The organism is Candidatus Eisenbacteria bacterium (genome assembly GCA_016235265.1).
Lineage (GTDB): Bacteria > Eisenbacteria > RBG-16-71-46 > RBG-16-71-46 > JACRLI01 > JACRLI01.
Genome location: JACRLI010000021.1, coordinates 1 through 57671 on the forward strand (window position 1 = coordinate 1; position 57671 = coordinate 57671).

Here is a 57671-nt window from a genome sequence, read left to right on the forward strand (position 1 = left end):
GCCCGTGGTGCTCGACGGCTTCGAAAGCTTCGAGTTCAGCCAGTACTTCCCCTTCCACTTCCACGTCCTCGTCGGAGCCCGCTCCCACTTCTTCTACCTCTTCACCGACTCCCCGCTGCGAAGGAAGGGAAGGATGACCCCTCACCAGCTCAAGAGAAGGGAACAGTTGGAGCGGGAGCTCGGTAGACCCGATCCCCGCTCCATCCAGAAGGAGGTGGCCCAGCTGCTCCGGCTGGCCGTGCCCGGCTCCTCTCAACTCACCCTGTTCTCGGATGACCACCCGGCCTACCCCAGGGCCTTCCGGGCCTTGGGACACTTGCAGATACGACACCACGTCACCTCCTCCAGGGAGCGACGGACCACGAGCAACCCGCTCTTTCCGGTGAACCTGCTGGACCTGCTGGTCCGCCACGGCAGTGCCAACCACAAGAGGGAGACCATCGCCTTCTCCAAGCGGCGCCAGGCGGCCATCGAGAGACTGGCGCTGCTGCAGGTGTGGCGGAACTTCATCAAGCGCTTCTCGGAGAGAAAGCTGCGGAGCGAGACGCCGGCGCAGCGCGTGGGGCTGTTGGGGAGGGCTCGCACGGTGAGCGAGGTCCTGGGTCGGAGGCTGTTCCCCTCGCAGGTGGCTCTGCCGGAGACGCTGGAAAGGTACTACCGCAGGACAGTGAAGACTCCAGCCCTGGGGGTGAACCGGACGCACCGGCTCAGGTACGCGGACTGAGGCTGTCGAAGCGGGAAAGTGAAGCGGGGAGCCGTTGGGCTCCCCGCCAGACACATTCTTCGAAGCACAACCTACTTCAAGAGCAGGACCTTGACTACTTCCGAGCGGCCGCGGGTGGTGAAGCGCGCGAAGTACACGCCCGAGTCCACGCGCCGCCCGTTCCGGTCCCGGCCGTCCCAGGTGAGCTGCTGCTCACCCTGCGGCAGGACACCGCGGAAGAGGCTGCGGACTTCGCGGCCATCCACCGAGTAGACGCGCAGGTCGGAAACCGGCGCGCCCACCACCCCCACCGCGAACCGCGCGATCGAGGTGACGGGGTTCACCAGCGCGCGCAGGAGCCGTGGCTGCGAAGCCTGGTCGTCCACGGCCACCACCGGCGGGGCGCCGGGGTTGGTGATCGTGTCGCGGAACGCGCCGGCGCCGCTGCCGCCGAACACGATGTTCTTGCCACCCCCCTGCCACACCGCGTTGATCACCACGTTGCCGTGCGCCACCTTGTCCCACGCGGGATTGGGAGCCACGCCGGCGCCGGTCTCGGTCCAGTAGGTGTGCACGCCGCGGGCGTGCATCCGGTTCACCGCCGCGGCGGTGGGGTGCCCGTAGCCGTTGCCGTCGCCGCAGGAGATCACGCCGATCGTGGGCGCGGTGGCGAGCAACCAGGCGTCGGTGGAGGATGTCGCGGAGCCGTGGTGGTGCACCTTGTACACCAGCACCGTGTCCATCTCCGGGGCGAACACGGGCTCGTAGGTGCTCTGCTGGTCGCCGCCGAAGGACTCGTGGAAGTTGCCGTAGTCCAGCCGGAGCATGATGCAGTTGGCGTTCTCGTCGGAGGCGGCTGGCAGGTGCATGTCCACGCATGTGATGGTCACGGGGTGGGCCGAGAGCGAGTCCAGCATCCACACGCGGCCCTTGGTGGCGGCGTGCCGGCGGCCCGCGGCGGCGCTCACGTAGTTGTTGTACGTGGTGGTGGGCGAGCTCATGCTGCCGCCCCGGTCCCATGCCTGGTCGAAGTGCACCATGTTGTCCGACTGCACGAAGCAGCCGATGTGGTCGGCGTGGTAATGGCTGGCGAAGTGATAGTCCACGTGGGTGACCCCCAGCGCCGTGAGTTGGTTGGTCACCAGGCTGCAGTTATTGTAGACGCCGCAGTCGATCATCACCGACTGCCCGCCGGGAGTGACAATCAGCGCCCCGTCGCCCTGGCCCACGTCGAGGTGAAAGATCTGGAGGGTGCCGTTGGGGGTGACTGCCCCCGCGGGCGCGACCTGCAGGCAGAAGGTCGCCGACAGGATCGCCATCAGGAACGCCAGAGCAGCCGCGCCGCGGCGCGATGCGCGCAGGGAGGTCATCGAGACTCCTCTTCGAGGTGGAAGCGCCTGAACCAGGGGCGGCGGCCGGACTTGGGGGGGGCGACAACGCGTGTTGCCTATTGTACCCTGGGGCGTCGTTGTTATCAATGGATGCGGCAATTGGATAGAGGATTCGCAACAGCGACTACGCGGGATTGCAGAAGGGGCCGGGCCCCGGACGGGCCCGGCCCCGCGGCGGCTAGGCCTGGATGCCGTACAGCGGGCCGAACTTCTCCCTCAGGTAGCGCATGTAGTACGAGGCGTCGGGCTCCTGCCCGGTCACTTCGCGGACCAGGTCCGCGGGCAGCCAGCGCATCCCGTGGCGGTGCACCTTCTCGCGCAGCCACTCGCGCAGCGTCTCCAGGTCGCCGCGTCCGATGCGCGCGTCGAGGTCGGGGATCTGTCGGCGGACGGCGTCGAAGATCTGCGCGCCGTACAGGTTGCCCAGGGTGTAGGTGGGGAAATAGCCGATCAGCCCGCTGGACCAGTGGATATCCTGAAGCACTCCCTCGGCGTCGTTCTTCGGCTTGATGCCCAGGTACTCCTTCATCCGCCCGTTCCACGCGGACGGCAGGTCCTTCACCGCGAGCCGGCCCGCGAACAGATCGCGCTCAATCTCGTAGCGCACCAGGATGTGCAGGTTGTAGGTGACTTCGTCGGCCTCCACGCGAATCATCGAGGGCCGCACGGTGTTGACCGCGAAGTAGAATGCCTCCGGATCCACCCCGTCGTAGGCCGGCGACCAGGCCTTCTGCAGCGTCGGATAGAAGTGCTTCCAGAAGGGCCGGCCGCGGCCCACCATGTTCTCCCAGGTGCGCGACTGCGACTCGTGGATGCCCAGCGAGACCGCCTCGCCCATCGGCAGCCCGTGGTTGGCGGGATCGATCCCCTGCTCGTAGAGCGCGTGGCCGGTCTCGTGCATCACGCCGAAGAACGAGGCCAGCGGCTCGCCTTCGTTGTAACGGTTGGTGATGCGCACGTCGCCGGAGCCCAGGGTGCTGCAGAACGGGTGGGTGGACACGTCCATGCGCCCGCCCTCGGTGTCGAAGCCCATGCTCCGCGCCAGGCCCAGGCACAGGGCGACCTGCTGCTCCTGCGGCACGCGGCGCGTCAGCAGGCTCTCGTCGGGGCGCCTGGGCGCCGCGGCGATGGCGTGCACGATCGGCACCAGGTCCTTGCGCAGCTGCTCGAACAGCGGATTGAGACGCGCCACGGTCATACCGGGCTCGTACTGGTCCAGCAGCGCGTCGTAGCGGTCCGCCTCGAAGCCGATGGCGTCGGCCTCGCGCCGCTTGAGGTCGAACATCTTCTCCAGCCACGGGGCAAACGAGGCGAAGTCGGAGGCCTTGCGCGCCTTGATCCAGGCCTCGTGCGCCAGCGGCTGGGTGCGCGCGATCTCCTCGACCAGCTCCTTGGGCACCTTCCGGCTGCGCAGGTGGGAGCGGCGCAACTCGCGCACGTTCGCCTGCGCCTCAGGTGACAGGCTGTCGCGCTTCGCCCACAGTTCCTCGACCAGCTTCCCGAGCCCGGGGTCCACCACCCGGTCGTGCAGCAGGCCGCTGATCACCGCCATCTGCTCGCCGCGCTCCGGGGCGCCCTTGGACGGCATCATGGTCTCCTGGTCGTAGCCGAGCACGGCCAGGATGTGCGCCAGCCAGGTGATCTCGCGGGACTTTGCCTCGAGGCGTTCCACGGAAGCGTTGGACATGATCACTCTCTTTCCCGGGGTGGACGGCCGCCCGGCGGGCGGCGCAGGAGAACCGGCCGGGCGGCGGCCCACGAAGAGCGGCCGGGCGGCGGGCGGCACACGGAAACGGCCGCGCCGGAGCGGGCGGCCGGATGGCGGCGAATGGCGACCGGGGGCTGGATTCGGGCCCACGGTAGGGGCGACCCCCGGGGGTGTCAAGAGTCCGGACAATCCGTGCCGCTGCCACATGATTCCGTCACCCCCCGCTGCTGTGTGAGCGTGTCATCCCCGTGGAGTCACCTGCGATGAGCATCAAGGAAGCGCCGCGCCAACGGGAACACTTCGAACGCGGGCGGCATCCAATGCGGTGGAGGAACCCATGACCATCCCCAACCGGCTCGCGCGCGAAAAGAGCCCCTACCTGCGGCAGCACGCGCACAACCCGGTGGACTGGCGGCCGTGGGACGCCGAGGCGCTGGAGCTGGCGCGCACCGCGGACAAGCCCATCTTCCTTTCCATCGGCTACGCCACCTGCCACTGGTGCCACGTGATGGAGCGGGAGTCGTTCGAGGACCCGGCGCTGGCCGCGTTGATCAACGAGCACTTCGTGCCGGTGAAGGTGGATCGCGAGGAGCGCCCCGACCTGGATCACCTGTACATGGCCGCGGTGCAGGCGGTGACCGGTCGCGGCGGCTGGCCCATGACGCTGGCACTCCGCCCCGACGGCGCCCCCTTCTTCGCGGGCACCTACTTCCCGCCCCAGGACCGCGGCGGGCTGCCGGGGCTGGGCCGGGTGCTCGAGGCCCTGGTGGACGCATGGCGCAACCGCCGAGCGGAGATCGACGAATCCGCGGGCAGCATCGCCGCCCACCTGCGTGAGGAGGCGCACGCCACGGCCTCGCCCGCCGGCGGCGCGGCTCCCGGCCGCGACGCCATGGACGCCGGCTTCAGGGCGTTGTCCGGTTCCTTCGACCCGGCGCACGGCGGCTTCGGCCATGCCCCCAAGTTCCCCTCACCGCACCAGTTGCGCTTCCTGCTGCGGTACCACGCGCGCACCGGCGAGGCGCGCGCGCTGCACATGGCCGTCACCACGCTGGAGCACATCGTCCGCGGCGGCATCCGCGACCACCTGGGCGGCGGGTTCCATCGCTACTCCACCGATCCGCAGTGGCTGGCACCGCACTTCGAGAAGATGCTCTACGACCAGGCTGGCCTGGTGGACGCCCTCGTGGACGCGTGGCGGGTCACCGGTCGCGCGGACTTTGCCGGCGCCGCCCGCGACGCCTGCGAGTACGTGCTGCGCGACCTGCGCGACCCCGCCGGCGGGTTCCATTCCGCCGAGGACGCCGACAGCGAGGGCGAGGAGGGCCGCTTCTACGTCTGGACGCGGGACGAGGTGGATGCCGCGCTGGGAGCCGATGCGGAGCTTTTCGCAGCCGCGTATGACATCACCGCAAGCGGCAACTGGGAACACCGCAACATCCTGCGGCTGCCGCAGCCGATGGAGGAGTTCGAGCGCGGCGCCGGCCGGCCGGCCGCGGAGACCCGCGCCGCCCTGGCCCGCGCCCGTGCCCGCCTGCTCGAGGCGCGGGCGCGGCGCCCCCGCCCGCTGCTCGACGACAAGGTGCTCGCAGCGTGGAACGGCATGATGATCGGGGCGCTCGCCCGCGCCGGGACGGCGCTGGACGAACCGCACTACGTGACCGCGGCCTCCGGCGCGGCGGACTTCGCGTGGGACCGGATGCGCAGGGACGGCGCGCTGCTGCGGCGGTGGCACAGCGGCTCGGCCGACATCCCGGCCTACCTGGAGGACTACGCCCACCTCTCGCGCGGGATGCTGCACCTGTACGAGGCCACCTTCGAGCCGCGCCACATGGAGCGCTCGCTGGAGCTGGCGAGAGAGATGGACCGGCGCTTTCGCGACCCGGAGGACGGGGGCTACAACTTCAGCGGCGAGGGCAACGAGGAACTGCTGGCCCCGCACAAGGACGTCCACGACGGGGCCACCCCGTCCGGGAACTCGGTGGCCGCGGACGCGCTGCTGCGCCTGGGCGCGCTGACCGGCGATGACACGCTTGCCGCGCGCGGCCGCGAGGTGCTGGAGGCGTTCGCGGAGACTGTGGACCGCGGGCCGCACGCGTTCACCGAGATGCTGCTGGCCGCGGACTTCCTGCTCGGGCCGACGGCGGAGATCGTGATCGCCGGCGCCGGCGACGCCCCCGAGGTCGCGGCCATGATCCGGGCGGCGCGCGGGACCGGCGTGTTGCCGCGCGTGGTCGCGTGCAGGACCCCGGACCGTGGCGACACCCGCATCGAAGAGTCAATCCCGCGACGGGCGGGCATGGACGCCGTCGGCCGCAGAGCCACGGCTCATGTCTGCTGGAACCGCGCCTGCGGCGCGCCGGTGCACACCGCGGCGGAGTTGGAGAGAGTGCTCGTCGAAGGTTGGGAGCGCGGGTAGGAAGGCCGGCTAGTCGCGCGGCAGGACCCGCCACGAGATGCGGGTGAAGCGCCGGCTGTAGCGTTCCAGCGCCTGCTCGATGGCCTCGCCGCTGTAGAGCACCGTCGCGTCCCCGGTGGCGAGGTGGATGGTGGTCTTGCCCTTGACCACCAGCGCCCCGAGGATCCAGCAGGTGCCGTTGATGCTCAGGTCGCCCTCAACGTAGATCAGCCCGCGGTAGGTGAAGTTGCCGTTGATCTGCAGGTCCCCGTCCACGTACAGGAACCCCTCCCCGTCGCCGCCGTGATAGGCGAAGTGCCCGCTCTGGTTCTGTTTGATCCCGTCGTCGTCCAGGTACAGGATCCCGTTGGGCGGGTCCGGGGGGCTGGGAAACGGCGCGCCCATCCAGGCCCAGAAGTCCGCCTGGCTCAGCCCCACGGGCTCCCACGGGCCGTTGAAGAACCCGGTGCGGTGGCTGGTGGTGTCGGTGGGCTCGCCGTGGATGTCCGAGGAACCCTGCTTGGTGATCTCACCCGAGCTCCAGCCGCCATAGACGCAGCTGCCGTGCGCGCTGGCGCCGAGCCAGGCCCCGGGGCCCACGTTGCAGTCGGGGGTGCGCGTTCCCGTGGGCGTGGCGGCGGAGTGATCGTGGCCGCAGACGGAGATGTTGCCGTTGAACTGGATGCCCACGTCGGCCATCACGGCCGCGGCGACCATGGCCGTCGCGGGCACCTTGCACACTTCGGCGAGCACCGTCTGCGACGTGGTGCCCGCGGTCCCGGTGGACCGCACCTGGTAGATCGGCGCGCCGCTCACGGTGTTGATCCTGGGCGAGTGCAGCGGGTTGTAGCGGAGCACCGTAGCGCCGTCCGGAGTGGTCTTGAAGTTCACGGTCAGCACGTCGGGGCCCTTGGCCGCCAGGCTGTACGGCAGCGCGGACGCCAGCGCCTGGGCCGTGGGCAGGTTGGTGGTGTCCCCGCCCGCCGCGGGCAGGCTGCCCGCGGCCAGCAGGTAGATCTGGGTGACCGCGGCCGGCTGGGTGACGTCTCCGGGCACTTCGCCGTTGGCCAGCCGCTGGATGGCTTCCTCCACCCCGGCCTCGGCCACTTCCAGGGCCTTGTTGCCCCGCTGCGTCGCACCCGAGATCTGGACCTCGAGCTTGGCGGTGAACAGGAACCACGCCGCCAGCAGCGTGACCGCCAGCAGCACCATCACCGCGATCACCAGCGCGGTACCGCGCTCGCCCCCCGGCCTAACGTACATAGATCACCACCGCCCCGGTGCCTGCGCCCGACTTCACGGCGGTCGCCAGGTCCGGGAGGTACGGCGCCGGCGGCATCGAAGGCTGGACCCCGAAATTGAAGTCGCCCACGACCAGGGCCGGCGTCCAGTACGGCTGCGCGCCCGCGCTGGGGTCCGTCCCGCCTCCCAGGATCCACCCGCCGGTCACCGTGTCGTAGATGCGCGTGCCTCCGGAGTATCCGCCGCTCGTGCCTTCGTAGCCGATCGCGACGTCGGGGTTGGGATCGCCGCCCAGGTTGGCCACCACCAACGATTGGACCTGCCCGGGGGTGGGCACCGTCTCGATGTGCGAGAAGTTCATCGACCCGTCCCCCCGGTAGTACTCGATGTTGCCGCTCGCGGCCCCGGTGATGGTTCCCGCCACTATGTCCGGGTGGCCGTCAAGGTTCATGTCCCCGACCTGCACCGCCGTCACCTGTCCCGCCAGCGTGGTGCTCCACGCGAGATGCAGCCGGCTGCCGTGCGTCCTGCCCGTGCCCTGGAACGCCAGGATCTGGCCGGTGTAGGGACCGGTCCGCGTGCCGACCACGAGGTCGGCCACGCCATCGCCATTCAGGTCGGCCAGGGCCATGGATTTCACGCTGCCGATGACGCCGCCGGGGATGTTGCCCGAGGGCGGGAACGACTCATCCCGCTCGAACTCGGGAGTCGCCCCGCCTTCGCTGAGCCACAACTCGATCGTTCCATGGTCGATGGGGCTCGTGGTGCCGACCAGGATGTCCGGATCCGCGGAGCCGCCGAGGTCTGCGATCGCGACCGCGCTCACGTCCCCGTGGTCCGCCGACGTGTAGTACACCGGCGCGGAAGGCAGGTAGCCCAGATTGCCGGAGCTGTTCTGGTTGAACCAGACGGCGAAGTTCCCGGCGCTGCTGTAGGCGAGGCCGGTCACCACGTCCTGCCGTTCCGTGGGTGTGGCGCCATCCAGGCTGCCGGTGGCGATGGCCAGCACCGAGGCCATGGCGTCGCGCACGTAGTCCGCCGACGCGGTGTAGAGCGGGGTGGCGGGGTACTGGTTGAACCACACGCTCAGGTTGGAGCTGCTGATGCGTTCGGATCCCAGCACCAGGTCCAGGTCCCGGTGGCTCTTGGTGGCCCACTGGTTGTCGTTCCCGGACCAGTCCTTCTCCAGCAGGTCGGCCGTGCCCAGCGAGAGCACGCGGCTGGCGTTGAGCGTGATCACCGTGTAGGAGTTGGCGCCGAAATCGTAGGGGCCGGCGGTGTCCCTCGCCGCGACGTAGAACATGCCGCGGCTGGTGCCGGCGGTCGGATAGAAGCCCGGGGGCGGCGCGAAGGCCACCTGGTAGGGCGGGTAGTGCGACGAGGCGTTCGACGGCACGGTGATCACGTATCCGCCCTGCGCGTCTGTGTTCTGCCACGCCACCACCGAGCCGTCCATGCCGTTCAGGACCGCCACCCACACGTTGGCGATACCGCTTTCCCCCAGGTTCATGGAACCGTTGCGGTTGGCGTCGCGGAACACGTGTCCCTGGAAGTAGCCGGTGGTGACCGGCTTGAAGCCCCACACGGCGGTGGCGTACCCGCCGTGGGTCATGGTGACGGACACCGGATTGGCGGTGGTGGCCACCGTGGTATCCGGGCCCCTCGCCAGCACCGGGAAGGTGCCCGGCGGAAGGAAGTGCGCCGCGGCGCCGCGCGAGTCGGTGAGCACCGTCTGCCCGTTGGCGGTGATGGACACGCCGGCCAGGCCGGTTTCCCCGGGCTCCCACACGCCGTTGCCATTCGCATCGAGGTACGCCGAATCGGCCAGCGTGCCACCCTGCAGGGCGGTGTCGGGGAAGTCGTGACGCGTGTTCGAGGGGTGCGCGACCAGGTTCACGGTGAAGGTGTCCGCCGCGGAGGGCGCAAACCCCGGTGGAGCCTGGGCCTGCAGGACGTACGCGCCGGGGGTGGTGACGAACATGAAGTATCCGCGCGCGTCCGTGCGGGTGACCTGGGCGCTGCCCAGGCGCACGATGGCGCTGCGCACCCCGGAATCCGGCGGCGCCTCAAAGCTCAGGTCGCCGTTCACGTCGGAGTAGACGTAGCCGTCCACCACGAACATGACCTTGGTGCCCTGCGGCTTGTTGCGCAGCGTGCCCACCGAGGAGCCCAGCGTGACGGTGCGCAATTCCCCCTGCGCGTCGCGCTTGCGGGCCGCGGTCGAGATCCGCACGTCCACCCGGGAGATGCGGTCCAGGTCGTTCGCGGCCACCGGGCCGCCGCTCCAGTCGTACGGCGTGCTGCTCCCCCCGACGAAGACGGTGATCAGGGGCGTCCCGGCCGGCAGGTGCACCACCGCGACCGCCTCGGGCGAGCCACCGTTGTTGCCGGCGACGGGCACCGAACCGGAGCTGTCGCCGTAGACCTGGCGCACCAGCAGGTAGGCGTCCGGGTCGGTCACCCCGCGCAGGGCCTGCTGTGCCAGCGGGTCGGCCCGGTCGTCGGCATTCACCAGCCCGTCGTCGTTCACGTCCAGCGTGTAGCGGATCAGCTCCGCCCCGGTGCGGTACTTCAGCGTCGGAAGGTAGCTGCCCGCCAGCGTGGCGGGCTGCGGCGCGCCCGCCGGGTCGAAGGCCTGCGGGGCCCCGAGCCGGACCGCGGCGGTGTCCGGGTACGGGTTGAGGTTGGCCACGATGATCAACTCGGTGGCCGAGGCATAGGCGAACGCGGGCTGAGGCGGCGAGGCGTTCTGGTCGGCGCCGTAGCCGGCGCACCGGATGTCGCGCGTGACCAGGTCCAGGGCGCTGCGAGCTTCGTGCTGCGCCTCGGCCAGGTTGCTCTGCTCGGTGAACACCCTGCGGGTGCTGGTGACGAAGCCGAAGAGCGCCACCACCGCGATGCCGAGAACCACCAGGGTGATGAGCAGCTCCACCAGCGTGAACCCGCGCGCGGTCCGCCACCGCGGCGCGGATGGCGCCCTACTGGGGGCGGACATACGACACCACCAGGAGGGAATCATCCAGGGACTCATGCCAGCGCACCACGACCGTGACCATCTTCACTCCATTCATCGAGCCCGTCATGTTCGCCACCAGGTAACGGGTCGCCAGCGCCGGCTCGGCGGCCACCGGGTCGTACCCGGAGGCCGGGTGCGCGCCGGCGGTGAGGGCGGGGCTGGTGGCATCCAGGGTCCGGAGCTGTTCGAGTGTCTGCTGGACTGCGAAGGAGGCCGAGGCGACCTTCTTGGCCTTCCGGATCTCGCTCGTGCCGCGGGGGAACATGCCCGAAACGGCGACGATCCCCACGGCGAGGACCGTGAGGGCGATCATCACCTCGACGAGGCTGAAGCCGCGGGTGCCGTCCCGGGTCATGGGTTGCTCACCCTCCCCGAGAGGCTCACGCCGATGGTGTCGAAGGTGCCCGCGGCTCCGGCCAGGATCACCTGGCCGTTGGCCGGTGTCCTTCCATCGGCGCTGAAGATGAACCGGCTTCCCGGGGAGGGCGCCTCCACGCGGCAGAAGCCCACGTAGTGCGACATCTCGATCCAGGGCCCCACGCTGTCGGTGGTCGGATCCACCACCCGGTAGCGCGCGCCAGCGGAATCCACCTGCACGCCATAGCGCGCGGAGCGCGAGATGGCCACCTGGCGCGCCAGCTTCAACTGGCCGGCGAGGCGCATGGACTCCGCGGGCAGGGCCGTGGACTGGCGATAGTGAAGGAACGCGGGGATTCCGAAGGTGAGCAGGATGCCGGCGAGGGTGAGCGTGAACATCAGCTCGACGAGGGAGAAGCCGGACTGTCCTGGAGCGCCGGGCAGCCGCTCGGGCGGCTGTGGGTGAATGGACCGCATCTGCACGCCGACCACAGGCATCTCCCAGGCGGCGATGGCGGGAGCCCCGGGGCTCGGGGATGATCGCCTCTACCGTACTCTCATTATCGGCACCTGGCGCGAAACCTTGACCCTGGAAGCGCTTTCGGGGGATCGGTGGAGCCGAAGTCGAAGATCCCCGCTCCGGGATTCCGCGTGCGGAGGCGAATCTCCCGCCGAAAGGTCGAATCGAAACAGGCAGCCTCGGAACCACATGATCGGATTGTACTGACTTGGCCCCGCCACGGGAGCGCGACGCAGTCGCTGGCCCGGCGGGGCCAGGTCGTTTTCGGTTCCGGGGGCGTGCCCCGGACGTCGCCCCGGGCGGCGTATCCCGCAGCGGTGCCTTCTGCTAGAATGCCGCGACGGGCCCGGATTCGAGCCCCGGATCCGTGGCCGCCGGCCAGGCCCCCGGTCCCTTCCGGCCCGCCGGCGATGGCCCGGAGAATCCGGGAACCGGCGCCGCCGTGGGCGCCTACTACAACATGGCTACCCCGTCGCCCCGTCCGGACCTTGAGAGAGGACTCTCCATGCGCACGATCCGGCTCCTGCCGGTGCTCCTGCTGACGCTTGCCCTCACGACGCTGCCCGGGGCTGCCCCGGGCGCGGCAGCCGCTGCAAGACAGAATCGCATTTCCATCGTGCCCGGCGGCCCGCACGTGCCACCTGCCGCGCTGGCGCCCGACCTGCGCCGGCTCGCGGAGCGCCGCCAGCTCATGGAGCAGGTGCGCATGGTGGCCGGTGACCTGCCGGTTCCAGCCCCGGGCTCGCTCGACCCGCTCGCCCGCGCGCGCCGCGCTCGCTCGCTCGGGGCGGAGCGCTTCACCGCGGCGCACCCCGAGACCATCCGGGTGCTGGGCCTGCGCGTGGACTTCCTGCGTGATTCCGTGGAGGCCCAGACCACCGGCAACGGCAGGTTCGACCTCGAGCCCGACTCCACGGTGGTGATTGACCCGCCGCCCCACGACCGCAACTACTTCATGGCGCACATGAAGGCGCTGTCCAACTTCTACCGGGCGCAATCCTACGGCTCGGTGGTGATCACCTACGACGTGTACCCGAAGAGCGACACCGGCGCGTACCACCTGCGCGACGTCGCCGACTACGGCCCGTGGGAGTTCTCGCAGGACATCGTGCCGCAGATCCACCGCTACGTGCGCGACGCCATGCACAGGGCCTCCGAGGACCCGGACATTCACTGGAAGAGGTTCGATCGGATCATCATCTTCCACGCGGGCGCGGACTTCCAGACCGACGTGCGCCAGAACAGCGCCTACGACATCCCCTCGCTGACCTTTTTCATGGATTCCAGCAACGCGGTGCGCGTGTACGACCGCGCATCCAGCGACACGCTGTGGGTATTTCACACCACGCTGATCCCCGAGTCGTCCTCGCAGGACGGGCTGATCGGGGCCATCAACGGGGTGATGGCGCACGAGTTCGGCCACCTGCTGCGCGCCAACGGGCCGATCATCCAGCCCGACCTGTACAACACTTCGAGCGGCATGCCGGCGGTGGGCACCTGGAGCCTGCACGACTCGGGTAACTTCCTGGGCACGCGCGTGGGGACTCCCGACGGGGAGATCTACGCGGTGGGGCTGGTGCCGGGCTCCGACGACGTGTGGTCCAAGTGGGTGGCGCTCTACCCGGATGCCATGCGCCCGGTGGAGTTCGAGGGCCCGGACACCACCGTCACGTTGCGGGCGGCGGAGAACGACCCCGGCTTCGTGTACCTGCCGGTCTCCCAGGACGAGTACTTCCTGCTCGAGAACCGCCAGCAGGAGCCCGACGCGGCGCCCGGCGACACGTTGTTCCTCAAGTCCGACTCGCTGAGCGGCGTGGTCCTGGGCCCGGCGCGCAAGCGCATCGCGGGCGGCGACACCACCGTGGTGCTCACCAACGAGTTCGACGTGCTGCAGCCCGCCTCGGGCATCCTGTGCTTCCACGTGGACAACAGCGTGCTGGACCTGCGCGGCGTGAACGTGCCGGCCGACAGCGGGTTCAACACCAACCCGCGGCGGCTGAGCATCGCGCTGATCCAGGGCGACGGCAGTCAGTCGCTGGGCGACGGCGGCTCACCCTACTACCAGGGCGGCCCGTTCGACCCGTTCGCGGTGGGCAACTTCGGCGCGTCGCTGCCGGAGGACGGCCGGCCCTCGTCGCGCGGCAACTCCGGCGGTCTCACCGGCGTGTCCTTCGAGGTGCTCGACCCGCCGGGCCCCGCCATGCGCGTGCGCATCCGCCGCAGCCGCGCCATCGCCGGATGGCCGGTGCCCACCTTCTACGAGGACTACTTCGAGCCCGGCGCCGCCGCGGCTGCGGACCTCAACGGCGACGGCAGGCAGGAGTACTACGCCGCCGCGCGTCACGGGCGGATCCTGGGCTACACCCGCTTCGGGCGCCCGGTGCCCGACGTGGAGGGCAACTTCCCGCTGGCCGACCGGCCCTTCGAGTTCGAGCCGGAGCTGCTCACCATGCCGGGCTGGGGCCCGAACGGCCGCGACGCCATCGTGGGTGAGTGGCGCGACTCCAGCATCGCCGGAACGCCGCGCAGCCTTGCGGCCTACGACATCAACGGCCCGATGGAGAACTTCCCCGCGGGACCGGTGGGGCTTACCACGCCGCCGGTGCGCTACGGGGACAAGGTGCTGGCGGGTGGCGCGGACGGGAACGTGTGGATGTTCGAGAAGACCGGGACTGCGACGCCCATCGGCTCCGCGATCGACGCCAGCAATGGCGGCCGTGCGATCCAGGGGCGCCTGCTGGTTGGCAAGTACGGCCCGGGCGGCACGGACGCGGTGATCGCGGCCAACTCCTCGGGCGGATACACCGCGGGTTTCCGCGTGCTCAGCCTCGCCGGGCTGGGGAGTGGCACGCCACCGGCCTCCCCCGCCGCGTCGCAGACTCCGCCAACCCCGCCGCCGCTGCCGCCACTGCCCGAAGGCAGTCGTTTCCACCGCCCGGTGCTCCTCGGCGCGTACGCGGACACCTCCGCGACAGCGGAGCCCGTGGTGATCGTTGTGGACTCCACGGGCTGGATCGGCGCGTTCCGGTTGAGCGCGAACCCCCCAGGCGGTTGGAATTGGAACTGTAGTGTCGCTGACTGCCCGTGGGTTTCCGCCTACAACCTCCTCCCCGGCTTCCCCTGCCGGCTCCCCAGCCCCCCCGCGGGCATCGCCACGCTGGGCGACATCTCCGGCGACGGCCGGCCGTGCGTCCTGGTGCAGTGCCAGGACGGGAAGCTCTACGCCGTGGGCATGGACGGACGGCCGCTGCCGGGCTTCCCCGCGCGGCTGCCCGAGGGCCGGGCGCCGGTGCCGGGATCGGCGGCGCTGCAGTACCGCACGCTCGCCGGCGAGCCGCGCATCCTGGTCGCCACCACCTCGGGTGACCTGGTGGGCGTAAACCCCGCCGGCAAGGTGGTGCAGGGCTTCCCTCGCGCGGTCGCCGGTGACTGGGGCACGGGCTGCTTCTTCGTGCCCGGGGAGCGCGGCAACACCTGGCTGCTGGCGATTGGCGGCGGCGGCGGTTGGAGCCTGGACAGCCTGCCGGGCGTGCCGCGCGGCAACTGGGTCAGCGGCGGCCCCGGCGTGGACGAGGCGCGCACCGGCTTCCTGCCCCGCACGCGCATGGGCCCGCCCCGGCCGGTCTCGCAGTACGCCGACCTCGGGAACTTCCGGGCCTATCCCAACCCGCTGCGCATCGCGCAGCAGAACGAGCTACGCGTGAGTTTCGAGCTGACGCGCTCCGCCCCGGTGCGCGTGCGCCTGTTCGACCTCAAGGGCAGGATCGTCTCCCAGGCGTGGTGGCAGGGCCACCCGGCCGTCAACGTGGTGGCGCTGCCCGCATCGCAAGTGGGCTCGGGGCTGTACCACGTGGAAGTCACCGTCGAGGGGACGGCCCTGCGGATGGTGACCCCCGTCGCCGTGGTGCGTTAGCCGAGACCGGTGCGCTGAATGTGAAGCTGCGCTTCCTGGAGTCCGAGACCGGCCGGCGCGTGCGTCGCGCGCTGGCGGACACGCCCGACATGATGCTGGTGGGCGGGGCGGTCCGCGACGCGCTCCTGGACGTGGATCCGGTCAACCTGGACCTGTGGGCGCACGACCCCGCCGCGGCGCGCGCCGCACTGGGCATGGAGTTCGGCGCCCCGCACGCCGGCGCCACGCGCTGGGACGCCTTCCGCTGGGACCACCTTCCCCTGCCGCTGCGCCTCGACTCCGGCTCCCGCGACCTTGAAGCCAACCTCCGCTCCCGCGACTTCACCGTGAACGCCATGGCGCTGCCGCTGCGCGGCGCCGCGGAAGTGCGGCTGGTGGACCCGCTGCACGGCGCGCTGGATGTCGCCGACCGTCGCCTCCGCCCCGTCGTCTCCAACTCCTGCGAGGTGGACCCCACCCGCTGGCTGCGCGCCGGCCGCCTGGCCGCCACGCGAAATCTCAGGACCGACATCTCGCTGAAGATGGCCGCAGAGCGGGCGCGCGCCCGCCAGCCGCTGCTCCACGGCGTCTCGACGCTGGTGCGGCGCTCGGAGTTGCTGGCGGCGCTTTCCTGCCCGCACCGCGCCGAGGGTCTGCGCTGGATGCACGAGGTGGGGCTGCTGGGAGAACTGGTGGCCCCGTGGGCGGAGCTGGCGGCCCGGCGCGACCCGGACCTCGGGGGACGCGCGCCCGACGAGTTCTCGATCGCCTGCGTGGACGCGCTGCACCACGAGCGGTGGGCGGCGGTGCTGGAGCCCGCGCTGCTGCAGGCCATCTGCCGCCGCCTGGACGAACCGGTGGCCGCGGGGCTGGGAGGCTGGACGCTCACCGCGCTGGCGCTGTGGCTGCGCCGCCTGGCGCCCGTGGCCGACGTGGCGGCCGACCTGGGCACGCTGGCGCTTCACGGGCTGGGGTTTCCGTTCGAGGAGCTGCGGGCGGTGAGCCGGCTGGTGCTGGCCCGCAACTGGCTGGATCAGCCTGGACCGCTGGGCCCCGGCGGCCTGGAGGCGCACGCCGCGGTGGCCGACCTGTGCGTCCGCGAGGCGCTTCACGGAGTGGATTCCCCGCAGCTGCGGGAGGCGGGGGAATGCGCCTGTCGTGAGCTGCCCGCCTACCTGCCGCCCGCGGCGTGAGCGCCGGTCCTCAGGGGACCACCACCAGCCGCCGGGCCGAGCTTCCGCCCTCCCATCCCAATCGCACCCAGTAGATACCCGCGGCCAGCCTCGCCGTGCCGGGCTCCGACGCGTCCAACCGCACCCGGTGCAGCCCCGCGGGCAGCAGCCCGCCGAACAGGCGGCGCACCTCCCGGCCCGTCACGTCGTGCAGCGTGACCCGGATCTCGCCCCCGGACGCCAGCCGGAATGCCAGCAACGCCTCCCGGCGCGCGGGGCTTGGACCCAGGCCCAGGATCGCGGTCTGCCCCGGGGCGGACGGCGTGGCGTCCACCGGCACCGGCAGCGGGATCCACAGAATGCTGGTGAGCCCCTCGACCGTACGCTGTGGCGGCGAGGCGCTCCGGAACGTGGAGTCCCGCCCGCTGCTGTAGGCGTCGTGCCACGTGATCGCGAACTCGTCCACCGTGCCGCTGGTGTTCAGGAACCCGCCCTCGGTCACGCCCAGGAACCAGGGATGCGTGCTCCCCGGGGGCAGGAACGCGGCCGCGCCATCCGACGGCAGGATGTCCTGGTGGAAGATCCAGCTGCGAGTGCCCAGGTAGGAAATCCCCGGGCGGGTGATCATGCTGTCGGCGTCGCCGGTGCCTCCGAGCGCGCGCCACCAGTCGGGTGCGGCCGGATTGCCGCCCGTTCCGTAGCGGACCGAGAGGTCCTGGTCCGCGAAGTCGTGGGTGTAGCGGATGCGCAGCGTCGCCACCGGGTCCGCGGCCGGCATCCGTGCGCGGAGCACCGGCGAGAGGTGCTCCCCGCCCAGCGCGTCAACCCAGGCCAGCCGGTAGAACCAGGTCGCACCGGCCACCACGCCGGTGTCGTTCCATGCGTAGCCGGTCCGATTGTCGGAGAGGAGGTGCACCGAGTCGCCGGGAGCCGCGGGCACCCCCACGGAGGGCAGCATCACCGCGTTCCGCCGCACGAACGCCGACGCCGAGTCGGTGGAGCGGTACACGTGGAAGCCCGCCACCCCCACCTCGCGCTGCGTGAACCAGCGGAGCAGAATCGAGTGGCAGCCGCCGCGCGGCAGGGCCCGGAGCTGGACCAGCTGGGTCTGTCCCGGCGACGCCGCCTCCAGCACCGCGGCGTACGCGTCCAGCTCGCCGTGGCCCCACGCCCGGCTCCAGCCGGGGTCCGGGTGCCCCGGGCCGGCGAATGGATCGCCCGGAACTCCCTTGTGCTCCGAGCTGAAGCGCAGGATCTCCATCGCGCGCGCGGCGCGCAGCGCGGGATTGGCCTGCAGCATCAGCGCCAGTGCGCCGGCCACGTGCGGCGCCGCCATGCTGGTGCCGTTCATCTGCACGTAGCGCGTGCCGTCGGTGGCGGGGTTCCCGTCGGCGGACAGGATCCCGCTGCCCGGGGCCGTCACCAGGGGCTTCAGCTCGTCCCGATGGTCCGTGTCGGCGTCGTCCGGGCGGGGGCCCTGGTTCGAGTACAGCGTGTCCACCTGGTCGTCGTCGCGGCGCGTGGTGTTCCGGTCGTTCAGCGCGGCCACCGCGACGGCGCTGTCGGCGGACGCCGGGGAGGGCACGAACCCGGCGCGGTGGTCGTTGCCCATCGCAACCACCGAGAGGATGCCCCACTGGGCGGCGGTATTCAGGGCCTGCGCGTCCACGTCGTTGCCGTCCGAGTTGTCCGGGCCGGCCAGGCTCAGGTTCATGACCTGCACCCCCCGCCACTCGGGGTGCGCGAGACCCAGCCACAGCGTGTCGCGCTTGGTGATCAGCCAGTCCACCGCGTCGAGGACCCCGAAGCCCACGCCGGCGTCGGTGAGGACCTTGCAGTCCACGAAGCGCGCGCCCGGCGCCATGCCCTGGCACACGTGCGCCGGCCCGCCGGTGCCCAGGGCGATCCCGGCGACGTGCGTGCCGTGGAAACCGGCGCCGTGGTCCTGTGGATTCACGTCGGGAACATCGAGCGTGGAATCTCCCAGCGAGAAGTCCCCGCCCCCGAGGCACCGTCCACGGAGGGACTCGTGCCCCGGATAGCCGGGGTTCACGACGTCGGCGGTGTCGTTGATGCCGGTGTCCAGGAAGGCCACCACCACACCGTGGCCGTCGAGCCCGAGGTCCTTCCACACCGAGGGAAACAGGGTCCCGTCATCCGTGTCGCGCGCCCTCGCGCCCCGCGCCGACACGTCCAGGCTGGGGTACAACGCCTGGATCGTCTCCACGCGCCACACGCCCGGCAGGGCCCGCACCGCCGCGATCTGCGGATACGTGGCGGCGATGCGCAGGCAATCGAACCATCGGTACGTGTGGGTGACGCGCGCGCCGGTGGCGTTCACCGCCGCCACGTCCACCGCCCCGGGATGCCCGGTGTAGCGCACGTACGCGCCGAACGTGGTGAGCCCGCCCACCACGCCGACCTGGAAGCGAAGCCGGCCGTGGGTGGGATCGTTGGCGGTATAGGCGGCGGCGAGGCCCCCGGTGTCCACGGCGGCGAAACGGTCGTCAATGCCGTTGCCGTCGTCGTCCCACACCCACGGGCTGCCCACGGGGCCCAAACCCTTGGCCCGCGAGGGTGCGCCCGCAGCGAACAGGCCGCACAGCGCGATTCCCGCCGCGAGGATGAACGTGGCCGCTGGCCGGAGTCTGAGTGGTGTCATGGCACTTTGCTCCATGGAAGCATCCTGGATGCGGCGCGCTGAATCATTCCTGAGACCGAGCCCGCGCGTCGCCCACAACTTCAAGGACCACCGTCAGTTGACACTTTCCTTCTGGCGCGCCCGCAGCCGGGCGACCAACCGGAGCGTGGAGGGCTCCGGGACCAGGTTGAATTCGCTCCGGAGGAGGTCGAGGAAGCTGCGGTGCTCGGCCCACAGCCGCGTGAACTCCCCGCGCTGCGCGAGGATCTCCAGCAGTTCGCGGTGCGCCGCCTCGTCCGCGGGGTCCAGCTCCAGCGCGTCGCGCAGCCAGCGTTCGGCCTCTTCCGGGCGCTGCGCGCCGCGTTCCTCGGCCGCCAGTTCCAGGAGGGCGCGGCGGTGGATGCGCGCGAGGCGCTCCCTCTCGGCCACCACCCACGCGGAATCCCATCCTTCCAGGAACTCGCCCCGCCAGGCGGTGACAAGTTCCACCGCCGCCCCGGGGCGGCCCGTTCCGGATGCGGAGCGGGCGCCTTCGGGCAGCTCGAACCGCCGCACCAGGTCCAGGTCCGTCCGCAGTTCCAGCGCCGCGGACAGGCGCACCCGATCGCGGTCGCGCTCCACCACCTCCGCCCCGGGAACCGCGCCGCGCACCGCCTCGCGCACGTAGCTGAGGGTCAGGCTCAGGCTTCGCCGCGCCTCCGCGGTGGAGGCCTGGGGCCACAACATATTCTGCAGTCGCTCGCGAGTCTCCCCGGCCGGGCCCCGCAGCGCGAGATACGCCATCAACTCGGCGGCCCGCTCGGTCCGGAAGGCGCGCAGGGGAAGACGCTCGCCGAGCACGCGCACCTCGAGCGGTCCGAGCAGCCTCACTTCCAGCGCCGTCCCGCCGCGCCGCGACGGAGACAACCCGAGGCGCTTCTCCAGGGCACGCTGGGCGCGCAAGGCGTCGCGCGCGGTCGGACCGCCTTCGGCGGCCCAGCGCCGGAGCAGGCCCAGGCAGCGTTCGTCGCCCCAGTCGGCGAGGCTCGCCGCGGCATCGGGCCGCGGACGCCGCCGCCCCTGGAAGCGACTGTCGAGGACCGGCCAGAACCGCTCCGGGTGGCGCGCGAACAGCGGTGAGAGCCACTCGGCCCCGCCCCGGGCCCAGCACTCGGCATGCAGTTCGGGGGCCTGCTCCGCGGCTTCCGCGGTGATCTGCTCGTACCGCTCGCGCCCACAGATCGCCAGGGCGCGCGCGGCGGCGCGCACCGCGCCGTCCGCCTCCCCGGCGCGCCACAGCGCTTCCGCCAGGGCCAGGCCCGCGGCGGCCTGGATGTGCCGCAACCCGCCCGCGACCGCTTCGCGCAGCAGCGCGCGCAGCAGCGTCGCCGCCCTCGTGGCGCGCCCTTCCGAGAGCCAGGCCCGCGCCTCCAGCAGCTTCAGGTCGAACCACAGCGAACCCCGCCCGCCACGCAGCGCGCGCAGTCCCTCGCCGGAAAGCTCGCGCGCCCGCTCGGCTTCCCCGCGCGCCAGGGCCACCTGTGCCCGCAGCAGCAGCAGTCCCACGCCAACGGACTGGTGCGCAAGGTCCCCGCCGCGGCCGGCCAGGTCGGTGGCCAGGCTCGTGGCCGTGGCCAGGTTGCCCGACCGGCGCTCCACCTCGGCGCGCGCCAGCATCACGGTGGCCTGCTGCAGCGGGCTGCCGCCGTCCGCCACCAGCGACTCCCCTTCCACCACCGACTCCCTGGCGCGGTCCATCTCCCCCAGCTCCAGTCGCAGCAGCGCCAGGTTGGCCAGGTGCAGCGCCCTCCGCCGCGAGTGCCGCACTTCGGGCCGCTTGAGGCAGTTCTCGAACAGGGCCCGCGCCTCCAGGAAGCGGCCCATGGCGCAGTAGGTCAGCGCCAGGTTGTGCTCCGCGGCGGGCTCGAGTTCGGGATCCGGGTGGTCCGTGAGGAGCGCCCTCAACTCGCACAGTGCCCGCTCCGTTTCCCGGTAGCGCCCGAGGTAGAACAGCGCCCCACCCACGAGTTGCAGCGCCCGCGCGCGAACCCCGGGGCGCAGTCGTGCGCGCGCGCCCAGCAGACCGCGGCCCGTGCGCAGCGCCCGGGCGGCGTCGCCCGCGGCGTTGCACACGCGGGCGGAGCCCAGCGCCGCCTCCGCCGCCAGGCTGGCGTCCCCGGTGGAGGCGGCGCGACGGGTCACTGCGCCGAAGTCGGACCGCGCTCCGGCGAAGTCGCCCAGGATGCGCCGGTTCTCGCCGCGCAGGAAGAGCAGCCGCGGGTCCGCGTCGAATGCCCCGCGCGGAAGAGTGTCGAGCAGCCCTCCGAGCTGGCTGTAGCGGCCGTGCGACAGGAACCACGCGCCGTTCTCCGCGAGCCAGCGCGCCACGCGCGCCGGGTCGGGGATCCGGCGCCACTGTTCCAGACCCTGCGCGGGATCGCCCCGCAGCAGGCGTTCGCCCAGCTCTTCCAGCAGCCGTGCCCGCTCCGTCGGGGACAACTCTTCCCGGGCCCGCTCCTCCAGGAACTCCCGGAACAGCGGGTGGAGCCGGAACTCGCGCCCGCCGCGCCCCGCCCCGGCGGTCAGCAGGTTGCGCCGCACCAGCGAGCACAGCAGCTGCAAGCCGTCGTGCGCCTTCCACGCCAGCTCCGCCAGCTCGTCGGTTACGGTCTCGAGCGAGGCGATGCGCAGCAGGAAGCGCTGCTCGCGCTCCGGGAGACACCGGAACAGTTCCGCCTCGTAGAACTCCGCCAGTCCGCCCGGGCTGCGCCCGAGTTCCTCGAGGGTCTCCTGCACGCTGCTCAGGCCGCCGGAGAGCCGCACCCGCTCCGCGGTCCAGCGCACCCCGGCGACCCATCCGTCGGTGCGCCGGAACACCAGGTCGGTGTCGGCGGTCTTCATGTCCAACCCGAGGCGGCCGCGGCACAGCTCGTCCACCTCGTCGCGCCGGAATCTCAAGTCGGTGTTGCGCAGCTCGAAGACATGTCCGCGCGCCCGCCACAGCGGCACGGGCAGCGGGGGCTCGTTCCGAGCGCCGAGGACCAGGTGCAGGTGCGGAGGCGCCAGGTCCACGAATGCCGCCAGGAAGCGCGGCACGAACGGGCTGCCGCGCAGCAGGTGGGCGTCATCGACGATGAGGTAACAGTCCCGCCGGGCACAGCGGGAGAGGATGTCCACAAACGCGCCGGCCGCCCCGGCGGCATCGGCGTGCGGGGCGGGATGCTCCGCCAGGAACCGGTGCAGCGGATGGCGCGCCGTGCGGAAGCGGGCCCCCACGGCCTCGCACAGCAGGTGCAGGAAGATCTCCAGGTCGGCGTCGCGCTCGGTGAGGGAGTACCACACCGCCGTGCCGGGGCAACCCGCGTGGAACTGCGCGAGGAGCGTGGTCTTGCCGTACCCGGCGTCCGCCGAGAGCAGCACCAGGCGGTGCGTGGCCGCCGCGCGCAGCGCGGACAGCAGCCGGCGCCGGGGCAGGATGTCGGGCCGCAGAGCCGGCGGCCGCAATTGCGAGGTGAGCACCAGATGTGGATCTGCCATGGCACCCTGTTCCGGGGGGCGGGCGCGAACGCATGCACCTGCCGGTTGCGGCCTGCTTTCGAGCTATTAGTATACGCCCTCTCCCGGACTCTCTCAACTCACTGCTAATCCCTGCGGCACAAGGGGTTCCGGGCGTCGGGAAGGCCCCCGATCAGGGCTCGCTCAGCGCTCCCGGCGCACCATCGCTCCACGAAGCCGAATCCGGCGGCGTTGGCCGCCCGGCTGCCGGCGGCAGCCGCCGCACACACCCCTAGCCTCGGAGGAGCCACGGTGATGGCAAAGATGATCCGAACTGTCGCGGCCACGCTCTTGCTCGCGCTCGCGTGCTGCGCGGCCTCGACCCGGGCGGCCACCTGGATGTGGGACCAGGACGGCAACCGCATCGACGACCGCATCGAAGCGGTACAGGCGCACGGCCTCACCGCCGCGCACGTCAACGGCGATCTTGCCGGCAAGCTCATCCTGTTCGTGTACCCGGAGACCAACCCGCTGAGCTTCGGCGTGTACGTGGCTTATGACCACAGCCCCACCGACGATGACGTGGCCCGCCTGCTCGCCACCGGCGCCCGCCTGCTGTGGCGGCCCCGGTACATCGACTACCTGCGGGCCCAGGCCAGCTACGCGCAGGTCCAGGCCCTGGCGGCCTCGGCCGGCGTGCGCCGGGTGGAGGCGTGGCAGGTGATGTATCCCTTGAACGACAACGCCACACGCACCCTGCGCGCCCGCGACGGCCACGGCGGGGTCGGCACGCCGATGTTCCCGTCCGTGTGGAGGGACCTCGCGATCACCGGCCGGGGCGTGGTCGTGGGCATCATCGATACCGGTGTGAACGATTCCCCGGACGGCATGTACCCGGGCCACGAATCGCTGCGCGGCAAGTTCCTCGGTGGCGGGGACTTTTCAAACCCAGACGCCGCGCTGAACACGTCTCCGGATTCCAGCTCCAACCCCCGAAACGCCGCGGACGCCGAGGGCAGCTACCACGCGACACACGTCGCCGGGACCGCGATCGGCAGCGGCGGCCCGGACGGCATCCGTGGAGCGGAGGATCCCGGCAGGTATGCCGGCATGGCGCCGGACGCCCGCCTGGTGGACTGCAAGGCGCTGACCGATGCCGGCCTCGGTGGCGGTGCCGCGGAGGCGCTGGAGTGGTGCATCGCGCACCGCGACACGTACTGGAACGTCACCAACCCGGACGCGGTCTACCGGGGGGTGCAGGTGGTCAACATGAGCCTGGGTGGCTCCACCAACTCCGACGGCACGGACGCCGACGCGGCGGCGGTCAACGCGGCCGTGCGGGCGGGCATCGCGGTGTGCGTGGCGACCGGCAACGACGGCAACACCCACTACATCCCCAGCCCCTGCTCCGCGGACCTGGGCATCGCCGTCGGCGCCCTCGAGGACGCCAACACCCTGGCGCACGGCGACGACATCGTCGCCGGCTACTCCAACGAGGGGCCGCGCCTGGACGACGGCGACACCGACCACGCGGACGAGATGAAGCCCACGGTGCTGGGTTCGGGCTCGGACGTGATGTCGGCCCTGGGGGACCCCACCACCGACGGGACGCGCTACCACAACATCAACGGCACCAGCATGGCGACACCGACCGTGGCCGGCCTGTGCGCGCTGATTCTCCAGGCCAACCCGGGCCTCTCGCCCCTGGAGGTGCGTGCCATCCTGCAGAACACCGCCGAGCACCGCACCGACCACGGACAGCAGCCGCCGTCGTCCGCGGACTCGTTCCACGTGGACCCCAACTACCACCCGTCGTGGGGCTGGGGTGAGCCCGACGCCTATTCGGCGGTGAAGGAGGCGCTGGACAACAACACCACCCAGGTGGTGCTCGAGGGAACGTCCTCGGTCGTCACGGTCGGCGGTCACCTGGAAGTGGGCCTCACCTGGGCCACTCAGCGCGAGGTCGGGGTGCGGCGCTTCGACGTGTGGCGGGCGCCGGACCTGGGCGGTGTCCCGGGGGCCTTCTCCCCGGTGAGCGCGCCGGACGTGGTGCCGCAGGGCCACGCGGCAATCGAGCGCACCGCCAACCGCACGGTGTACCACTGGACCGACACGGACCCCTCCCTCATCCCCGGGGTGCCCCTGTGGTACCAGGTCCGCTGGACCGACACGCAGGGACGGGAGCACGGTGAGCCCGCGTTCCCGGTCCAGACCGATGCCCGCCCGGTGCGCGCGCGCGTGAGCTGGAGCATCACCCACAACGCGATCGACAACGACATCACGGCGGTCTTCGGTTCGGGGACGAACCCGCTGCGGCCGTTCCTGGTCCGGCCGGCCGGCGGCTCCGGCGCGGCGGACTCCTCGCGGGTGGTGGTGCCGGTGGGCTTCGGCAGCATGACCCAGTACTGGTTCCACGCCGACCTGACCGACGAGGACATGGCGCAGGGCTACCTGCCGCCCTCGCCCGCCAATCCCTGGTTCCTGTGGGCACTCGAGAAGGGCTACGTGAACACCGAGGGCATCGTGGACAGTTTCTCGGTGACCACCTACTCGGGCTCCGACGCCACCGTGTACCGGGGTGCTGACCCTGAACCACGCGCCGGTGCTCGATCCCATCGGAGGCCGCACGGTGCCGGAGGGCATCGCCCTCGGCTTCACCGTGAGCGCCACCAGCCCGGACAGTCTGCCCCTGACCTATGCCGCGACCCCGCTGCCGCTGGGCGCGACATTCAACCCCGCCACCCGGGCGTTCACGTGGACCCCGGCATACGGACAGGCGGGCACCTATGCCGTCACGTTCCGCGCCACCGACACGGCGGCGGGGGCGGACAGCGAGGTGGTCACGCTCACCGTCCCGACCCGGGCGCCCGGCAGCAACACGCCCCCGGCCCTGGACCCGATCACGGACCGGACCGTGCGCATCGAAACAAACCTGCAGATCGCGGTCGTGGCGCACGACCGGGAGGGCGGCACGCTGACCTACTCGGCCACGTCCCTCCCGCCGGGCGCGAGCTTCGACACGCACCGGCAGGTCTTCTCGTGGCTGCCGCACTCGGGGTCCGAGGGGATCTACCGCACGGTCTTCCACGTGGCCGACGCGCAGGGCCAGGCGGATTCACAGTCGGTGCTCCTCAAGGTGACCCCCGGCTCGGCCAAGCTGCCCCCGCAGGGGGAGTGCGCACCGGAGAGCACCCAGTTCGCGGGCACCATCGGGATTGACGTGCAGGGCCTGAACAACGTGGCCACCTTCCACACCTTCACCGTGCCGCCGGACGCGCAGATGGTCCAGGGCACCCTGACCTGGACCGGCGGCCCGGTCATTGACCTGGACCTGTACCTGGTGGACTCGAGCGGCAACGTGGTCACCAGCGGTGCGACTGCGACCGACGACCCCGAGGTGGCGACGGCGCTCAACCTGGTGCCGGGCACCTACCGTTGGAAGGTGGTGTCATTCTACAATCCGAACCCCACCGAGGGCTACACGGTGACCGGCGTGGTGTGCCGGCGCGGCCCGACGGCCGTCGGGGGGCCCCGCGCGGGGCTGGAATTCGCCCTGCACCCGGGCGAGCCGAACCCGTTCCGCGCCCGTTCGCTGGTCCGCTTCAGCCTCCCGAACGCGGCCCCGGTTCAGCTGCGGGTGTTCGACGTGGCCGGGCGGCGGGTGCGCACGCTCGTGGACGCGTCGCTCCGCGCGGGCGAGCACCAGGAGTCCTGGGATGGGCGCAGCGACGCCGGGGCGCAGATGGGCTCCGGGGTGTACTTCTACCGTCTCTCCACGCCCCAGGGCGTCCAAACGCGAAAGACCATGTTGATTCGCTGATCGGTCGCGCAGGACGCCCTTTCACGCACGAAGGGCCCGGGGCATCCCGGCCCCGGGCCCGTTCGTGCATCGTTCCCGCGGAGCGACGGCGAGCTCAGAATCGCACCGCCACCCCCAGCGTGGTGGTCCAGGAGTCGGCCTCGAAGTCGTGCGGCAGCAGCGCGCCGTGCCCGTGCTGCCGGAACACGTAGCGCCCGCCCAGGTCCATGGACACCTCGCGGCTCAGCGGCACGCGCACGCCGCCGCCCAGGTGCACCCCCACGCGCTGCGTGGTCTCGTCGGCGTAGTGGCTGTAGGGATACTCGACGGTGGTGTTGTACCACCCGAGTCCTCCGCCCACGTACAGCGCCCGCTGGGGGCGGAACCACAGCGAGGCGGTGATGGGCCAGCTGTGCACACGCACGTCCCCACCCTCGTAGAGATCCTGCCGATACGCGATGCCGAGTTCCGTGTCCAGCACGCCCCGCACGACCGGCCCGCGCACCGCGAGGCCCCCGGACAGCCTCACGGCATCCTGGCCGGTCTCGCGGGTCAGGTGCAGCGAGGGAATCACTTCCGCGGCGACCGCGGGGCCGGCCGCTCCGAACGTCAGGGCCAGCACCACGCAGGCCCCGCGGACGCTTCGTGTCAATTGGACGCTCATGCCAGCCTCCCTTGATGGCGCCCCGCCAGGCCGGGTGGGTCAGGATCCACACCCGCACCCGGGGCGCCGCTGTCCGGAGTGCTTCTCAAGTTCCGTGCCAAGCGCGCGCCCACCCACCGCAAGAAGTTACGCCGCCGGGAGGCCCGGCGGCGTGGCAGATGCATGACAATGTGTGGCGCGGATGCGGCGGCGTGCCGTCGCGGCACCGCGGCAAACCGACTCGTCCTCCCCGGGTCCGTGGCCCGGGCTAGTAGCCCACCGCGCAGCCGTCCTTGCGCTTCTCCGTGGCCCCGCAGTACAGCCCCGTGACCGGGTCGCGGAAGATGGCCTGGTAACCGCCATACGCCCCCACGGCCTCCGGCTCGATGACGTGCCCGCGCATGCGCAGCTCCGCCAGAGTCGGTGAGGGCACCCCGTCCTCGATGTGGAGCACCCCGCCCTTCCTCATGACCGTGCCGGTGGGCTCCGAGGAATCGGTGTGGTGGAAGCGCGGCGCGTCGCCGGCCTCCTGCAGGTTCATGGAGAAGTCGATCAGGTTCACGATCACCTGCGCGTGACCCTGCGGCTGCATGTCGCCACCCATCACCCCGAAGGCCATCAACGGCTTGCCGTTCGCCGTGGCGAACGCGGGGATGATGGTCTGGAACGGCCGCTTGCCCGGCTCCAGGTAGTTGGGGTGGCCCTGGTGCAGCGAGAACAGCGCCCCCCGGTTCTGGATGCCGAAGCCCAGCTCGGGCACCACGTAGCCGGAACCGAAGCCGGTGTAGTTGCTCTGGATCAGCGACACCATCAGGCCGCTGTCGTCGGCGGCGCACAGGTATGTGGTCTCCCGGCGTCCCAGCGCGGCCGGGTCGCCCGCGGTATCTCCCTGCGCGGCGTGCCGCATGTCGATCTTCGCGGCACGCCCGCGCGCGTAGGCCTTGGACAGCAACGAGTCCACCGGGAGCTTCACGAAGGCCGGGTCCGCGTAGTAGCGCGCGCGGTCGGCGAAGGCCAGCTTCTTGGCCTCGACGAAGATGTGCCAGAAGTCCGGGTTGTCGCGGCCCAGGTGCCTCAGGTTGAAGTTCTCCAGTATGTTCAGCAGCTGCAGCGCCGCGAGCCCCTGCGAATTGGGGGGCAGCTCCCACACCGTTACGCCGCGGTAGCCGGTGGAGATGGGCTCGTCCCATGTGGAGTGGTGGCGCTCGAAGTCCTCGCTCGCGAAGAACCCGCCGTTGGCCTTCGAGTAGCGCACCAGCGCCTCGGCCACCGGACCCTTGTAGTACGCGTCGCGCCCGCCCGTGGCCAGCAGGCGCAGCGTCTTCGCCAGCGCCGGGTTCCGGAACAGCTGTCCTTCCCGCGGCGACTGGCCGCCGGGCATGAACACCTCGGCGAAACCGGGCTTGTCCTTGAACACGCGCGTGGAGCGCAGCCAGTCGGAAGCGATCACCGGGGAGAGGGGGAAACCCTCCTCCGCGTACTGGATGGCCGCGGCCAGCACGCGCTCCATCGGCAGCCTGCCGTAGCGCGCGTGCAACTCGAACCAGCCGTCGGCGCACCCGGGAACGGTCCAGGCGTACGGGGAGCGCAGCGGGACGGTGCCCTCGCTGTCGGGCGGGACCATCGAGGCCTTGAGCCCCAGCGGCGCGCGGCCGGAGGCATTCAGTCCCACCACCTTGTTCAGCTTCGGGTCCCACAGGATGGCGAACAGGTCGCCGCCCAGTCCGCACGAGGTGGGCTCCATCAGCGCCAGGCAGGCGTTGGTGGCGATCGCGGCATCCGCGGCGCTCCCGCCTTCACGCAGGATCTGCAGCCCCGCCTGCGCAGCCAGCGGCTGCGCCGCGCACACCATGCCGTGGCGGGCCCACACCACGCTGCGACTGGCGACGCCGCGGCCCTCGGGCTCGGCGTGCGCGGGTGCGGCAAAGGCGGCCGCTGCGGCAAACGTCAGTGCGAGGCGCGTGAAGGCGGACGCGGCGGCAAACGCCGGCGCGAGGCGCGTGAAGGCGGGCTGCGCCGGCCGCGACGCGCCGGCGGCGCCCCGCCCGGCGGGCTCCGGGGACGCTGGAAGTCTCGGGACCATGGGTTCTCCCCTCTCGCGGCTGCACTTCATCCGGGGGCTGACGCAACTCGATGCGACTGCCCTGACGGCCGGTCCAATGTTGCGGCCGCCGGGGGGCGGCGTCCAGCGCGAATCTCGGCGGCGGCGGCCGCGCATCCCGGCGCGGCGACCGGCCCGGCGCGACCCTCGAAGCTCAACCGGGCTGCGGGAGCAACCCGCGGCGGACCGAGTCGGCCAGGGCCTCGAGCGGCGGAAACAGCTGCGCCCCGGGCCGGTGGCGGCCCTCGATCAGCTGCAGCGCCCGCGCGCGATCTCCCATCCGCAGCCTGCACCGCGCGGCGAAGTACCTCGCGGGCGCCGCGTCCGGGCTGGAGGCCAGGCCGGCTTCTAGCTCGCGCGCGGCCGATGCCAGGTCCCCCAGCTCCAGGCACGCGATCCCAAGGCGCACGCGGTACTCGATGTTGGCCGGCTCGAGGGCCACGGCGGCCTGGAAGTGCTCCCGGGCCTCCGCGGGGCGCCGCTGCGCCAGGCGCACCGTGCCCAGCTCGTCGTGAAACAATCCCGCCGCCTGCCCCATCCGCAGGCCCTTCTCACAGTACCGCGCGGCCGCCTCGTATTCGCCCAGGCACAGGTGCGCGTGGGCCTGGAACGCGATGACCCGCGGGGCGCCGGGCGAGAGGCTGTCCGCGACCGCGAGATGGCCCAGCGCCTCGCGGAAGCGGCCCATGGCCATCAGCTGTCCGCTGAGGACCAATCGCGGGGCCGCGAGCCCGGGTCGCCCGGCCACGTGGCGCTCCAGGGCCTCCGCCAGCGGGGCCTGCATCTGGCTCTCGGTGACCGGCTCGTCCGTGAAGCGGTAGATGGTGAAGGAACGGCCGCGCGGAAGGCTGCGGGCGGCCACCTGTGCCAGCCCCGGCAGGCGCACGTCGCGATCCTCCAGCAGGTCGAACTGGGGTCGCAGGTGCTTCTCCACGCCGGAGTAGAAGAGATAGCCGGCACCCGAGGCGCGCGCGGCCTGCACCAGCTCGAAGATGTCGGCGGCGGCCGGGAGCTCCACGTAGTTCATTCCCGCGAAGTAGGCCACGTGCGGCTTCCTCGCCATGACGGTCTCACCGGGACGGCCCAGGGAGCGCAGCAGTTCCCCGCCCACGCGCACTTCGTGCGGTGCGTCCGCCAGCAGCGCCTGGATGTCGGCCCACGCGCGCGCGCCCGAAGGCGCCAGCAACCCCGCCAGCAGGACCCAGCGGAGCGCCGGGAGCCATGCACGGCCGGCCACGGCGGGAACGGCGGCTCCGGCCGGTGCGGAGCGCCCGGGGCTCCGCACCGCGGCAGGGCGCCCGGGTGACCACATCAACACCAGCGCGCCGGCGCCGGAGAGATAGAACGGCAGCAGGTACAGGAAGAAGCGCGGCCCGTAGAAGACGCTCACCAGCGACAGGTAGCCCAGCGCGAAGTGCCCCAGCATCCCCGGCCAGCCCCGACGGCGCCACCAGCACAGGGCCAGACCGGCGAGCGCCGGCACACCCAGCCACACCGGGAGCAGCCTGTGGATATCCTGCAGCCAGTGCGTGGCCATGTTCGCGCCCAGGCGCGAGAAGAAGAGCCGCGGGTCGTACAGGGCCACGTCGCGCAGTGAATGAAACTGGCCGGCGGCGATCTTCCAGAACGCGTCCCAGTTGGTGTCCCGGCCGTAGATGTCCCGGGCCACGTTCTGCCAGTTCTCGTTGGTGAACGCATTGCCGGTCAGCGCCTGGTTGGTGACCAGCCACGGCACCACCGACACCGCCAGGCCCGCGGCGTACGCCGCCAGCCGCGGCAGCCGCGGGGGCCGGGCCAGCAACACCGCCGCCGCGGCCGGCACCAGGAACGCGGCGTTGTACCGGGTGATGATCGCAAAGCCGGACAGGAGGCCGGCCGCGGCCACGGCGCGGCTGCCACGACCCTGCAGCACCAGGTGCGTCGCGGCGATGGACAGCGCGAAGGTCGGCAGGTCGGTGCCCGCCTCCACCGCGGCGCGCAGGTAGACGGGATTGACCGCCAGGCCCAGCAGCACGGCCAGACCCACCCCCGGGCCGAGAAAGCGGCGGATCAACAGGAATGAGCACCAGGCGCCCGCGAGTGCGGCGGCCACGTTCAGAACCCGCGCGGCCAGGTAGAAGTCCCCGCCGCAGGGGAAGGAGAACGTGGCCAGCAACAGCGGGTAGCCGAAGCCCTTGAAGGCGTACTGCGCGGCCTGCATGCGGCCGCCCAGCAGGTCGCGCGCGGCGGGGATGTAGTCGCCGAGCAGGTCCGTCTCGACGGCGTAGAACGGGGTGACGTGCAGCCCCAGGTTCACCCACAGCAGCAGCAGCGCGTAGCCGCACAGCGCGGCCAGGGCCACGCGGAAGACGGAATCCAAACCCGCGGCGGTTCCGGCCGGTGCGGCCGGCGCCACGGACGCGCCGCCGTCACGGCGGCCGCGTCCCCCACCCGGGGGAGCAGACTCTCGGCCGCGCGGCTCGCCGCCGGCCGGTGCCCGGTCCCTCCGGCGCGGCATCGTCAGCGTCCGGGGCCGGGCGCCACGGTGGCCACGAACGCGCGGATCCGCTCCGCCACCAGTTGTGGAGTGAATCCGAAGTGCTGCTGAAGATCGGCCAGCGGCGCCGAGGCTCCGAAGCGGTCGAGGCCCAGGCACAGCGAGCCCGCGCCCAGCACCTCGCTCCATCCGAAGGTGACCGCGGCCTCCAGCGAGACGCGCGGGATGCCCGGAGGCAGCACCGAATCGCGCCACGCGGCATCCTGTTCCCGCCAGTTCTCCACGCACGGCATGGACACCACGCGGACATCCAGGGGCCCCGCGGCCGGGCCTCCGCCCGCAGTGCCCCCGGCGGGAGCCTGCGCGGCCGGCCCGGCCAGCCGCTCGGCCGCCTGGACCGCGAGGCTCACCTCCGAGCCGGTGGCCACGATCACCGCGTCCGGCCGCGGCCCGCGCTCGCGGCGCGCCACGTAGCCGCCACGCCACACGTCGCGGCGGTCGAAGCCCTCCGGGCGGCGCAGCACGCCCGTCTTCTGGCGCGACAGCGCCAGTAGATTGGGCCCGTCCGCGCGCTGCATGCACCAGGCCCAGCTCATCGCCGTCTCCAGCCCGTCCGCGGGCCGCCACACGCGCAGCCCGGGCATGGCCCGCAGCGAAGCCAGGTGCTCCACCGGCTGGTGCGTGGGACCGTCCTCGCCCAGGAAGATGCTGTCGTGGGTGAACACCCAGGTGCTCCGCACCTTCATCAGCGCCGAGAGCCGGATGGCGGGGCGGGCGTAATCGGTGAACACCAGGAAGCTGGAGCCGTACGGCAGGAAGGCCCCGCCCAGGGCCAGCCCGTTCACGATGGCGCCCATGGCGTGCTCGCGGATGCCGAAGTGGAAGCAGCGTCCCGCGAAGCGCGCCTCGCCCTCCCCCAGGCCCACCGCCGTGGAGCCCCGGATCCAGGTCAGCGTGGAAGGATCCAGGTCCGCCGAGCCGCCCACCAGCGCGGGCACCTCCGCGGAGATCTTCTGGATCACCGCCTGTGAGTGCTGGCGGGTGGCGGCGTCCTGGTCCATACCCTCCACCAGCCGCGCATCCAGGTCCGCCGGCACGCGCAGCTGCAGGTGCGCGGCCAGGCCCTCGGCGAGGTCCGGGTGGGCCCCGGCCCAGCGGCCCAGGCCCTCCTGCCACCGCTCGCGCCGGGTGCCGCCGTCCCGGGCGCGCCCCGCGAAGAACGCGCGCACGTCGGCGGGCACGTGGAAGGGCGGCTCTTCCGGCCAGCCCAGGTTCGCCTTGGCCCGCTTCGTCTCCTCCGGGCCCAGCGGCGCGCCGTGCGCCTCGTGCGAGTCCTGCTTGCCGGGGCTGCCGTAGCCGATATGGGTGCGCGCCACGATCAGGCTGGGCCTCGAGGTGTCGGCCACCGCGGACGCCAGCGCCCCGCGCACCCCGGCGCGGTCGTGGCCGTCCACGCGCAGCACCTGCCAGCCGAAGGCCAGGAACCGCACCGCCACGTCCTCGCCGAAGGCCAGCGAGGTGTCGCCCTCGATGCTGATGTGGTTACGGTCGTAGAGATAGACCAGGTTCCCCAGCCCCCAGTGGCCGGCCAGCGATGCGGCCTCGGAGGAGACGCCCTCCATGAGGTCGCCGTCGCTCACGATCCCGAACACCCGGTGGGTGAAGGGCGCGAAGTCGGGCCGGTTGAAGCGCGCGCCCAGCATCTTCGAGGCCAGCGCCATGCCCACGCCGTGCGCGAAACCCTGCCCCAGGGGACCGGTGGTGGTCTCCACGCCCACGGTGTGGCCACGCTCCGGGTGGCCGGGCGTGCGGCTGCCCCACTGGCGGAAATTCCGGAGATCTTGCAGCGTCACCGGGTAGCCGAAGAGGTGCAACAGCGAGTAGATCAGCATACTGCCGTGGCCCGCGGAGAGCACGAAGCGGTCACGGTCGGGCCAGTCGGCCGCCTGCGGGTCGTGGCGCAGGAATTCGCTCCACAGCACGAACGCCATGTCGGCCGCGCCCATGGGCATGCCGGGATGCCCCGACCGGGCGGCCTCCACTCCGTCCACGGCGAGGAAGCGCAGGGCGTTCACGCAGCGCTGCTCCAGGGAGGGGTCGGCAGGGACGACAGGATTCGGGCTGGCCTGGCTCACGGTGTGCTTCCCTCCCGGGCGAACTCTTCCGCGAGGGCCATCGCGCCCAGGAGCCCCACGCGGGTGTTGGTGACCAGGTGCACGGGCACGCGCTCCAGCAGGGTGCGGTAGCGGCCCTTGCCCAGGAATGCCTCCAGGAAGCGGCCGTCCTGGAAGCGCGCCGCCATGCGCGGCGCGATACCGCCGGCCACGTACACGCCGCCGGTGGCCAGCATCCGGAGCGCCACGTTGCCCGCCTCCGCCCCGTAGATGGTGACGAACAGGTCCAGCGCCTCGCGGCACAGAGGATCGCCCGAGGGCCCGTCGAAGCCGGAGATGGCCGCGGCGGGATCGCCCGCCGCCATGGCCGCGGCCACCGCGACCGACTCCGGGTGACGCCCGCGCGCGCGCACGAACTCGTAGATGTTGTGGATGCCCGGCCCCGAGAGCAGCCGCTCGTAGGAGACGCGCCCGTGGCGGGCGCGGAGGAATCTCAGCAGCTCGATCTCCTCGTCGGTGCGCGGCGCAAAGTCGCCGTGACCTCCCTCGGTGGGCACGACGAAGCGCCGGCCCTCGTGACTGGCCACGATGGCCTCGCCCAGGCCCGTGCCCGCGCCGAGCACCCCCACGGTGCCGCCCGCGTCGGCCTGGCCCTGCTGCAGCGCCACGGTGTCCCCCGGGACCAGGAGCAGCACTCCCCGCGCGGCGGCCACGAAGTCATTCACCAGCCGCACGCGCTGCAGGCCCAGCGCCGAAGCCAGCTGCCGCTCGCCCAGCGTCCACGGCAGGTTGGTGGCGTGGCACTCGCCGTCGATCACCGGGCCGGCCACGCCAAAGGCGGCGTGCGAGGCGCGCCCGTCCAGTCGGCCCAGGAAATCACCCAGCAGGTCGGCGAAGCCGGCGTAGGCGCCGCTCTCGTAGCGCCGCTCCAGCAACTCCTCGTGCCGCCCCTGCGCCGCGCTCACCGCGCGCAACAGCGTCTTGGTCCCGCCCACGTCGCCCGCGACGAGGATCATCCCAGGTCCTCCACGTCCAGTTCGTCCAGCGGGTCCGGCGGCAGGTCCAGCCCGTACGCGGCGTCGCGGTCGGCCAGGAACAGCAGCCGCGGATTGGCCCGCAGCAGCCGGCAGATCGGCAGGTCCAGCTCCAGGGCGGGGTTCATCACGTGCACCAGCGTCTCGGTCTTGTCCTCGCCGGTGACCAGCACCACCCCGGCCCGCGCGCGCTCCAGCACCGGGAAGGTGAGCGTCAGGCGCCAGCCGTCCATCTGCGGCACGTAGTTCTCCACCACCCAGCGCTCCCCTTCCTCCAGCGCGGACGTCCCGGGAAACAGCGAGGCGGTGTGACCGTCGGCGCCCATCCCCAGCACCACGAAGTCGAGGTCGGGCCACTCGGTGCCGTCCGGGTACAGGTCGCGCCATTCGCTCTCCGCCAGCCACGCCGCGCGCGGCGGCGGGAGCTCGCCGCGCAGCCTGTGGATGCGGGAGGCGGGCAACGGCGCGCGCGCCAGCAGCGACTCCTGCAGCATCCGGTAGTTGCTGGCCTGGTGCTCGGGCGGCACGCAGCGCTCGTCCACCTGGAACAGGTGCACCGGGGCCCAGTCCACGGGGGTGAGCTCGTAGCTCTCGGCCAGCCGCTCGCCGAAGCGCCGCGGCGTGCGACCGCCGGAGAGCGCCACGCTGAACGGCCCGGGGGCGGCTCGCAGCGCCTCGATGAAGCGGCGCTCGGCCTCGCCGGCCACCGCCTCCGGGATGCTGCCCACCCAGATCGGGAATCGGGTCGCCATGCCCGTCACTCGACCAGCGTCGCCGCGGCCGGGAGTGCCGCGGCCAGCAGCGGGTCGCCGCAGTAGTCGTCCAGCTCGGAGGCCAGCAGCATGACCAGGTCCGCGCCGCGGGTCGGCTCGCGCAGCGGAGAAACCGTCATGCCCGGTCCCGAGGTTCGCACCACCACGTCCGGGCCCTCCCGCGCGAACTCCACGCTCCGCTGCCCGGCCCGGAACTCGATGGACACGATCCTGCCCGGCCGGCCGGGGATCTCCGGAGCATCCTCGGGCACCACGCGCACCGGCCCGCCGCGCAAGCCGGCGAAGTTCCCGCGCGAGACCGGACGGCCCAGGCGCGTGGCGAACCACGCCGCGAACAGCGCGGCAGCGCGCGGCAGGCCTCCCGCGGGGGCGCGCACCGTGAGCGTGTCGGCGTCCTGGAGCGCCTCGCGCAGGCCGGGCCGGTCGTAGGCCCGCGCGGTCATCACCCGCCACGGGCGCAGCCGCCGCCAGTTGAGGTCGCCCAGGGCCGGCGGGCGTGCCAGGCTGCGGACAACGGCGAGCAGCCCGCCCAATTCCGGCCCCGGCCCGAACGCGGCGCTGTCGAACACGAACCGGTCGGCCACCCCGAGCCACTCCGCGAGGTGCCGCCCGGCGATCGAGGGCGGCCCGGGCCACAACAGCACCGAGGGAACGTCCGGGGCCAGCAGCGAGCGCACCAGGCTGGGCAGCTCGGACATGGTGCGTCCGCGCGCGGCCACGACGATCTCCTCGGTGCACACGTGGCCGCGCCCGCCCTCGCCGAGGTGACAGTTGGCGGCGATCCAGGCGTCGATGTGCTCCTCCGGCGCGCCGGCGTCGGTGCGCACCAGCACCACACGGGAGGGCAGCGCCGCGCTGAGCCGCGCGAGGGCCTCGTGCAGCCGGTCGGCCTCCACCCCGTCCTGCGAGTGTGCCACCACGTTCCACAGGCAGGCGCGCGTGACCGCGCCGCCGGCGTCGGGATCGGCCGCGCTGCGCCACAGCGCCGCCAGCTCGGCCTCGATGGCCGCCACGTCCACGGGCTTTCGCCCGCCCTCGACCAGCGGCCGCAGCGCCCCGGAGGTCATCGGACCGGCACGCCGCGGGCGCCCGCCGCCCTGGCCCGCGCGATATCGGCGCTCACAGCCGCCTCCACGCCCGCCCGTCGGCCGCCAGCAGGGCGTCGGCCTCGCGCGGGCCCCACGCCCCGGCTTCGTAGGCGCGCACCGGCACGCGGCCCTCCTCCCACCCGCGCCGCACGCCGGTGATGAGGCGCCACGCCGCGTCAATCTCGTCGCTGCGGGTGAACAGGGTGGGATCGCCCACCAGGCTGTCCAGGATCAGGCGCTCGTAGGCCTCGGGCGGTTCCTGCCCGAACGAGGTCCCGTAGCGGAACTCCATGTTCACCGGGCGGATGCGTACGGCCGGTCCGGGCACCTTGGATTCGAACGTGAGCGCGATGCCCTCGTCGGGCTGGATGCGCATGCTCAGGAGATTCGGCTGCAGCGAGTCCGTCCCCAGGTCGCGGAACATGAGATGGGGCGCGGGACGGAAGTGAATGGCGATCTCGGAGACGCGCTTGGGCAGCCGCTTGCCCGCGCGCAGGTAGAAGGGCACGCCCGCCCAGCGCCAGTTGTCGATGAACAGCTTGAGCGCCACGTAGGTGTCCGTCTCCGAGCCCGGCGACACGCCCGGCTCCTCCGCGTAGGCGGGCACCGGCACCCCCAGGATGCTGCCCGCCGCGTACTGGCCACGCACGGAGTGGGTGGCGGCGGCGCCGGGCGGCATCGGCCGGATGGAGCGCAGCAGTTTCACCTTCTCGTCGCGCACGGCGTCGGCCTCGAAAGCCACCGGGGCCTCCATCGCGGTGAGCGACAGAAACTGGAGCATGTGGTTCTGCACGATGTCGCGCAGGATGCCCGCGGTCTCGAAGTACGCGCCGCGGCCTTCCACGCCGATGCTCTCGGCCACGGTGAGCTCCACGAAGTCCACGTAGCGGCGGTTCCAGATGGGCTCGAAGATGCTGTTGCCGAACCGGAACACCAGGAGATTCTGCACCGTCTCCTTGCCCAGGTAGTGGTCGATGCGGAACACCTGCCGCTCGTCGAACACCTCGTGCACCGTGGCGTTCAGCGCGCGCGCGCTGTCCAGGTCGTGCCCGAAGGGCTTCTCGATCACGATGCGCGTGGAGGGGCCGGCACCGAACGGGCGGTCCACCATGCCGGCCGAGCCCAGCCCCCATACGATGGGCTCGAACGAGGCCGGCGGGGTGGCCAGGTAGTAGAGCCGGTTGCCCCGCGTGCCGCGCTCGCGGTCGGAGGCCTCGCAGGCCTGCTTCAGGGCGGCGAAGTCCTCCGGGCGGGTGAAGCTGCCCGCCACGCAGGTCACCCCCGCGGCGAAGCGCTGCCAGGCGGCCGCGTCCACCGGGCGACGGCGCGCGAACTGGTCGCACGCGGCGCGCAGCGAGTCCACGAACGCCTGGCGGTCGCGCAGCGAGCGCGCGAAGCCGATCAGGGTGAACGTCTCGGGGAGCAGCCGGTCGCAGAACAGGCTGTAGAGGGCGGGCACCAGCTTGCGGTGCGTCAGGTCGCCCGACGCGCCGAAGATCACCATCACGCCGGGGTCGGCGCGCCGGGCGTCGCGCAGCCCCTCGCGCAGCGGGTTGTCCCCGGCCTCCGCCATCACGATTTCCTGACCGCGTGGCCGCCGAATTCGTTGCGCAGCGCTGCGATCACCTTCGCGCCGAAGGACTCGTCCTGCCTGGACCGGAAGCGCGCCAGCAGCGAGAGGGTGAGCACCGGCGCGGGCACGCTGAGGTCCATGGCCTCCTGCACCGTCCAGCGGCCCTCGCCGGAGTCCTCCACGTAGCCGCGGATCTGCTCCAGTTCGGGGTCGGCGGCGAAGGCCCGCTCGGCCAGCTCCAGCAGCCACGAACGAACCACGCTGCCCTGGTTCCACAGGTGCGAGATGGCCCCCAGGTCCAGCGGGAACGGCGAGGCTTTGAGAATCTCGAAGCCTTCGCCGTAGGCCTGCAGCATCCCGTATTCGATGCCGTTGTGGATCATCTTCACGTAGTGGCCCGCTCCCGGGGGGCCCACGTGCATGCAGCCGTCCGGCGGCGCCAGCGTCTTCAGCAGCGGCTCGTGGTGGGCGTACACGTCGGGCTCGGCGCCGACCATCATGCAGTAGCCCTTCTCCAGGCCCCAGATTCCGCCGCTGGTGCCGGCGTCCATGAACCGGAGCCCCTTCGCCGCGGCCTCGCCGGCCCGGCGCATGGAATCGCGGTAGTTGGAGTTGCCGCCGTCGATCACGGTGTCGCCCGGGGACAGCAGCCCATGGAGCGTGCCCAGCACCTCGTCCACCGGGGCGCCGGAGGGCACCATGATCCACACGCTGCGCGGCCGCTCCAGGAGTTCCACCAGGCGTGGGATGGTCTCCGCGGGCACGGCCCCGTGGGCCTGTGCCGCCTCGCGCGACGCGGCCTTTCGATCGAATGCCACCACCGAGTGGCCGCCGCGGAGCAACCGGGTCACCATGTTGGCGCCCATGCGCCCCAGGCCCACCATTCCGACTTTCATGCGCTGCGTACCTCCGTGCCTGTCGTCTAGGGAAGTGTCCGGCGCACGGCCGGCCGGAGTGGCCCGGCAAGCTCGAGCGCCCGGGAAAGCTCCGCCGTCACCGCCTCCAGCCCCGCGTCCGGCCCCTGGGGCAGGTGCACGCGCAGCGCCCGGCGCCCGCGGCGATCCAGCACCAGCAGGTCCCCCAGCGCCTGCGCGTCGCGCAGCGCGCGGAACCCGAATGCGGAGCCCGGAATGGCCAGCTCCGCGCCATCCTCGGCCGTGAACTGGAGGAAGACACCGGTGTCCGGGCCACCCTTGTGGAGCTGCCCGGTGGAATGCAGGAAGCGGGGCCCATAGCCCAGCGTAACCGCGTGGGCCGCACCCAGCCGGGAGCGGATGCCCTGCAGCCGCGCCTCGCGCCCCCCGGTGCGGTGGATGTACGCGCACAGCGCCAGGTAGTCGCTCTCGTGCACCGATTCCAGGTGCGCGGCCAGCCACGCCGCGGGCGAGCCCGCGTCCCGGCCCGTCGCGCGCACCGCCGCCCCCAGGCGCGGGGAGTACTTCGGGCCGGCCTGCAGCACCATCGAGGGCGTGGCGAGCAGGGTCACCAGCCCCTCCCCCGCCGCGCCCTCCGCCAGCAGCACGCGGGTGGTGTCCTTGCTCTCGGTCACGTTGGGCTCGTCGAAGGGGTCCACCTCGAGCAGCGCGCCCAGAACCGCCGTGGCCACCTCCCAGCGGAAGAACTCGGCCGCCAGGGCCTCCCGCTCCGGAAGGCGCCAGGTGAGGACGGGATGGCCCAGCGCGGCCAGCTCCGCGGCGAACGCCTCGTTCTCCCGGTGCTCGCCCTCCAGAGAGAAGGCCGCGAACACGCGGTCGGGTCCGTAGGCGGACGCCGCGGCGCGGGGCTCGCCGTCCACCGGCACCACCCCGCGGCCGGATTTGCCGGTGCTCTCCGCCACCAGCTGTTCCAGCCAGCTCCCCAGCGGGGCCAGCGAGGGCGAGGGCAGGAAAGTGAGCTTGTCGAAGCCGTGCCGGGCCGCCATGCCCAGGGCGGCGCCCAGGTACAGGCCGGGGTTCTCCGCGGCCGGCACGTCGGGGCCGCACGCGGCGGCCATGGCGCGCGCGTGGGCCAGGAAGGCCGTCAGGTCCAATCCCAGCAGCGCAGCGGGGACCACCCCGAAGAGCGAGAGCGCCGAATAGCGGCCCCCGATGTCGGGCGGGTTCAGGAACGCGCCGCGAAAGCCGCGCTCGGTGGCCTGCCGCGCGAGCGAGGTGCCCGGATCGGTGATGACCAGGAAGCGCGAGGCGGGATCCGACACGCCCAGTTCGCCGACGCGGCGCAGGAAGTACTCCTGGAACGACGCGCTCTCCACCGTGGTGCCGGACTTGCTCGAGACCACGAAGATGGTGCGCGAGGGATCGCAGGCGGCCTCGGCGGCGCGCACGGATTCAGGGGAGGTGTTGTCCAGGACCTGCACGTCGAGGTGGCCCGGGGCCACGCCGAACACCGAGCGCAGGACCTCGGGGCACAGGCTGGATCCACCCATGCCCAGCAGCAGCGCGTGACGGAATCCCTCGGAGGTCAGCTGCCCCACGAGCGTCCCCAGGCCCGGGAGCGCCGCGGCCGAGATGTCAGGGACGTGCAGCCAGCCCAGGCGCGAGGTCACCACGCGGACGTGGGCGGGATCGTCGGTCCACAGCGAAGGGTCGTGCTGCCAGAGGCGCCGGGCAGCCTGGTCGCGCTGCAACCCGGTGAGCGTGTCCGCGAGGGGACGGTCGAGCCGCGAAAGCGCGCTCGTGACCGCGAATGCGTGGGTTCCCGATCCCATGGGTGCAGCCTCCTCCGTGGCGCGCGGACCCCCAGCGCGGCGCGCGCATGCGCGCGGCGCGGCCCGCGCGTGCATCTTACATGACCCCCCAAGGGAAAGCCAACGGCGGCGGGCCCGGAACCAGGCGCTGAAACATCGAAGATACCGGTGTCGGGAGGGGAAGCGTGGGGGTGTTCCAGGGGGTTGCGTCACGAACGGAAGAAGCGGCGAGGACTCGCGGTCGGCGAAGCCCAGCGCACGCTTTCCCCCAAGGTGCACCGGGACATCGCCGCCGCGAAACTCCAGGCCACCGGGGCGGGACCGATTCGAGATGTGGGGCAGTGGCTGCCACGGTTCCACCCCGGTCCTGGACGGCGATGCGATGCGGTATGCGGTGCGGTGCCGCCCGGGTCGGCCGGAGCTGGTCTTCGCGAACGACCGGGACATTCGCGGCGGGGCGCTCCCGTGGGGAGGTGCGCCCCACTGCAGACGCTACGGGCTTGGATGGAGAATCCCGCGCCGCGATTCGTGGGAATTCGGCCTCCGGAGGCGAAGGCGCAACCACATGTACGCCAACGCATTGGGCGACGGGGCGGGGATTGCGACAATTCCCTAAAGGTCGGGGATTATGCTCCCGATACCCCAAATGACGTTGGAAGTCCTCGGCCCTACCCCGGGCCTCGATCGACAAGGGACCGGGTTGTCCGCGGGCGCATCCGGCCGCGGCGCCTCTCAACGGATGAGGTCACTCATGCACTTCAGTCTCAGTACCCAGTTCGGACTTCGCATCCTGCTGTTCGCCGCCCCGGTGAATCGCAAGACCACCACGCGCGAAATCGCCCAGTTCTACGGCCTGCCCCTGGACCCGGTGCGCAAGGCGGCCCGCCGCCTCGGGCGCCTGGGCTACCTCGACACCGAACGCGGCCAGACCGGCGGGCTGCGCCTGTCGCGTCCCGCAAGCGAAATTCCCCTGGGCTCGGTGGTGCGCCAGCTGGAGGGCGAGGAATCCGGCAACAGCGCCTACGAAGGCTTCGCGCGTCCGCACGCCGAGGCCCTGCGCCACGCCATCCGCGAGGCCGAGTCGCACTTCTGGGAGAAGCTGGATCACGTGGCCCTCTCGGAGCTGACGTCGCGCACCGACGTCACCGAGTCGGGCTCTCACCCGGGAGAGGACCAGCGGGCCGCCTAGGCGGACCGGCGCGGCAGGGCTGCGCGCGCGTCACAATCCAGGGAGTGGAAGCGAGAGAGGCGCCCCCACGGCGCCTCTCTGGCGTCAGGGAACCACCTTGTGGACCTGCGCAAGGGTGGATTTGGGCAATTCCAGCGCCAGTTCCGACGCCACCCTGAGGCTCAATGCAATCGTAATCGCGGCTTGTTCCACAGGCTGCTCCCCGCTCACCGCCCGGCCGTCCATCGCCTGGCGGGCCAGGCGCGCGGCCAGGCGACCCACCGCCTGGGCGTCGAGACCCACCGCCGCCAGCACCCCGGGACGCATCAGCGACTCGCTGAACACCAGCATCGGGACCTTCTTGTCGGCGCAGGTGCGGCGCGCAAACTCGAACACCGCGGGCGAGGCGGTGGCGGGATCCGACCCGAACCACAGCACGTCGGCGCGGGCCACGGCCACTCGGAACTGCTCGGCCAGCGCGGTGCCCGCGCGCGGCTCCACGATCACGGCCTCCAGGTTGTGCCGGGCCGCCGCCTGGGCCATCGCGGTGCGAAAGCCCTGGTCGGTGGCTTCGCTGGTCACCATGCCCAGGCGACCGCCCGAGGGCACGAGCAGCCGGGCCACCCTCGCCAGCGCGGCGCAATCCACCTGGGAGGGCAGCCAGCAGACGCCGGGCGCGTCGAGCCCCAGCCGTTCCCCGTGATCCACCAGGGCACACACCAGCGGCGCCCGGGGCGCGGCCTGGTGCGCGAGCCGCGCGGCGCGTGGGCCCACGGCCACCAGGACCTCGGGGGCCTGCCGCTGCAGGGCCTGGCGCACGAACTCCACGTTCGAGTCGTCCGCCCCCAGGTCGTACTGGATCCACCCCGACGGCAGCGCGGCACGGAAGCCGGCCACCGCCCGGTTGTAGGGATCGAGGTCCCGGCTCTTGATCACCGCGATGCCCGCCGCGCGGGCAACCGGGACGATGCCCGCGGCCAGACACGCCGCCAGCAACGCGCCCCCGACCGCGCGCCCGAAACCGGGGCGGCGGGTCGCCGGGCGGCGCGAGCGGGATGCGCCGCGGTGTCCTGCGCGCGTGCGCGTCACGCCGGCCTCACTCTCTCCCGGTCTGGAGGGCCACGCGGACCACACGGCCGTACTGCGGCAGCAGATCCTCGCGATGCTCGGGCCCGCCGGGATCCGAGTAGGCGCGGCCGAGGAGATTGCGAACCCCGAGGCTGAAGCGCGTCGCACCGCCCCACGGCGCGCACGTCACATTCAGGTGCACCAGGTGGACCGGCTCCGCGGTGGAGCCGAGGAGCGTGAGGCGGGACGAGGCGAACTGGTACTCGAACGCGGTTTCCAGGCGCTCCCGCAGCCAGGGGCGGGTGAATCGGATCGCGGCCGTGGCCCGCGGGGAGTTGCTCAGGGACCCTCCGGCCTCGTCCTCGGTGCGCTGCAGGCAGATCCAGGCGCGGGCCGTCCCGCCCAGGACCGGGTGCATCCATTCCGCCTCCAGCCCATTGGTGTTCGCCACCCCCAGGTTGCGCAGGAAGATGGTGTCCCCGCTCGCCTCCTGGTCCACCAGGTCCTGCAGGTGATTGTGGAAGCCGGAGAGCACGAACGTGCCGCGCCCCACGGGGAGCTCCCACGCCAGTTCCAGGCCCAGGATCCGCTCGCTGCGCAGTTCCGGCGCGGCGTATCCGAAGTAGGAAGGCTGGTAGTAGAGCTCGTAGGGCGTGGGCTGGCGGTACGACGTGCCGCCCAGGGCCTTGATCGTGCCGGCCCGGCCCGCGTTCCACACCAGGGCCAGGTGCGGGCTCCATTCGGCCACGTCACCCACGCCCATGCTGGAGTGGGTCGCGTCAAAGCGCAGCGCCCCCGTGGCGGTCAGCGCGGTTCCGAAGTGGGACTCGAGCTGCACGTAGGCCGAAAGCTCGCGCGACGAGGTGTAGCTGCGCAGGTACTCGGAGGCCGGCTCCAAGTCGTAGGTCCACTGCCGCAGCCTGGGATGCAGTTCCAGCAGTCCGCCCGCCTGCAGCGAGTGCCGCGCCCCCAGCGCCCGCGTGACGCGCGCCTCCAGCCCGGCCTCCCATCCCTCGGCGACATCCACCTGCTGCACGGGCGCGCCGCCGCTCCCGGCCGGCGCGTACTCGTACAGGCCGTCGTAGTGGGTGGCCCCCCCGAAGGCGCGCAGTTCCACCCCCAGCGAGGGCGAAAGCTGGTCCGTCCGACGCACCTGGAGGTACGCCCGCTCGTCGAAGGTGTGCGTGCCCCGGCTGCCGGGCAGCGTGCCATAGGAGGCGGTCGGCACCCACTTGGTGCGGCCGGTGTAGAACCCGTCCAGGCTCCAGTTGCGCGAGCGCAGGGACACGAACGCGCTGCGGCCGCGCTCCCCGTCCGCCCCGGTCACCAGGCCGTCGGGAGTCTCCGGCCCCGCCAGCTCGGGAAAGCGGAGAGACCGGCCATCCGTACGGAATCCGCGCAGGGACACCAGCAGCCCGCCCCCCGTGCCCACGGGAACGGCGGCGTACCCGGAACCCTCCGCCCAGCCGTGGTCGCCCGCCAGGATCCGGGCCGAGCTGGCCTGCTGCTCCCCGGGGTCGCGGGTGACGATGTGGATCACCCCGAACACCGCGTCCGAGCCGTACAGCGCCGAGATCGGGCCGCGGATGATCTCGATCCTGCGGACCAGGCGCAGGTCCAGCCCGAAGTCCTCGCCGACGGATGCGTCCTCGTAGACGGGCCCGTTCACCTTCTGCCCGTTCAGCATCAGCAGCAGCCGGTTGTTGTAGTCGGAGGGGCGGCCCACACCGCGCACGCCGGCGTACATGTAGTTATGGTCGTTGGTGACGTAGAAGCCGCGCACCGAGCGCAGCACCTCGGCCAGCGTGGTCCAGCCGTACCGGGCGATCTCCGCGGCGGAGATGACAGTGACCACCGCGGGGGCCTCCCCCAAGCTCTGGACCCTGCGGGCGGCCCCCTCCACCACCGCCTCCTCGCGGGCGAGGGCGAAGGGGTCCTCCTCCTCGGCGCGGGCCGGGGAGATGGCCGGGGGCAGGGCCAGGGCCCCGAAAACGAGAACCAGCACGGACACGCCGCGGCGAACGCGGAAACGCGACACTGGATGCTCCTTTGGCAAGGTTGGGGGCGGGCGGCTCGAATTGCGCCGCCGGGGGCGCATCGGGCCCGGGATTCGGGTGGGGGCAGAACACAGGTCTCCACCGGGAGCCGGTGCGAGAATCGCGCCGCGTCCGCAAACGGTCAAGTTCCCTCGCGATCCAACCGATACCGGGAGTGATGATGCCGACCCAGCCATTGCCAAACTCCAAGCCCCCCGTGCAACCCGCAACGCGGGTGGCACCGCGCACCCCGCTGGCGCGATCCGCCGCGGCGGGCGAACCGGCTCGCCGGGAAGGCGGCGCCCGCCCGCTCCTGCCGGGGCTCGGGGGCGTGCCGGTCGGGGTCCAGTTTGTCACTGCCGCAACCCTGTTCCTGCTGGCGGTGGCCACGTTCGTGTACCTGTTCCTCCCGGCGCGGATCCAGCAGCCCACCGAGGCTGCGCTGGAGGCGCGAGCCGTGGCGCTCGCCGAGCACCTGGCCGAGGAAGTCGGACCTCAATTGGCGTTCGGCAACGACGCGGCAGTTCGGGACCACATGGCGAATGTGCTGGCCCGGCGCGGGGCCCTCTACGCGGTCATCTGCGACGCGCACGGGGCGGTGCTGGCGCAGGCCGGGCAACTCTCGGGCCAGCTTCCGACCGCGCTGATGCGCTCCACGCGCCCCCAGCTCGACCGATCCGCTCCGGGAGAAGTGCGCGTGGTCCAGCCGCTGTCCGGCGCGGGGGCCATCCCCGGGACGCTGATCCTCGGCGTCCCGCGGCAGGAGGCCGAGAACCAGCTTAACGACTACCGCCGGACCGCGCTGGTGGTGAGCCTGCTGATCCTGGTGCTGGGCATGGTGGGTGCGCTGGCCACCAGCGCGTTCATCACCCGTCCCATCCGGGAGATGACCATCCGCCTGGAGGCAATGGCGCGCGGGGACTTCACCGGCCGCACCCGGGTGTCCACCAACCGCGAGACGCTGCGGCTTTCGACGGCGCTCAACAGGATGGCCGACGACGTCTCCGTGGCCCTGGCCGAGGTGGAGCGGGCCAGCGCGGAGGTCGTGCGCGCCGCGAACGACTTCAACGACAACTTCCGCCAGATGAGCTCGCGCGCAGCGAGCGAGAACGAGGCCGGCGAGAGCGTCGCCGCCTCCGTGACCCAGATGGCGCGGACGGTGCAGGAGACCTCGCGCCGGGTGCAGGAGACGCTCTCGATGTCGCGCGACTCCAAGCGGGCCGCGCAGCAGGGCGCCGAGGTGGTGCAGCGCGCCACCCACATCATGCAGCAGACCGCGGAGGCGGTGGAGACCATGGCCGGCACGCTCAACGAGCTGTCTTCGCATTCCGACCGCATCGGCGAGGTGGTGGACGTGATCGAGGAGATCGCCGAGCAGACCAACCTGCTGGCCCTCAACGCCGCCATCGAGGCCGCGCGCGCCGGGGACCAGGGCCGCGGGTTCGCGGTGGTGGCCGACGAAGTGCGCAAGCTCGCCGAGCGCACCCAGCAGGCCACCAAGGAGATCGCGGGCCGGGTGCGCGCGGTGCAGTCCGGCACGCAGGAAGTGATCGGCGCCATGGAGGCCGGCCGCAGCGCCACCGAGGCGGGCCGCGAGGCGCTTTCGCGGGAGGCCGGCGACCGCCTGCACGAGATCCTGCGCCTGAGCGAGGGCGTGGAGAGCGAAGTGGAGAACATCGCGGTGGCCACCCGCGAGCAGGCCACGGTGAGCGAGGAGATCGCCCACAAGATCGAGCATATCGCGCGGGCCTCGCGGGCCACGGCGGAGGCCGCCGACCGCTCCGCGCAGGGCACCCGCACCATGGCCGCCCGCGCAGAACATATGATCGCGAAGCTGGGAAGATTCCGGCTGCCGGAAGCGGCGCGGGAAGGCGCGCGCCGGGCCGCCGCCTCGCCGGCGCGGGAGCCCGCCGCGCGAACCTCGCCCCCGCCCGCCGACCGCCGCGCGGCGTAGACCTACCTGCCCGCGGGCCCCCTCGGCCGCGTGAGCACCCCCGGCCGGCTCTCGCTGGCAATGTAGCGGCGGATCACAATGGATACGCGGTTCGCCGCTTCGTCGGCGCAGTAGATGTACTCCCCGAGCAGGCTGGAGCTGTAGGTGGCGATGGAGGCCACCTGAAAGGAAGCGGCCCCCCCGACTTCCGTTCTCCCGAACTGCGTCACGTAGGTTCCATCCGGGTTGTATTCCTGCACCCGGTGGTTCTCTCGGTCGGAGACCAGGAGCCGGCCGTCGTCGGTGAAGGCGAGAGCACCGGGGCTGGCACGCTCCCACTCGCCCGCTCCGGTTCCCGTCCTGCCAAAGCTCCGGAGTCGCCGGCCGCTCACGTGAAAGACCACGACCTTCCCCGCCCACCAATCGCTCACATACAACAGCGTGTCGTGCACCGCAATCCCGCAAGGCGCGACCGAGGACAGCGAGTCCCCGGGCTGCGCCCCGATGGTACGCAGCAGCTCGCCCTCCGCATCGAAGACATCCACAAAGGCCTGGCCCGGGACCCCCGGGCGCATGCTCCCCACGAAGACCTCGTTTCCGCGCGACGCCAGTGCCTCAAAGGTGCGGCCGGAAGGCAGCAGGAAGTACCGACGCGTCGCTCCCGACGTGTCCACGACCGAGACGTGGCCGCCCTGGTCGAGCACGAACACGGTGGAGTCGTTGGCGGGCGCCAGCGCGACGGGTCGGTCGAACTGGCCCGGGGCGCCGAAGCTCCCCCGGTACGTGCCCTCGAACCGGAACCTCGAGACCCGGTTCGAGTCGCGCTCCGCCACCCACACCTCCCGGATGAACACCCCGTCTCCCAGCACCAGCAAGGCATCGGGCGCCTGCAGGCTGTCCGGCTGGGTCCCGCGCGCGGAGAACGACTGGAAGAACGCGTACACCAGCTGGACCCCCACCCTGGCCTGCCCGCAACCGGCAATGACCCCGGCGATCAGCACCAGCAGCGCCAGGCACGCGGCGCGGGACGCGGAAACCTTCGGGGCGAACTGCATCCAACGGGACAGGTTTCGCAGGCGGGACATCCGGTTCCCTCCGAACGGTCGGACTGAAGGTGGCGCCGGAGGCCGCCCTGGCGGCGTCCGGCGGGCCGGGGAACCCGGCCGGCCGGATTCTAATTGAACCCGGCCCCGGAGTCTCCTAACCTTCTCCCGTGCCGCGAAAACCCCGTTCCCCGCTTCCCGGCATTCCCTCCGGAGGATTCCATGTCCACCCCCGGCGACTTCCTGCAGTTGAAGGGCATTGACCACGTCGAGCTGTGGGTGGGCAACGCCCGCCAGGCGGCCCACTATTACGTCCACGGCTTCGGCTTCCGCGTGGCCGCCTACCTGGGCCCGGAGACCGGGGTGCGCGACCGGTGCTCCTACCTGCTGGAGCAGGGCCGGATCCGGCTGGTGCTCACCGCCGCGATGCAGCCGGAGGGCTCGGTGCACGAGCACGTGGCCCGCCACGGAGACGGCGTGCGCGACATCGCCTTCTGGGTGGACGACGCGGAGGCCTCCTTCCGAGGGACCGTGCAGCGCGGGGCCCGCCCGGCGCAGGAGCCCCGCGAGGATCGCGACGCGCATGGCACGCTGCGCCGCGCCGCCATCCACACCTACGGCGACACGCTGCACTCGTTCATCGAGCGCCGCGACTACCATGGCGCGTTCGCGCCCGGCTTCGAGGCTCGCAGCTTCGCCGGCGCGGGCGGCGACGCCGGGCTGTTGCGCGTGGACCACATCGTGGGCAACGTGGAGCTGGGGAAGATGAACGAGTGGGTGGCGTTCTACCGCGACGTGATGGGCTTCTCGCAGTTCATCCACTTCGACGACAAGGACATCTCCACGGAGTACTCGGCGCTGATGTCCAAGGTGATGGAGGACGGCTCCGGCTCCATCAAGTTCCCCATCAACGAGCCGGCCGAGGGCCGGAAGAAGTCGCAGATCCAGGAGTACCTGGACTTCTACGGCGGCCCGGGCGCGCAGCACGTGGCGCTGCTGAGCCAGGACATCGTGAAGACCGTCGCCCGGCTGCAGTCCGCCGGCGTGGAGTTCCTCGGGGTCCCGCACAGCTATTACGAGGAGATCCCGGGGCGCGTGGGCCCGATTGACGAGAAGCTCGCGGTGCTGGAGAAGCTCGGCGTGCTGGTGGACCGCGACGACGAAGGCTACCTGCTGCAGCTGTTCACGAAGCCGGTGCAGGACCGCCCCACGCTCTTCTACGAGGTGATCCAGCGCAAGGGCAGCCGCGGCTTCGGCAAGGGCAACTTCAAGGCGCTCTTCGAGGCCATCGAGCGGGAGCAGGCGCTGCGGGGCAACCTGTGAGGCGCGCGCCGGGCGTGCGCTGCGGCCCCGGCCGCCCTGCGGCGTCGCGAGCGGGCGCGGCGCAGCGGAGCCCCGCGTGAGGCTGGCCTCCTGGCGCGAGCCACTGCGAGGTTCGGACTGGGGCTTCGTGGACGGCTCCTCGGCATGGTCCGTGCCGCGGCTGTACCGCTGGGCGCTGGGCACGTCCCGCCTGGCCCCCGCGGACCGCACTCCGGGCACGCTGCTGGAGTACCTCTCGCACGGCGGCCACCGCGGGGAGCTCGCCGCGCTCGCCGCGCTGGCGCACGAGGCGCCCTGCGCCGACCTGGACGGCCGGGCATTCCGCGCCGACCTCGAAGGGCTGGCGCTGCTGCCCCCGCTGTTGCACCCGCCGGGCTTCCGCGACTTCTATTCGTTCGAGCAGCACGTGAAGGCCGCGCGCGCCCGGCGCGGGCTGGAGATGGTGCCCGAGTGGTACGAAGCCCCGGTGTTCTACTTCTCGAACCCGCACGCGCTGGTGGGCCCCGGCGCGGAAGTGGCGCGCCCGGGCGCCTGTCGTGAACTCGATTTCGAACTGGAAGTGGCCGCGGTGCTGGAGCGCGGCGGCCGGGACTTCTCCCCCGCCGACGGCGAGGGGGCCATCCTGGGCCTGTGCATCCTCAACGACTGGAGCGCCCGCGACATCCAGCGGCGCGAAATGAAGGTGGGCCTGGGCCCCTCGAAGGGCAAGGACTTCGCCACTTCCGTGGGGCCGTGGATCACCACGCTGGACGAACTGGCCGACCGGCGCGTGGGCCCGGGACGGTTCGACCTGGCCATGACCGCGCGCGTCAACGGACGTGAAGTTTCGCGCGCCAACCTGAAGGACATGCACTTCGATTTCGGCCGCCTGGTGGCGCACGCCGCCGGGGGGGTCGAGCTGCTGCCCGGCGAGCTCCTCGGTTCCGGTTCCGCGGGCACCGGCTGCATCCTGGAACTGGGCCCCGAGAACGTGCCCTGGCTCGAGCCCGGCGACGTGGTGGAGCTGGAAGTCGAGCGCCTGGGCCTGTTGCGCAACACCGTCGTTTCCGCCGGCTGAACGGCGCCGCACAGGAGTCCTTCATGCCCGTGTACCATTCGCTAGGCCACGTGCCTCACAAGCGCCACACGCAGTTCCGCAAGCCCGACGGCTCACTGTTCAGCGAGCAGCTCATGGGCAGCAAGGGCTTCAGCGGAATGAGCTCGCTGCTCTACCATCACCACCCGCCCACCATGGTGCGCCGCATCGGGGACCCGGTGGACGCGGGAGTGCGCCTGGCGCCCCGCGAGGCGCTGCGCCACCACCACCTGAAGACGCGCGGGTTCAAGCCGCAGGGAGACGCCGTCACCGGCCGCCGGGTGCTGCTGGCCAACGACGACGTGAGCATGGCGGTGTGCGTGCCCGCCGTGCCCATGGGGTACTTCTACCGCAACGGGCAGGGCGACGAGCTGGTCTTCGTGCACCGCGGCACCGGCCGGTTCGAGACCGTATTCGGGACGCTCTCCTACCGCCCGGGGGACTACGTGGTGATTCCCCGGGGAACCACCTGGCGCAGTGTCGCGGACCGCGGCGAGCAGCGCTTCCTGGTGATCGAATCGGCCTCCCAGGTCGAGACGCCGCGGCGCTACCGCAACGAGCACGGCCAGCTCCTGGAGCACTCGCCGTACTGCGAGCGCGACATCCGCCGCCCCGAACACCTCGAGACCCACGTGGAGAGCGGCATGTTCGAGGTGCGGGTCAAGGCGCGCGGCGAGCTCACCCCGTACTGGTTCGACTTCCACCCGCTCGACGTGGTGGGCTGGGACGGCTACCTGTACCCGTGGATCTTCAACATCGAGGACTTCGAGCCCATCACCGGGCGCATCCACCAGCCACCCCCGGTGCACCAGACTTTCGAGGGCCACAACTTCGTGGTGTGCAGCTTCTGCCCGCGCAAGTACGACTACCACCCCCAGGCGGTGCCGGTGCCGTACAACCACAGCAACATCGACAGCGACGAGGTGCTGTACTACGTGAACGGGAACTTCATGAGCCGGCGCGGCATCGAGGCCGGCTCGTTGACCGCGCACCCGCAGGGCATCCCGCACGGGCCGCACCCGCGGGCGGTGGAGGCCTCCCTGGGCCGCGAGTCCACCGAGGAGCTGGCGGTGATGCTGGATACCTTCCGCCCGCTGCACCTCACGGCGGAGGCGATGGGCTGCGACGACCCGGGCTATCCGGCAAGCTGGGTCGAGGCGCCGCGTCGCGGCGGAGCGCGGGCTGCCGCGGGGAAGAAGAAGCGCGCCGCAGCTGCGAAGCCGAGGCGTCCGGGCGCGAGGCACTTTCGCGAATCTCCCGCCCGGGATATCCTGATCCCGTAAATTCGAAGCCGGCCCGCCAGCCGGAAGGAGATAGGTGTCATGGCCACCAGGAAGACGAAGGGCCCGGGCGCTCCCGCGCGCCCGGAGGAGGGCGCGGGCGACCTGCGGTCGCAGCACGCGCACAGCACCCAGGGGGACGGATACGCCTCCGACGAGGCCCTGGGCCTGACCGCGCAGGCCCGGGTGGAGCCGCCCGACATCACCGCCCTGCCCCAGGGCGGGGTGCTGGGGACCGGTTGCGGCTACCCGCTCGGCGACGTGGAGGTGCCCCCCGGCGCAATCGTGCTGGATCTCGGCTGCGGCGGCGGAGCGGACTGCTTCCAGGGATTCCGCCGCGTGCAGGACGACGGACTGCTGATCGGGGAGGACCTCACCGAGGTGGTGCTGGAGCGCCAGCGCATCGCGCAGCGCGCCGCCTCCTTCAAGCAGGTGAAGTTCGCGCGCGGGGGCCAGGACGCGCTGCCCGCGGAGTCCAGCTCGGTGGACCTGGTGGTCTCAAACTGCGTCCTGAACCTGGTGGGCAACCGCGGTCACGCGTACGCCGAGATCCACCGCGTGCTGCGGCCCGGCGGCCGCGCCGCGATCAGCGACGTGGTGACCCGCGGCACCCTGTCTCCCGAGACGCGGCGGGACATCCAGGCCTACGTGGGCTGCGTGGCGCAGGCCATGGACCGCGAGGAGTACCTGGCCATCGTGCGCGCCGCGGGATTCCGCGAGGTGCTGGTGACGCGGGCGCAGGAATTCGCGGTGGGCGCGTCCGCGGAGGGCGCGGCGATGAACATCACGGTGGTGGCGATGAAGTAGGGGGGTGGCCGGCCGGCCACGGAAATGACGAATCAGTATTGGGCGGGGGCGCGCCGACGCGTCCCCGCCCTCTCTCTTGCCCCACCTGGCTCCAGGGACCGCGGGCCGCGATTCGCATCGAGTTTCCGATTGTTGGTTCTCACATAGGCGGGCAATTGGGGCTCGTAGCCCGCGTTTGACCGTCCAGGCGGCCCCAAGGCAAGTAAATTCCCACCCTGGATTCCGCCGGCCGACGCGGCACCTTTGTACCTGTAACTACTTGTGACATAGTGGTTTCTGAATTTGGACCGGCCAGCCCCATAGGGCCAGGAATCGAAACATAGCTTGCCGAATCCAACCGTGAAGTGCTAATATGTAATCCTGTTGGAGCAGTACTGGCCGTGCTCGAGGAACTCACCGGGCGCTGCGCGGGCGCTGCCGCGCGTGCCTTGGTTTTCCCGGAAAAGCGTCCGAGAACAGGACGACAGCCCCACCCCCCTTGCGGGAGGAGATGAACCATGCGCAAGCTACTTCTTATCATGCTCGCGATCGGCGTGCTCGCCGCGAGCCCGGCGATGGCGGCCTTCACGGGCAGCCTGTACACGACGAATTTCGCGACCCACCACGTGTTCCGTTCGGACGTGGTCTCCAACACCGTCCTCTCGACGAGCGACCTGGTGGGCCTGCCGGGCGCGGACGGCATCATCTTCGACCCGCTGGACGACACCCGGCTGCTGGTCGGCGGACAGCTGACCAACAACATCTACATGACGGGCATCTTCGGTGGCGGCTACAGCACCGTGAACAACTCGCCGATCGTCAACGGCGCCCTGCACCTGGCCATCGCGCCGGGTGAAGTCGGTCCCAAGGGCCTCAGCATCGCCTCGTCCGAAGTGCGCGTTCTCACCAGCGGCTTCGAAGGCCCGATCCCGAACTCGCTGGCCTTCGTCGGCCTCAGCAGCGGCAACGTGGACAACCGCGTGGTCGCCGGCCTGGCACGCGTCTCGGGAATCGCCTACCGCGGCGGCACGCTGTACGCCACCGACGGTGACGAGCACGGATACGGCGGCGGCCTCTTCACCGTGAACCTCGTCACCAACACGGCCACCCCGCTGGCGGTGGTGGGCGGCCACGACATGCACAACCTCTGGATGGACGGCTGGTCCGGTCACCTGTTCGCCAGCGGCGCGTACTACATCGAGGAGATTGACCTCGACGCGATCGGCGGCCCGGCCGTGATCCGCGAGTGGGACATCTCGGGCCTGCTCGGTCCGTCGCCGATCCCGTACCTGGACCACATTGACCACATCGCGACCGACGACGCCGGCAACCTGTTCGCGGCCGTCAACACCGGTCCGCTGGTCTACCTGGACCTGACCGCCGGTGTCCCGTCCCCGATCATCATGCACAATTACGGCGTGGGCCTGGACGCGGTTGTCGCCGGCAAGACGGCGGTTCCCGAGCCGTCCACCCTGCTCCTGGCGGGCCTGGGCCTGCTGGGCGCCGGCCTGCTGCGCAAGCGCTCCTAGAACTCACCGCGCGCAAGGTTCATCAGCGAACAGAACCCCCGTCCGCTCCGGCGGACGGGGGTTTTTGTATGGCGGTATGGCCCGGGGTCAGCTCGCGGAGACGCCGGCCCCGCCCAGGACGAGCTCGGCGATGTTCTGCGCGGCCATCGGGCGGGACACCAGCGTGGCCGCGGCGCGCATCAGGGACAGCCTGCCCCCGGGCCCCAGGACCTCCCGAAGCCGCGGCCCCAGGTCGTCGAGGTCCGCGAGCCGGATGCCCGCGCCTGCGGCTTCCAGGAAGTTGCAGTTGCGCTCCTCCTGGCCCGGAATCGGGTCCAGCACCAGCATCGGCAGCCCCTTGGCCAGGCTCTCGGCGGTGGTGAGGCCCCCGGCCTTGCTCACCACCAGGGTGGCGGCGTCCATCAGGCGGTCCACGTCCTTCACGAACCCGCGGATGGCGATGCGCCCGTCGCGCTCCTCGGCCTCCTCGTAGCGCGCCTGGAGCGCGCGGCGCAACCGGGCGTTCCTGCCGCACACCGCGATGCACTGGTAGGCGGGATCGGTGTGCAACACCCGCTCCACCACCTTCTCCAGGTGTCCCATCCCGATCCCCCCCCCCATCACCAGCACCGTGGGCGCCCCGGGATTCAGGCCCAGCCGCAACCGGGCCTCGGAGGCGTCGCCGCGCCGCGCGAAGCGCGGATGGGCGGGAATGCCGGTCACGCGCACGCGATCGCCGCCCACCCCCTGGGCGGCCAGTTCCTCCGCGACGTTTCCCGAGGACACGAAGTAGCAGCTGACTCCCGCGAACACCCAGAAGGGGTGTGCGGTGTAATCCGTGATCGCCACGTACAGCGGCCAGGGGTGGGCATCCGGATCCTTGAGACGCAGGTGCGAGAGCAGGGCCAGGGGCAGGAAGTGCGTGCACAGCACCGCGTCCGGCCGCTCGCGGCGCAGGTAGGCGCGAAGCCGCCGGACGCTCAACTGGTCGAAGGTCAGCCGGGCAGGCGCGGTCCCGCGATCGAATCGCCGGCCGGAGGTCCGGCGGTACAGGAAACCCCACAGGCCCGGGGCCCGGCGCACGATGTTGTTGTACGAAGCGACGTAGGTGCGCCGGAAGATCGGCGTGGAGAACTGCAGCGCGTCCGCCACCAGCAGCTCGGGGGCGGGGTCATGGGCGCCGAGCGCCTCCACGACCGCGAGGGCCGCCTGAGTATGGCCCGCCCCGGCGGAGGCGTGGAGGACGAGGATCTTTCGCGGGGACATGGCGTCGCATTGTCTCACCCCCGGGCAGGGGCGGCAAGCGCCGGTCGGCGCCTACTTCCCTTCCGCGCCCATCTCCCGCAGGGCGCGAATCCGGTGGCGGAGCAGCCCGGCCTCCCGGTTGACCCCGAGGAAGTCGCGCGGTGGAACGTAGTAGGGGTTCGCGACCGGCTCGCCGTCCACCTGGGCCAGGGGATGGGTGTGGAGGACGTCCAGGAGCTGCGCGTGGGGGAACCGCCGGCAGTCGTACTGGCAATTGGCGATGAGTGGAATGGACGGCACCACGTCGTTGAGCCGGGCCTCGTACTCGATCAGCCGTTCCGAGCCGGGGATGCCGCGGCGTGACCACGTCATCTCCCCCGTGGCGCGAAGCGCGGGATACGATTCGGAGCGCGCGCGGTCCACCTCGGCCCGCAGGAGGGCGATCATCCGCTCCGGGTCGAAGGCGCCGTCGCGCACGTACACATCCGAGTGGACGAGGATCGCCAGCTGCCCGGTGGACAGATAGTGCTCGACGGCCACGCCGTCCTCGTCAAGGAGGTGCCGCAACCGGCTTTCCCGGGTGCGATCATCCAGGACGTAGACGACCTTCTGGCCTGCCTCGAGCCCGCGACGGACATAGGGAACCAGCATCGCGCGGAAGTCGCTCTCGGATTCATACAGGCAGCAGAGGTGGTCGCCCGGACCCGGATGACCCGGTGCGCGTTGCGCGGGGGCGTGATCCAAGATCGGTCCTCCAAGGTTTCAGGGTGGCCACCGCGAACGGATGCCGTGCGCCGGGTTGCCGATACGCCACCGCCAAAAATAGTGCCGGCGCATCCGGTCGCGCAAGCTGGTTCTTCACCTGCAAGCGCCCCTGGGCCGGCTCCTGACATCCGCAAGTCCATGGAAACCCGTTCTCTCAGTGCCCGGCACCGCCCTTGCATTGGAGGGGTGAAGTCGGCGGCCTCCGTCGCCGATACTGCGAGCAACGGGGCACGAGCCCCGGCGGCGCCCGGGAAGGCTTCCCTGCCGCGCCCGTGAACGGAACGTTTGATCTTGGGCGAACAACTCGATCCAGGGGTCCCGAACGGCCCGCCGTGTGACGCTCCCTCGTGGAGCTTCCTGACGCGGGCCCGGGGATCACCACCTGAAACGGGCGCTTCCAAGATCGGACTCCTCACGGCGCACCGCGGGGAACCCTTCGCGGGCGTCGCCGTTTCGCGTCGGCACTCAGAACGCGGACCGCCCCGAGCCCGGGAATGCACCGCGAAAGTGCCGCACCCGAAGTTCCTCCCGGTCCTCGTCCAGCGCCACCACGTCGAAGCGCAGGTCGCACAGCCCGTGGCCCGCCATCCAGGCGGCGGCCGCGCGCTCCATTCGCATCCTCTGCTCCCCCCGCACCACCTCGGCGCTCCTCCCCCGGGATCCCGGCCCGCGGTACTTCACCTCCACGAACACGGTGCACGCGCCCTCCAGCATCACCAGGTCCACCTCGGCCTTCCCCGCGCGAAAGCGACGCGCCAGCAGGCGCAGCCCCCTGAGCGCAAGGTAGGCGAGGGCCAGGTCCTCGGCGGCATGCCCAACCTCCAGCCGGTCCATCGGTTCATAGTCTCCGGGGGGAGTATCGGGGGACAGACGGGGTGCGACAGGCGGAGGCTAGGGGACCGACTGGAGCGGGACCGGAAAGAGGGAGAGCTCGAGCGCTTCGCGAACGGGGGCGAAGCTCCGGCGGTGGGCGGCACACGGGCCGAGCGAGCGCAGCGCGCGGAAGTGGTCGGGCGTGGGGTAGCCCTTGTGGCGCTCGAACCCGTAGCCCGGGTGGAACCGGGCCAGGTCGGCCATGATCGCGTCGCGCACCAGCTTGGCGACGATGCTGGCCGCCGACACCGCCGGCACCAGCCCGTCCGCCCTGGGAAACCCGGTCGTGGGGGCGGGCATGCCCGGGCAGGGTTCGCCGTCCGTGACCACCATCGCGGGCTCCCACCCCAGCGCGTTCACCGCGCCGCGCATGGCCAGGAAGCTGGCCTGCCGGATGTTCACGCGGTCGATGCAGGCGGGCGACACGGCGCGCCAGGCGAGAGCCACGGCGGCGGCGGAGATCTCGGCCATGGCGCGCAGTCGCTGCGCGTGGTCCAACCGCTTGGAATCGTCGGCGAGGAGCAGCCGCGCGCGGGGCTTGAGGATCACCGCCGCGGCCACCACCGGACCGGCCAGCGGGCCGCGCCCGGCCTCGTCCACGCCGCACAGGAGCGCGCCCTCCGCGCCGGCCAGCGCGCGCTCCAATGCGTGACGCTCCCCGGGGCCGCCGGCGGCGGCCTGTTCGAGGAGCGTCCGGAGTTTCTGGCTCAGCCCGGCCGTCCGCTGGCGAGGCATCTGCGTTCTCCCGGGCGGCCTGCCGGCCGCCC

General features: G+C 71.8%; 37 protein-coding genes and 1 other RNA gene. 13 read left to right on the forward strand and 25 right to left on the reverse strand.

Annotation, left to right across the window (positions count from 1 at the left end; genetic code table 11):
- Positions 1–724, forward strand: a 724-nt coding sequence (locus tag HZB25_11725) for a hypothetical protein (protein MBI5837903.1), incomplete at its 5' end; no start/stop codon positions are given.
- Between the two features lie 71 nt (positions 725–795).
- Here the strand turns inward: HZB25_11725 and HZB25_11730 are convergent.
- The gene (locus HZB25_11730; protein MBI5837904.1) at positions 796–2073 is read right to left on the reverse strand and encodes a hypothetical protein; all 1278 of its coding nucleotides are present in this window, start codon (positions 2071–2073) and stop codon (positions 796–798) included.
- 199 nt (positions 2074–2272) lie between these two features.
- On the reverse strand, positions 2273–3781 hold the full coding sequence (locus HZB25_11735) for a carboxypeptidase M32 (protein ID MBI5837905.1): 1509 nt from the start codon (positions 3779–3781) through the stop codon (positions 2273–2275).
- Positions 3782–4139: 358 nt separating this feature from the next.
- Between HZB25_11735 and HZB25_11740 the strand changes: the two genes are divergently transcribed.
- A complete protein-coding gene (locus HZB25_11740; protein ID MBI5837906.1) occupies positions 4140–6221 on the forward strand; it encodes a thioredoxin domain-containing protein in 2082 nt (693 codons plus the stop codon).
- Between the two features lie 9 nt (positions 6222–6230).
- Here HZB25_11740 and HZB25_11745 read toward each other — a convergent pair whose 3' ends face one another.
- The 4 genes from HZB25_11745 to HZB25_11760 are packed head-to-tail and all read right to left on the reverse strand — an operon-like array spanning position 6231 to position 11307.
- Positions 6231–7463 carry a hypothetical protein gene (locus HZB25_11745; protein MBI5837907.1) on the reverse strand — a complete coding sequence of 411 codons (1233 nt, stop codon included), beginning with the start codon at positions 7461–7463 and terminating at the stop codon, positions 6231–6233.
- Positions 7453–10437, reverse strand: coding sequence for a VCBS repeat-containing protein (locus HZB25_11750; GenBank protein MBI5837908.1), 2985 nt, complete (start codon positions 10435–10437; stop codon positions 7453–7455). The genes HZB25_11745 and HZB25_11750 overlap by 11 nt, the downstream gene beginning before the upstream one ends.
- The gene (locus tag HZB25_11755) at positions 10421–10813 is read right to left on the reverse strand and encodes a prepilin-type N-terminal cleavage/methylation domain-containing protein (GenBank protein ID MBI5837909.1); all 393 of its coding nucleotides are present in this window, start codon (positions 10811–10813) and stop codon (positions 10421–10423) included. Before HZB25_11755 ends, HZB25_11750 begins: the two co-directional genes overlap by 17 nt.
- Positions 10810–11307, reverse strand: coding sequence for a GspH/FimT family pseudopilin (locus tag HZB25_11760; protein MBI5837910.1), 498 nt, complete (start codon positions 11305–11307; stop codon positions 10810–10812). Before HZB25_11760 ends, HZB25_11755 begins: the two co-directional genes overlap by 4 nt.
- Before the next feature lie 533 nt (positions 11308–11840).
- Here HZB25_11760 and HZB25_11765 point away from each other — a divergent pair.
- Positions 11841–15248 (forward strand): hypothetical protein, encoded by a 3408-nt coding sequence (locus tag HZB25_11765; GenBank protein MBI5837911.1) that lies wholly within the window; start codon positions 11841–11843, stop codon positions 15246–15248.
- A 20-nt stretch (positions 15249–15268) separates the two neighbouring features.
- Positions 15269–16420 (forward strand): CCA tRNA nucleotidyltransferase, encoded by a 1152-nt coding sequence (locus HZB25_11770; protein ID MBI5837912.1) that lies wholly within the window; start codon positions 15269–15271, stop codon positions 16418–16420.
- Between the two features lie 10 nt (positions 16421–16430).
- Here HZB25_11770 and HZB25_11775 read toward each other — a convergent pair whose 3' ends face one another.
- Both HZB25_11775 and HZB25_11780 read right to left on the reverse strand, forming a co-directional pair.
- Complete coding sequence (locus HZB25_11775; GenBank protein ID MBI5837913.1) at positions 16431–19061, reverse strand: S8 family serine peptidase; 2631 nt, start codon at positions 19059–19061, stop codon at positions 16431–16433.
- Between the two features lie 93 nt (positions 19062–19154).
- Entirely contained in the window at positions 19155–22556 is a 3402-nt protein-coding gene (locus tag HZB25_11780; protein MBI5837914.1) for a hypothetical protein, read from the reverse strand.
- 2617 nt (positions 22557–25173) lie between these two features.
- Here HZB25_11780 and HZB25_11785 point away from each other — a divergent pair.
- Complete coding sequence (locus HZB25_11785; protein MBI5837915.1) at positions 25174–26334, forward strand: T9SS type A sorting domain-containing protein; 1161 nt, start codon at positions 25174–25176, stop codon at positions 26332–26334.
- A 94-nt stretch (positions 26335–26428) separates the two neighbouring features.
- Here the strand turns inward: HZB25_11785 and HZB25_11790 are convergent, their stop codons facing one another.
- The 10 genes from HZB25_11790 to HZB25_11835 form a co-directional block, all read right to left on the reverse strand.
- Complete coding sequence (locus tag HZB25_11790; GenBank protein MBI5837916.1) at positions 26429–26977, reverse strand: outer membrane beta-barrel protein; 549 nt, start codon at positions 26975–26977, stop codon at positions 26429–26431.
- A 247-nt stretch (positions 26978–27224) separates the two neighbouring features.
- On the reverse strand, positions 27225–29039 hold the full coding sequence (ggt, locus tag HZB25_11795) for a gamma-glutamyltransferase (protein MBI5837917.1): 1815 nt from the start codon (positions 29037–29039) through the stop codon (positions 27225–27227).
- A gap of 172 nt (positions 29040–29211) precedes the next feature.
- Positions 29212–31416 carry a tetratricopeptide repeat protein gene (locus HZB25_11800; GenBank protein MBI5837918.1) on the reverse strand — a complete coding sequence of 735 codons (2205 nt, stop codon included), beginning with the start codon at positions 31414–31416 and terminating at the stop codon, positions 29212–29214.
- Between the two features lie 140 nt (positions 31417–31556).
- A complete protein-coding gene (gene tkt / locus HZB25_11805; GenBank protein MBI5837919.1) occupies positions 31557–33668 on the reverse strand; it encodes a transketolase in 2112 nt (703 codons plus the stop codon).
- Positions 33665–34663: a glucokinase gene (glk, locus tag HZB25_11810; GenBank protein MBI5837920.1), complete on the reverse strand. Its 999-nt coding sequence runs from the start codon at positions 34661–34663 to the stop codon at positions 33665–33667. Before glk ends, tkt begins: the two co-directional genes overlap by 4 nt.
- The gene (gene pgl, locus HZB25_11815) at positions 34660–35433 is read right to left on the reverse strand and encodes a 6-phosphogluconolactonase (protein MBI5837921.1); all 774 of its coding nucleotides are present in this window, start codon (positions 35431–35433) and stop codon (positions 34660–34662) included. Before pgl ends, glk begins: the two co-directional genes overlap by 4 nt.
- A 5-nt stretch (positions 35434–35438) precedes the next feature.
- Positions 35439–36521 carry a glucose-6-phosphate dehydrogenase assembly protein OpcA gene (locus HZB25_11820; GenBank protein MBI5837922.1) on the reverse strand — a complete coding sequence of 361 codons (1083 nt, stop codon included), beginning with the start codon at positions 36519–36521 and terminating at the stop codon, positions 35439–35441.
- A 52-nt stretch (positions 36522–36573) separates the two neighbouring features.
- Positions 36574–38115: a glucose-6-phosphate dehydrogenase gene (zwf, locus tag HZB25_11825; protein MBI5837923.1), complete on the reverse strand. Its 1542-nt coding sequence runs from the start codon at positions 38113–38115 to the stop codon at positions 36574–36576.
- Positions 38115–39011, reverse strand: a complete 897-nt coding sequence (gnd, locus tag HZB25_11830; GenBank protein MBI5837924.1) for a decarboxylating 6-phosphogluconate dehydrogenase — start codon at positions 39009–39011, stop codon at positions 38115–38117. The genes zwf and gnd overlap by 1 nt, the downstream gene beginning before the upstream one ends.
- Positions 39012–39037: 26 nt before the next feature.
- A complete protein-coding gene (locus tag HZB25_11835) occupies positions 39038–40822 on the reverse strand; it encodes a glucose-6-phosphate isomerase (protein ID MBI5837925.1) in 1785 nt (594 codons plus the stop codon).
- A 730-nt stretch (positions 40823–41552) separates the two neighbouring features.
- On the opposite strand from HZB25_11835, the gene HZB25_11840 reads away from it, so the two are divergent.
- Positions 41553–41990 carry an Rrf2 family transcriptional regulator gene (locus HZB25_11840; protein ID MBI5837926.1) on the forward strand — a complete coding sequence of 146 codons (438 nt, stop codon included), beginning with the start codon at positions 41553–41555 and terminating at the stop codon, positions 41988–41990.
- A gap of 84 nt (positions 41991–42074) precedes the next feature.
- On the opposite strand, the gene HZB25_11845 is transcribed toward HZB25_11840, so the two are convergent.
- Both HZB25_11845 and HZB25_11850 read right to left on the reverse strand, forming a co-directional pair.
- Positions 42075–43058, reverse strand: coding sequence for a hypothetical protein (locus HZB25_11845; protein MBI5837927.1), 984 nt, complete (start codon positions 43056–43058; stop codon positions 42075–42077).
- A gap of 7 nt (positions 43059–43065) precedes the next feature.
- Positions 43066–45075 carry a TonB-dependent receptor gene (locus HZB25_11850; GenBank protein ID MBI5837928.1) on the reverse strand — a complete coding sequence of 670 codons (2010 nt, stop codon included), beginning with the start codon at positions 45073–45075 and terminating at the stop codon, positions 43066–43068.
- Between the two features lie 329 nt (positions 45076–45404).
- Between HZB25_11850 and HZB25_11855 the strand changes: the two genes are divergently transcribed.
- Positions 45405–47027 carry a methyl-accepting chemotaxis protein gene (locus HZB25_11855; protein ID MBI5837929.1) on the forward strand — a complete coding sequence of 541 codons (1623 nt, stop codon included), beginning with the start codon at positions 45405–45407 and terminating at the stop codon, positions 47025–47027.
- 2 nt (positions 47028–47029) lie between these two features.
- Here the strand turns inward: HZB25_11855 and HZB25_11860 are convergent, their stop codons facing one another.
- A complete protein-coding gene (locus tag HZB25_11860) occupies positions 47030–48091 on the reverse strand; it encodes an NHL repeat-containing protein (GenBank protein MBI5837930.1) in 1062 nt (353 codons plus the stop codon).
- Between the two features lie 180 nt (positions 48092–48271).
- On the opposite strand from HZB25_11860, the gene hppD reads away from it, so the two are divergent.
- The 5 genes from hppD to HZB25_11885 all read left to right on the forward strand — a co-directional run bounded on the left by hppD (position 48272) and on the right by HZB25_11885 (position 54042).
- A complete protein-coding gene (gene hppD / locus HZB25_11865) occupies positions 48272–49372 on the forward strand; it encodes a 4-hydroxyphenylpyruvate dioxygenase (GenBank protein MBI5837931.1) in 1101 nt (366 codons plus the stop codon).
- Positions 49373–49499: 127 nt separating this feature from the next.
- On the forward strand, positions 49500–50429 hold the full coding sequence (locus HZB25_11870; protein ID MBI5837932.1) for a fumarylacetoacetate hydrolase family protein: 930 nt from the start codon (positions 49500–49502) through the stop codon (positions 50427–50429).
- Between the two features lie 23 nt (positions 50430–50452).
- Positions 50453–51730 (forward strand): homogentisate 1,2-dioxygenase, encoded by a 1278-nt coding sequence (locus HZB25_11875; GenBank protein MBI5837933.1) that lies wholly within the window; start codon positions 50453–50455, stop codon positions 51728–51730.
- A gap of 39 nt (positions 51731–51769) precedes the next feature.
- Positions 51770–52534 carry a methyltransferase domain-containing protein gene (locus tag HZB25_11880; protein MBI5837934.1) on the forward strand — a complete coding sequence of 255 codons (765 nt, stop codon included), beginning with the start codon at positions 51770–51772 and terminating at the stop codon, positions 52532–52534.
- A gap of 497 nt (positions 52535–53031) precedes the next feature.
- Positions 53032–54042 (forward strand): PEP-CTERM sorting domain-containing protein, encoded by a 1011-nt coding sequence (locus tag HZB25_11885; GenBank protein MBI5837935.1) that lies wholly within the window; start codon positions 53032–53034, stop codon positions 54040–54042.
- A gap of 87 nt (positions 54043–54129) precedes the next feature.
- On the opposite strand, the gene HZB25_11890 is transcribed toward HZB25_11885, so the two are convergent.
- Positions 54130–55287 carry a galactosyldiacylglycerol synthase gene (locus HZB25_11890; GenBank protein ID MBI5837936.1) on the reverse strand — a complete coding sequence of 386 codons (1158 nt, stop codon included), beginning with the start codon at positions 55285–55287 and terminating at the stop codon, positions 54130–54132.
- A 51-nt stretch (positions 55288–55338) separates the two neighbouring features.
- Entirely contained in the window at positions 55339–56010 is a 672-nt protein-coding gene (locus tag HZB25_11895) for an MEDS domain-containing protein (GenBank protein MBI5837937.1), read from the reverse strand.
- A 276-nt stretch (positions 56011–56286) separates the two neighbouring features.
- Here HZB25_11895 and ssrS point away from each other — a divergent pair.
- Positions 56287–56466: non-coding RNA, 6S RNA (ssrS, locus tag HZB25_11900), on the forward strand.
- Positions 56467–56496: 30 nt separating this feature from the next.
- Here ssrS and HZB25_11905 read toward each other — a convergent pair.
- Together HZB25_11905 and HZB25_11910 are read right to left on the reverse strand one after the other, a co-directional pair.
- Positions 56497–56865, reverse strand: a complete 369-nt coding sequence (locus HZB25_11905) for a YraN family protein (GenBank protein ID MBI5837938.1) — start codon at positions 56863–56865, stop codon at positions 56497–56499.
- Positions 56866–56922: 57 nt separating this feature from the next.
- Positions 56923–57639: a ribonuclease HII gene (locus tag HZB25_11910; GenBank protein MBI5837939.1), complete on the reverse strand. Its 717-nt coding sequence runs from the start codon at positions 57637–57639 to the stop codon at positions 56923–56925.
- Positions 57640–57671: the final 32 nt, after the last annotated feature.

Bases quoted from the DNA above. Each gene is read 5' to 3' on its own strand.
- HZB25_11880 (MBI5837934.1), top strand. From the start codon at position 51,770: ATGGCCACCAGGAAGACGAAGGGCCCGGGCGCTCCCGCGCGCCCGGAG.
- pgl (MBI5837921.1), bottom strand. From the start codon at position 35,433: ATGGCGACCCGATTCCCGATCTGGGTGGGCAGCATCCCGGAGGCGGTG.
- HZB25_11890 (MBI5837936.1), bottom strand. From the start codon at position 55,287: ATGTCCCCGCGAAAGATCCTCGTCCTCCACGCCTCCGCCGGGGCGGGC.
- HZB25_11735 (MBI5837905.1), bottom strand. From the start codon at position 3,781: ATGTCCAACGCTTCCGTGGAACGCCTCGAGGCAAAGTCCCGCGAGATC.
- HZB25_11835 (MBI5837925.1), bottom strand. From the start codon at position 40,822: ATGGGATCGGGAACCCACGCATTCGCGGTCACGAGCGCGCTTTCGCGG.
- HZB25_11905 (MBI5837938.1), bottom strand. From the start codon at position 56,865: ATGGACCGGCTGGAGGTTGGGCATGCCGCCGAGGACCTGGCCCTCGCC.
- HZB25_11765 (MBI5837911.1), top strand. From the start codon at position 11,841: ATGCGCACGATCCGGCTCCTGCCGGTGCTCCTGCTGACGCTTGCCCTC.
- zwf (MBI5837923.1), bottom strand. From the start codon at position 38,115: ATGGCGGAGGCCGGGGACAACCCGCTGCGCGAGGGGCTGCGCGACGCC.
- HZB25_11840 (MBI5837926.1), top strand. From the start codon at position 41,553: ATGCACTTCAGTCTCAGTACCCAGTTCGGACTTCGCATCCTGCTGTTC.
- HZB25_11750 (MBI5837908.1), bottom strand. From the start codon at position 10,437: ATGTCCGCCCCCAGTAGGGCGCCATCCGCGCCGCGGTGGCGGACCGCG.
- gnd (MBI5837924.1), bottom strand. From the start codon at position 39,011: ATGAAAGTCGGAATGGTGGGCCTGGGGCGCATGGGCGCCAACATGGTG.
- HZB25_11775 (MBI5837913.1), bottom strand. From the start codon at position 19,061: ATGACACCACTCAGACTCCGGCCAGCGGCCACGTTCATCCTCGCGGCG.
- HZB25_11730 (MBI5837904.1), bottom strand. From the start codon at position 2,073: ATGACCTCCCTGCGCGCATCGCGCCGCGGCGCGGCTGCTCTGGCGTTC.
- HZB25_11745 (MBI5837907.1), bottom strand. From the start codon at position 7,463: ATGTACGTTAGGCCGGGGGGCGAGCGCGGTACCGCGCTGGTGATCGCG.
- ggt (MBI5837917.1), bottom strand. From the start codon at position 29,039: ATGGTCCCGAGACTTCCAGCGTCCCCGGAGCCCGCCGGGCGGGGCGCC.
- glk (MBI5837920.1), bottom strand. From the start codon at position 34,663: ATGATCCTCGTCGCGGGCGACGTGGGCGGGACCAAGACGCTGTTGCGC.
- HZB25_11885 (MBI5837935.1), top strand. From the start codon at position 53,032: ATGCGCAAGCTACTTCTTATCATGCTCGCGATCGGCGTGCTCGCCGCG.
- HZB25_11820 (MBI5837922.1), bottom strand. From the start codon at position 36,521: ATGACCTCCGGGGCGCTGCGGCCGCTGGTCGAGGGCGGGCGAAAGCCC.
- hppD (MBI5837931.1), top strand. From the start codon at position 48,272: ATGTCCACCCCCGGCGACTTCCTGCAGTTGAAGGGCATTGACCACGTC.
- HZB25_11740 (MBI5837906.1), top strand. From the start codon at position 4,140: ATGACCATCCCCAACCGGCTCGCGCGCGAAAAGAGCCCCTACCTGCGG.
- HZB25_11755 (MBI5837909.1), bottom strand. From the start codon at position 10,813: ATGACCCGGGACGGCACCCGCGGCTTCAGCCTCGTCGAGGTGATGATC.
- HZB25_11875 (MBI5837933.1), top strand. From the start codon at position 50,453: ATGCCCGTGTACCATTCGCTAGGCCACGTGCCTCACAAGCGCCACACG.
- HZB25_11790 (MBI5837916.1), bottom strand. From the start codon at position 26,977: ATGAGCGTCCAATTGACACGAAGCGTCCGCGGGGCCTGCGTGGTGCTG.
- HZB25_11910 (MBI5837939.1), bottom strand. From the start codon at position 57,639: ATGCCTCGCCAGCGGACGGCCGGGCTGAGCCAGAAACTCCGGACGCTC.
- HZB25_11780 (MBI5837914.1), bottom strand. From the start codon at position 22,556: ATGGCAGATCCACATCTGGTGCTCACCTCGCAATTGCGGCCGCCGGCT.
- HZB25_11860 (MBI5837930.1), bottom strand. From the start codon at position 48,091: ATGTCCCGCCTGCGAAACCTGTCCCGTTGGATGCAGTTCGCCCCGAAG.